This is a genomic window from Amycolatopsis vastitatis (genome assembly GCF_002234595.1).
Lineage (GTDB): Bacteria > Actinomycetota > Actinomycetes > Mycobacteriales > Pseudonocardiaceae > Amycolatopsis > Amycolatopsis vastitatis.
The window spans coordinates 1-56,388 of record NZ_NMUL01000014.1; the positions used below are offsets into that span (position 1 = coordinate 1).

A 56,388-nucleotide genomic window follows, 5' to 3' on the forward strand; every position below is an offset into this window, starting at 1 on the left:
ATCTAGTCGTCGTTCCAGGAGGCGTCGGCGGCATCGGCCTGCCGCGTGCGTTCCCGGGCGATGTCGAGCGCGCGGCGCGCGGTGGCTTCGTCCGGGTACGGGCCGAGCAGGTCGACGCTGCGGCTGCGTTCGAGGTGCTCGACCTGGTGGGTACGGGTGTTGTAGTACCACCCCTGGTCCGGGTTCGGGTCTTTGGCCATGGAACCAGGTTCGCACCCGGCGGCCCGGCTGTCAGCGCTTGTACCGGTACGGGATCTCGGTCGGCTGGCCGGTCGGGCCGAAGTCCTGCGGTTCTTCGGGATCTTTCTGCTCGGTGAACTCGTCGAACCAGCCACGCGGAGTACCACGCGGCGGAGTGGCGGGCTCTTGCCGTGAAGGCTGCGGAAGAGGCGTGTCCCGCCCGGGGAACACCGGGCGCGCGTTGGGGGCCGGGGGTACGGGAGGCATGGTCCCGGGCCCGGGGAAGACCGGACGCGCCGGGGCGGCGTGACGGGCGGGGAACGGCTGGGGGGTGGATTCCGGGCCGGGGAACACCGGCTTGGCCTGCGGAGGCGGGGCCGGGTTCGGGCTGGCGGCAGGGGCCGGGTTGAAGCCCGGCGGGGGCGGCGGGTTGGGGACCTGAGCGGGACCGGAATCGAAGCCCGGAGCCGGGCTGGTCGGCCTGGGGTCTTGCGCGGGGCCGGGTGCCGGGTTGCTGTCTCGTGCGGCGAGCCCGCCGGGTACCGGGTGGGATCCGGGAACCGGCTCCTGAGCGGGAGCGGCACCGGAACCTGCGTTGGCGGCTGGGAGACCGACGGGTCCCCAAGGCGGCTTCGGGAGCTGGGAACCGGTCACACCGGGCGCCTGCGGAGATGCGGTCTGGGGCGTAACCGGCGACTGGGGCTGCGGGGTTCCGTCAGGAGCCGGTGCAGCGGCCGCCGGCTGGGAAGCAGCAGGCGGTACCGGCGGCTGAGCAGCAGCGGGCGGCTGCGAGGTGCCACCAGGATCCTGCGAAACAACAGCCGACTGCGAAACAGCAGAGGGCACCGACGGCTGCGAAGCAGCAGACGGCTGCGAGGGGCCCTCAGCAGCGGCCGGCGGCTGCGAGGCAGCAGGCGGCACCGGCGACTGAGCGGCAGCAGGCGGCTGCGCGATGCCACCAGGATCCTGTGAAGCAGCAGGCGGCTGCGGGGTGCCATCGGCAGCCGACGCAGCGGCCGCCAGCTCCGAAGCCGCAGGCAGCACCGGCGACGGGGAAGCACCAGGCGACTGCGCCGCGCCGCCAGGATCTGGCGCACCGACAGCCGGCTGCGAACCAACAGACGATTCCGGCGACTCCGCAACAGGCGGCACCGGCTGAGAAGCAGCCGCAGGCTGCGACGAACCCGCGGGCGGTGCCGTCTCCGCAGGCGGCGCGGTGGCCCCCTCCGATGCCTGCGCCGCAGCCGCCTCCGGCAGCGCCGCTTGGGGCACCGTGGGCGGTCCGGTCTGGAACTCCGGCTCGACCGGGTGGACCGGCTTCTGTTCCGCCGGTGTGAGCGCCTCGGCCTGGTCTTCGTCGGCCGATGACGGTACGGCCGCCTCAGGCCGGGCCGCCGTCCACGGCCCGAGCGCCTCGACAGGCTCCGTCTCGGCCGGTGCGATCACCTCAGGCTGCTCTGCTTCCGGCCGGTCCGCAGGCTCCGACGGAGTCTCCGCCGCGACCGGCTCCCCGGCTTCCGGGTGAGCTTCCGTCGGCACCGCCCCGGCCGCGGGCGCCTGCTCCGGCGCTGCTTGCTCTGTACTCACCTCACCTGAGGCGACGGGTTCCTCCGGCTCTTGCGAGACATCCCCCGAAGGCCCGGGGTCGGGCTGTTCCGCGGCCACTTCGGGGACGGGTTCGGTCACCGGAGACTGTGTGGCCGCAGGCGGCTCGGGAGCGGCATGCCGTGGGAAGGACTGCGGAGCCTTGACCGGTCCCGGCGGGTCCGACTCGACCGGCACCGACCATTCCGGCTCCGCGGCCGGAGCAGCGTGGCCCGCGGAATCCGCTGGTGTCCAGGCCGCGCTCGGCGGCGAGGCGGCGACATCGTCCGAACCCCGCCCCGGCGCCCAAGCGGCTTCCTCCGGACGTCCCCACCCCGGGCGTGGCTCGGAGGGCGGTGCGACGTGCTGCTCCGGCGTCCCCGGCACCGACTGCGCCGGTGGTGGGTGGGGCACCGTCCGCCACACCGGGGCCGGGCCGATGTTCATCGGGGCCGGTGCCTGGCCGGGCGCCGGCGGGGCTCCCGGTGGTGGCGGTGCCGGACGCGCCGCCGGCTTCGGGATCGGGTCCAGGCAGGACACCAGGACCGTCGTGTTCAGCGGGTCGTCGACCTTGCGGCCGCTTCGCTCGCGGTAGACCATCTCGCCGTCGGCGTCCATCTCGACCAGGTAGCCCGCCTCCGCGAGCTGCTCCTCGTCGAGGTCCGCCAGCTTCTCGTACCGCGAGGGCACGACCCGGTAGACCGGCCACGCCAGCGAGGCGTTCTCCGCGTGGAACTGGGCCAGCAGCGCCGCCATCTGGTGCTGCCACGGCAGCGACATCCCTTCGGCCAGCGAACGCGGCAGCACGACGTACCCCGCGTCCACGCCGGGGTACCCCTGGCCCAGCTGGTCGGCGAGCGGGGTGCTGGACGCGGGACGAGCCGACTGCCGGGGCGGCTGGGGCGCGCCGAAGAGCGCCGCCGGGTCCCGGGGCTCGCCCGCGCCGGCCTTGCCTCGCCTGCCGAATTTCCGTCCCACGTGCTCATCCTCTGCCAGTACGCGGCCACCTGCTCGTGGAAGCGCCGCGACGTCGGGTGAATCGGTTCCGCTGTCGGCCGAATCCGCCGGCCCCTGTTCGTGTCAAGAGGCTCTCACCCATGCTAAACGCCGGGACGGACCGCCTGCGGTACCAGTTCGCGCTCGTCGAACGAGAAGGGCCGGATGTGCACCGGGACGCCGGTCTGCTGCGCTTCGACGACCTTGTTGTCGCCCAGGTACATCATCACGTGGTGAATGGAGTCGGGATCCGCCGGGTTGGTGGCGAGGAACAGCAGGTCACCGGGCTGCGCCTCGCGCACCGGCAGCAACGCGCCGGCGTGGTACTGGTTGTAGGAGACGCGCGGCAGGATGATCCCGGCCGACTCGTAGGCCCGCAGCATCAGCCCGGAGCAGTCGTACGCGTCCGGCCCTGTGGCGCCCCACACATACGGCTTCCCCTGCTCGCCCAGCGCGAACTTGATCGCCTGCCCGGCCGCCTGGCTCGGCGGCAGCAGGGCGCCCATGCCCGTGCCGCAGCCGACGACGTCGACGACCTGGCCGACGTTCTGCACCAGGGTCGCCGCCATCGGCTCCCACTTGTGGTAGCGGCTCGGGAAGCCCGACCGCTCGACGGCCTGCGCGGCGTCGCCCGGCAGCTTGTTCTGCCAGTCCGGCACGCCCAGCAGGACGTCGTAGAACTTGTTGACCTCGTACGTCGGGTCGGTGACCTGCGCCACCGTGCCCCAGCCCATCGACGGGCGCATCTGGAAGATGCCCAGGGAGTCGCGGTCGCCGTAGGTGAGGTTGTGCAGCCCGGACTCGGTCATCCCGGCCTGGATCGCGACCTGCCACGCGCGCGGCGCCAGCGACCGCTGCTTGCCGATCGAGACGATCAGCGCGACGATCCCGCGCTGCTCGTCGTCCAGCTTCGACGCGTCGACCGTGCCGCGCTCGCCCTGGCCGGGCTGCGTCGGCCCGACCGAGGCGTCGCAGCTCATCAGCGACACGCCCCGGGTCTGGGCCTGCTGGTTGTCGATGACGACCTTCGCGGCGACTGCGGTCACGACCAGGGCGCCGATCGCGACGAACACGACCAGCCCCAGCCAGAGCCCCAGGCGCCGCACGGTCAGCTCGCCTGGTCGTAGTTGGCAACACGCCAGCCGGCGTTGGTGCTGACCACCGTGATGGCCAGTTTCGGCCCGTCGGTCGGGATGGTCAGCTGCACCGAGCTGGAGTACGACGTGCCGACCACCGGCTCACCGGTGACCTTCGTCGCCGGGATGTTCGCCGGGTCGACCGTCTGCATCACCGGCAGGTATTCGTCAGTGGTGAAGGGTTTCAGCTGGGCGAGCCACTGCGCGGAAGTGATACCGGCCGGGTGGTTGACCCAGGCCGCGGCCCACTGCTTGGCGACGCGGAGGGCGTCCTCGTTCGGCGGCACCGGGGTGGGGGTGACCAGCGGCGTGGACAGCCGCGTCGGCAGGTTCGACGTCGGCACCGGCGCGGCGATGCCCGGCGGGGTCGTCGTGACGGACGTGGTCGTCCCGGTGGTGGGCGACGCCTTGGCCTGCGGTTTGCCGACCGCCTTCGGCAGCACGATGCCGAGCGCGGTGACCAGGATGGCCAGGAACACCAGGGTGCCCATCAGGTGGCGGGGCGAGCGCAGCGGCCAGCCCCACAGGCGCCGGTAGACCGCGGCGCGGCCGCGGTTGGTGCGGATCGGCATCGGTCACCGCCCCATCACTTGGTCGGTGTCACGGGGTTCTTCGCGAACCTCGATGCCCCGAGACGGCCGGTAGAGCACGAAGACCGGCTTGCCGGCGACGACTTCGGGGTCGACGCGGCGCGGCTGGGCGCGCGCACCCGGCACCCGCGGCGCATCCGGCGACGGGTAGTCGCTGAAGCCCGACTCCGGGGTACGCAGGTCGGAGGGCACGACAACGGGCTCGGGCTCGTCGCTCCAGCGCCGGTCGGCCACCGGCGAGGTGTCGACCCGCCGGCTCTCCTGCCGCGTCGTCGGACGGCCGCCCGCGCCGACGACGACGTAGTCCCCGGGGTCGCCGCCCGCCGGGTTGTACTGACCGAACACCGGAGCGCCGGGGCGCCGGGCCGCGGGCAGCGCGCCCGCGGAGCCACCGCCCCCGACGGCCCCCGGCCACGCGCCGGACCACGCGGCGGCCGGGCGGGACGCACCGGAGCCGTGGTCGAGGCGCTGGGCGTTGGCGAAGATCGTGGCTTCCGGCCGGAACCGGCCACCACCGACGGTGGCACCCATCGGCCCGCGCTGCTCGCCGTCGACGACGTCGTCGGTGTCACGCACGTTCTGCCAGAACTCGTCCTGCGGGGTGGGGCCGCTCCGGTTGCGCCGGAACCGCGAGAAGATCCCGCCACCGGGCGACGGCACAGCGGCGCCGACCATGCTGACCGACATCTCGACCATCTGCCACAGCCGCCGCACGGGCCGCCCGACCATGAACAGCAGCACGGTGATGAGCCCGGCGAGGACCATCTGCGTGAGCATGTTCAGTGAGTTCCCGGCGGCGAAGATCGCCTGCAGGAGAAGGGCGTGCACACCGGCGAGCACCGAGAGCACGACCAGGTTGAACGCGACCCCGCCGGCGACCTTGAGCACGCGGCGCAGGATCTCCGGGTGCAGCAGGGCGACGAGCCCGATCAGCGGCGCGGTGAGCGCGAACAGGCGGATGAGGACCTGGGCCAGCAGCACGGACGCTTTCGCCAGGAGCTGGAAGAGCGAGTAGACGAGGGCTTGGCCGAGGGACAGGAAGCCCGCACCGATGCGGCCGCCGGCTTCGCCGGTGAAGTAGCCGGTAGCGGGGCCGAGCTTGGTGGAGATGTCCTTGTAGGCGTTCTTCTTGCCGTCGATGACGGCCTGGTTCCCGTCGTCGCCGTTCACCAGCTGGTTGCGGGTGAACGCCTGGGCGTCGAGCAGCGGCTTCCCGTACTGCCCGGCCTGGGGCGCCGACGGCGTGCCGAACTCCCCGCGCAGCCAGTTGTTGTACACGATCTGGGTGTGGAGCTGGGTCGGCAGGATGTCGCGGACGATCCGGTCGCCGCTCTCGTCGACGAACCCCGCTTGGATGTTCGTGGTGGTCTGGACGATCGCTTTGTCGATCGGGTCGAAGTACCGCAGCATCGCCAGTGACGACGCCGCCAGCCACACACCGGCCAGCGCGTAGAGCGCTCGTTTGCTGACCGCGGCCAGGTCACCCCGCCAGATGTTGCGGAACATCATGATCGAGAGGATCAGCGCCACCAGCCCGAACAGCTGGGCGTAGATGTTGTTGTAGACCTTCTCGGCGCCCGACTTCACCGCGTTGTAGATGGGGTTCAGCAGGCCGCCCTCGAGCACCGTGTAGTGCAGCGAGTTCGTGGCACCGACGATGTTCTTGCCCAGGTTGAACAGCTGGTTGCCACCCCAGGTGTCCAAAGTGGACCCCGCCGGGGTCAGGTTCATCGCCGTGCAGTTGGTCTCGAAGGTGTTCCAGACCATGCCGGCGTAGCCGTAGTCGATGTAGGCGCTGTTCGGCTCGCCGTGGCCTTCCGGCGGGTCGATCGCGCCGACCATCCCGGCACCCGGACGTTCCGGGTTCGGCGCCTCGCCGCACGCCGCCGCGCTGGCCGCGGGGGCCGTGGCGATGGCCTGCAGGCCGAGGACCAGCATGACGGCGAACATGGTCGCCTTGCGGCCCGGTACGCGCCGGGCCCGCGGACCTTCCTTGACCCGGCGCTTCAACGCGTGCCATCCGGCGGCCAGCGTCAGCAGCACCGCCAACGTCAGAAGGGTGTTCATGCCGCCCCCTCCGACGTGACCCGCGTGGCCGCGACGGGAGCGGTCTCAACGACGGGGCGGTTGCCCGCGGCCCGGTGGCCGGGGCTCGCGCCCCGATCCGCGCGCGTGCCTCGTTCCCGGGCGGCGTTCATGCGGCGTCCCGGCCGGTGCCGCCCTTTCCTCCGGTACGGGCGTGCTGTTGCCCGGTCGGCGGCTGGACGCCGCCCTCCACCTCGCCTGTCTCCGATGCCAATGGGTCCGGGGCGCCCAGGAGGTTCTCGTCGGCGAGGCCGACCTCCAGTTCCGCCGCCAGCTCGAAGTCCTGCTCCAGCTCGATGTCGTCCTCCGGGGGCACAGGGACGTACGGTTTCTTCTCCTCCGTCTTCGGCAGGGCCAGCTCGTGACCCGGGCGGGGCTTGGCCGCGTCCTTCGAGCCCGGCGTCGTGTCCATGACCGCGCGCAGGTGCTCCAGGTGTGGGCCCGAGAAGTCGACGCGGATGCGCTCCACGCCGCCCGCGCCGTCGCCGAAGATGAACTGGCGGGGCTCGACGTCCCGCTGAAGATCCCGCTGGGCGCCCGGGCGGCGCCCCAGGGCCGCGACGACCTGCTCGTACCCGACGCCCACCGGGACCTTCAGCAGCCGCAACGCATCGGCTTGCGCGTCGTCGTCGTCGAGACGACCCACGAACACGGAGTCCAGCAACGCCACGAAACCCTGGATCTTCAGGAAGTCCGCCGGGATCTGGGACGACAGCAGCACGCGGACGTTCCACTTGCGCGAGTCACGCGCGAAGCGGTTCATCAGCACGCGCCCGGTCGGGACCTCGGACAGGAAGAACGCCTCGTCGATCCAGACGCCCTTGCGCAGTTCCTTCGGCTTCTCGTACACCGACCGCTGGGTCAGCCACGCCGCCAGGTTCAGCATCTCGACGCCGAGGGACTCCGCGTCCGTCCAGTACTCGCGGGGGACGCCGTCCTTCGGCAACGTCAGCCCGGCCATCGTCAGCACCGTGAGCCGGTCGTCGCGGGTCTCGGAGTACGGGTCCGCGTCGGTCTCCGGGATGAGCAGCGCCATCCGCTCGCGCATCTCGTCCAGGAAGTCCGCGACGACGCCCGCGTGCTCGTGGTGTTCCGAAGAATCCCGGCGCAGCGCATCGATTACTTGGCCGGGGTCGGCGTCGAAGCGGCCACCGACCGCTCGGACCGCGCGCAGCAGCACGATCCGGGTCTGCGCCATCCGCGAGACCTCGTACGGCAGCACACCACTCAGGACATCGAGCACCAGACGCCGTCGCGTCGCGCCGGCAAGGGCTTTCTCGCGGCGCCAGGAACGCTCGGGGTCGTCCTCGTCCATGAAGTGCTCGATCAGCGGCTCGGCGACCACCCGGTACGGGTTCAGGATCCCGGGCTGGGCGTTGAGCAGGTTGATCGGACGCGCGTACGGCCGCAGCTCCGGCAGGTCGCAGAGGCGGGACAGGGGACCCGAAGGGTCGAGGATCGTCCAGTTCGCCCCCGCGCGCAGCGTCTTGTAGACGATGCCGCCGCCGAGGAACGACTTACCACCACCCAGGCCCGCCACCATGGCCGTCAGGCCGGAGCCGTCACGGATCTCCTGGGCCATCCACGGGTCCCACGCCACCGGGCGCCGGGTTGCCGTGCACGTCTCGCCGAGCAGGATGCCGCGGCGGTCGCCGACCTCCGCGGTCGCCGTCGGGACCGCCGAGGACGCCCAGACCACCGAGCCGCGGCGCATGTACGCCGCCGAGGCCAGCGGCTCGCCGGGGATGAACTCCCTGGCCATCGCGTACTGGGCTTCGGGGTGCTCGATGGCGATCTTCGGCTTGTACAGGTCGAGCAGCTGCTGGGCCAGGCGCAGCGCGTCACGCTCGGTCGGACCGGACACCGCCAGCCGCCACCAGGAGCGGACGCGGGTGGCGAGCGCGGTGAAGCCCGACGTCATCTCGTCGTCGATCTCCAGCACACGCCCGGCCTGCCGCGACAGCGACTGCGGCGGCTCCAGCTCGTGCTCGTCGGTGTAGTGCTTGACCTGCGAGCGCACCTTGTTCATCTGCCGCTGCAGTTCGCTGGCGACCTCTTCGGGACGCCGGACGTAGATCCGGGCGGACACCTCGACCGCCGCCGGCAGCCGGTCGGCGTGCTGGATCCACGGGTCGTCGACCTCGGGGATCTGCAGACCGTGCATCTGCCCGACGGTGAGCACGGCCAGGTGCCGCGAGACGCCGGCGTTGGAGCCGGTCCGGCCGCGGACGGTCACCGTCGGCGCGTACGGGTCGGCGTAGTAGTCGGCGGCGTCGGTGAAGCTGGCCAGGTCCTCCGGCTCCCAGGCCGCGCCCGGCACCGCGGGCATGTTCCGCGGCGCGGGCAGGCCCAGCGAACAGGACCGGTGCATCAGCCAGGACATCTCCTCGGCGTGCACCGGACGGCCTTCCAGCCCGGCGCTGCCGATGACCTGGTCGAGGTGCTCGACCTCGGAGTCCAGCGCGGCCAGCTCGGCGTCGACGGCCTCGGGCAGGATCTTGCGCAGCACCGGCGCGGCCCGCTCGACCGCGCGGTCGACCATCCGCCGCGTCTGCACCTGGACGCCGATGTAGACCTCTTTTTCGGCCATCGAGCGGCCCATCAGCTGCTGCTGCTCGCCGATCAGGTAGTCGTCGAACGACAGCGCGCCCGGGACGTCGTTGGGCCGCCCGTGGGCGTTGTAGACGTGCGCCTCGGCCCACATCCGGATCGGGTACGGCCGGTTCGTCACGCGCAGGTGCAGCCAGCGGCCCTGCAGCTCGGCGTACTGGCCCGCGATGGCCGCGATCAGGTCCCGCCGCTGTGAGTCCGAGCGGAACGACCAGCGCTGCGGCGCCAGCCGGTACCAGGCGTAGACCTCGTACCCCGTGCGCACCAGGTGCCCGTCGATGCTTCGCACCGCGATCGACGGGGTATACGCGGGTATGGCCTGCTCACCGGGCAGGCGAGCCTTGTTCCCCGAGCCGTTTCGCGACGCGCGGACCTGCTCGGGCGGTTGCCATGCGCCCGAGTGTGCGTCCCGACCCGGTTTTCCTCGGCTAGCGCCGCGACCGAACAACGACTACCTCCCGGCCCGAGCCGCGTTGCCGCGGTTCCGGCGCGCTCGTGGTGTTCCCTGGGTGATGGCGGCACCCGGCGGGCCGCCGTGGTGCTGGTACTGCCGTCTCCGCTTGTGCTTCGGCAGCGGGCGCTCGGCCCGTACCCGGACGCGGCTGGCGCTGACGGCGCCGCCCGTGCCCGTGGTCACCGCTCGGGGGGTGTTGAGCTCGCGCCCGGCCATCGCGACCACGGTGCCCAGCGGGCGCTCGTGGCTGATCTTGGCCGTCAGCAGCCGGGTGATCGCGATGGTGGCGACGAACGCCCACGCCGTCGAGAAGAACCCGAAGCTCCACCCCGCCCAGCGTTCGATGCCGAGGACGACGAAGAACGCCGGGATGCCGATGAGCCAGGCGACGTACCGGGCTCTCCAGGGAAAAGTCGCTTTCGGCGGGCCGAGCCACACGGCGTCGACCCGGTAAACCTCGTCATCGGTCCTGATGCGCACGCCGCCGCCTCAGCCGGTGAACAGGCCGGCGATCCACTGGCCCACGTTCACGCCCGCGCCGCTGACCGCGAGACCGATGATGGCGAGCGCGATCACCACGCCGGCGAGCCGCCGCATGACGCCGGCGTTGTCGCCCTTGCCGCCACCCAGCCAGAGGAGCAGGAGGGCAACGGCCAGCAGCACCAGGGGGATGACGTTGTCGAGCAGCCACTGGCGCACGTTTCCCGTGCCCAGTTCGCCGCCGGCGGCCAGCGTGTCGAGGGTGGTCAAGGTCATCATCGCGATACTCCCGGTGCGCGGTGGGGCCCGCGCGGTTCTGGCTCAGGCGGTGCTTCGAACAACATCATGGAGGCTACGAGGGGTAGTGGTCAAAGCGCGCAGAGTAGACACCGGCTGGCTCTTCAACCGGTGCAGTGCGCACGGCACACGAAAACTCCACGCTCACCATCATCGCGGCAAGGGCCCTCGGGTTGAACCCCGGCCACCCATACTTCTCAGTGTGCTGACGAACTCACCCCTATGCCCGGGATTTGCTCACTGTGGGTACTGACGTTCGAGCCGTTGTACGGCCCGGAACAGTGTGACATGACACGAACGGCCCTGTCGCACGAGTCCACTCTGTCACGACCCTTCGGCCGGTCGAGCCCCATCTCGATCTTGTGAGCCCGCGCTGTCCGTCACAGGGCGCTCAGAACCTCACAAGTTTTTCACTACATAGCGTGATCTTGGTCGATCAGGGCCGGCCCTGGGCGAAAACGTCCGCCGGGAAGGCGCCGGCGTCGAGGACGCGGGCGCTGAGGTCGCGGCAGAGCTCTTCGAGCCGGGCGGTCTTCTCGGGTCCCAGGTGGTCCCACGGCCCCCGCGCGGCCGTCTCGGTGGCGATCTCGACGCGGTCGCGCAGTGCGACGCCCGACTCGGTGAGCGCGCCCTCGGCGTCGAGGAGCCCGCGGTCCTTCAACGCGCTCTCGGCGGCGTTCCACTGCTCGTCGCTCCAGCCGCGGGTGAGCTTCGCGGCGGCGGTGACGAAGCCGCGTCCCGTCGCGCTGTGGGTGACGAGGGCTTCGAGGCCGCCGATGCCTTCGAGCACGAGAGCGGCGATGTGGCCGTCGCCGCGGTGCTCGCGAAGCAGCGTGACGGCGTGCCAGAGAACGAGGTGCGGCTCCCCCGGCCAGGCCAGCCCGGCGTGGGCGGCGTAGAGCGGGCGCCCTTCTCCGCGGCACCCCGCCGTGGCTTCGCGGGCGAGTTCGGCGGCCTCGGCGACCTCGTCGCTCTTGACGTGGTCGCCGAGCAGCCGCGTGAACGCCTTGTCGACGCCGGCCAGCCGCGCCTCGAGGACCTGCTCGGGCGTGGCCAGGGTCCAGGCCCGCGGGATGGTGCGGGCGATGACCTCGGGGTTGAAGTTGTAGAAGGTGGCGGCGATGACCTCGGGCCCGACGGCCCCCATGGCGGCGCCCCGGCCGGCGAAGTACGGCATCCGCCCCGGCCGCAGCCCCACGTCGGCGAAAGCGGCGTCGACCTCGGGCGCGAAGTACACCAGGGCGTGCAAGGAATCGAAAGCCACCTTGAACCGCTGCTCGTCACCCGCCATAGCCGCACCCTACTACCGAGTAACCCGCCAACGGTACCGACTTCCGTACCCAGGGAGTCGGCTCGCGTACCTGGACGGTCGGCCGGCGAGCCGACCCTCTGGGTACGCGAGCCGACCGGCTGGGTACGCGAGCCGACCGGCTGGGTACGCGAGCTGGGCGCGGACGAGCTGGCATGTAAGCCGGATCCTGTTCCCCGGTCGCCTTGCGGCTCGCGGGGCGGCGGTCATCCATCTCGGCCTGCCGTCGCCGGCAGGCTCCAGCGGCCTACCCGCAGGCTCGGACGGGCCGTCCTCGAACGCCTGCGCAGGAGCGAACTCCCTCTTGGCCTTGCTCCGGGTGGGGTTTACCTAGCCATCCCGGTCGCCCGGGATGCTGGTGGTCTCTTACACCACCGTTTCACCCTTACCCCCGCCTGACGACGGGGGCGGTCTGTTTTCTGTGGCACTGTCCCGCGGGTCGCCCCGGGTTGCCGTTAGCAACCACCCTGCCCTGCGGAGTCCGGACTTTCCTCGAGCCGGGTCACCCCGGCTCGCGACCGCCCTGCCAGCTCGTCCGCAGGCTGGATGGTAGCTCAGTACCCGGCCACGGCCTCGCTGTGGTGGCGGGGCCGGACTTCGGGCGGGGGTTCGGCGGGCGCGGGGTGCTGGCGGGCGAGTTCGGCCGTCCAGTGCAGGACGGCGGCGGGGCTGTCGAGCCCGATCAGGCCGACGAGCTTGCCGTTCCGCACGAAGCCGGTGATGGGGCGGGTGCCGGGGACCGGGGATTCGAGCAGGACGGTGTCGGTGGCCAGCGCGGGACGGCCGGCGACCTGGATGCGGACGCCGTGTTGTTCGGACCAGTAGCGAGGCACGGGAGTGTAGGCCGGGGAGCCCTGAGGACCGGTGAGGAGGTTCTGGGCGGCCGCACGGCTCATTTCGACGGCGTTGAGCCAGTGCTCGTCGCGCTGGGGGGTCGCGTCGAAGCGCAGGTTGGGCCAGCGGGCGACGTCGCCGGCGGCGACGATCGTCGAGGAGCCGACGACGTGGCAGGTGGGCCCGCAGACGACACCGTCGTCGAGGGGCAGCTTGGCGCCGCGGAGCCAGGAGACGGCCGGGACACTGCCCACCGCGACGACGACGCAGGCGACGTCGAGGGCGCGGCCGTCGGCGAACTCGAGGCCGACGTGGGTGGGTGCCGGGCGCCAGCGGCGGATGGTGGTGCCGAGCTCGAGGTGGACGCCGCGGGCGGTGTGGAGCGCGGTGAGCCAGTCGCCGATGTCGGGCCCGAGGACGTCGGCGAGGAGCGCTCTCGAACGTCCGAAGAGGACGACGTCCCGGTTCATCTCGCGCAGGCTGGAGGCGACTTCGCAGCCGATGAAGCCGTCGCCGATGACGGCGACCGGGCCGGGGTTGGAGGCGAGGGCGCGCTGGAGGGCGATCGTGTCGGCCAGGGTGCGGACGACGACCACGCGCGGGTGGCCGTGGGGCGCGCCCGGCATGCGGCGGGGCTCGACGCCGGTGGCGATGATCAGGCCGTCGTAGGGGAGCTCCTCGTCGCGGAGGTGGACGACCTGCTTCTGAGGCGACACCGCCGTGACCGGGGTGTCGAACCGCCATTCCGCGTCGATTTCGAGGGGGTCGGCGAGGAGGGTGTCGGCACGGCTGACCGCGCCGGTGAGGAGCTGCTTGGACAGGGCCGGGCGGTGGTAGGCGATGTCGGGTTCGGCGCCGAGGACGACGACTTCGCCGTCGAAGCCGAGTTCGCGCAGCCGTTCGGCCGCGCGCAGGCCGGCGAGGCCGGCTCCGGCGATGACGATGCGTTCGCTCATCGGGTGGCTCCCAACAGGTGGATGGCTCTCATGGGGCAGGCGCGCGCGGCGGCCTGGACGTTCGGGGCGAGCTGGGCGAGCGGGCGTTTCTCGTACGCGAGCTGCCCGTCCAGGCCGAGCTGGAAGACCTGGGGCGCCTCGGACTGGCAGACGCCGTAGGCGTGGCAGCGGTGGCTGTCGACGTCGACGCGCAGGGTGGCGGGTTCGGCGTCGGGCTCGGCGGGTGGCGCCGTGACCAGCCCGGCGCGGGCGAGGACCTTGGCGGGCAGCACGCGCAGGGCCGACAGCAGCACCGGCGGGACGAGCAGCGTGATGCCGGCGAGCCAGACGACGGTGAGGTGCCCGCTCGAGACGGCGCCGAGCCAGGCGTGCACGGCGAGCAGGCCGATGGCGAGGTAGCCGGCCTGGTGGAAACGCAGCCAGCGGCCTTCGCGGGTGCCGCGCCGCAGGCCCGCGGTCACGGACACGGCGATGACGAGCTCGAGGCCGGCGATGCCCAGCGCGTGCCGCGGGGTGCCGTCGTAGAAGGGCAGGAGCAGGTCGGCGACGCCGAACGGGTCGTCCTCCAGGAAGAGGAAGGTCAGCCCGTGCACGGTGCCGAGGGCGAGGGTGAACGCGGCGAGCAGGACGTGCCCCGTGCGGATCGCGTCCTGGCCGCTGAACCGGCGGACCCAGCCGGTGGCGGCGAGGACGCCCCAGCACAGCGTCAGGCACATGCAGAGGTAGGTGAGGCGGCCCGAAAGGGCGGCCGCCTCGGCGATCCCGATGTCGTGCGGCGACACCGGGATCAGCGCGGCTGAGGGGGACATGGGGCGGCTTACCTCCGGGTGCGCGGCGCGGTCCTGCCGGGGGTTCCGAGCAGGCGGAGCAGGCCGAACGTGACGACGGCGGCGAACGCCACGAAAACGGCCGCGAGGGCGAAGTCGCCGCCGCCGAGGGTGTCGTCCTCGGTGGCGGAGACGAGCAGGGACGTGGTCTCGGCGAGCCCGGTGCTCTCCAGGAGCGTCAGGTGGCCGAGCGTGGTGTCGACGGCGGTTTGGGCGAACGCGCGGACGTCGTCGTCGCGGGTGCCGGCGCGGACGTCGGAGGCGAGGGCGAAGAGGGTGCCGTACTCCGCGCGGAGCCGGTTGACGTAGGCGCGGTCGAACGCGTCGCCGGAGTCCGCGGCGATCTCGCCCGCCCAGGCGCGTTCGGCGTCCGTGGGCTCCCCCGGCAGGGTGACCGCGAGCCGGTCGGCGACCGCGCGCAGGGCGACGTCGAGCCGGGCCTGGTCGTCGGCGATGCGGACGGCGACGGCGCGCACGCGCCGGTTGGTGGCCCGGTCGGCGGCGAGCCTGCTCGACGGCACGGCCCACAGCGTGTGCTGCTTCAGCCGGGTGAGCAGGGTGCGGTCGGTCTGCTGCAGTTCCCCGGCCGACGCCGGGAAAGCACAGCCGAGCACGAGCGCGGTCGTGGCGGCCAGCAGCGCCACGAATCGGAGCGGCATCCCCGTTGTCCCTTCGCGAAGGAGTCCTCATGGACAGCTACGGTGCGGACCTGTGATCCGGTTCTCGCCGTCACCTTTTAGTGACTGTGACGTGTATCACAAGACACATTGTGAACCAACTGATGACGACTGTCGTCGGTTCGGCGGCTAATTGAGCGTGAAAACTGATGCATATGGTCTATTAAGTGATTTTGCGCTACGCTCCGATGACCCCTCGGTCCGCCAGTCAGGTGAGGTTGCGAGCTTTATGGAAGCACTGGACAGAGAAAGTCGCGGCCAGGTCGGCTACGCCTCGTCCGCCACTGCGCTCGACGTCGCCACCGTCGAGGCCGACGATCTGGTCCCGCTGCTCTACAAGGACTTCCGCGCCACCCTGTTTTCGCAGGTGATGGCCCTGACCAACCACGACCGGCAGTGGACCGAAGACGTGGTGCAAGAGACGATGATCCGCGCGTGGCAGCACTCCGGCACGCTCGAACGCGAGCCCGGAATGCTGCGCGGGTGGCTGCTCACGGTGGCTCGGCGGATCGTCATCGACGGCTGGAGAAACCGCCGGGTCCGCCCGCAGGAGGTCGCCCTGGAGATCCCGGAAAACGCCGAGTCCGCCGACCGCACCGACAGCTCGTTAGCCGCGCTAACGATTTCTCGGGCATTGGTCGAACTCGACGAGAAATACCGCTCTGTCATCTACGAGACATACCTCGCCGGAAACACCGTTCGACAGGCGGCACAAATTCTGGGAATTCCCGAGGGAACCGTGAAATCGCGGTTGTACACCGCGATGCGGCAATTGCGGAAGGCACTCGGGGAAGTGACAGTGCGATGAGGGGGCGGCACGCCGATTCCGCGGCCTACGGGCTGGGCGTCCTGGACGATCCGGAAGAGTTCGAGGAGCACCTTCTCGGCTGCGCCCGCTGCCGGGCCCTGGTCACCGGGTTCGGCCCGGTGGCCGGTGCGCTGGCCGAAGCGGCCCGGCTCGGCTGGGTCCCCCGTGGCGGCTCATCCGGCCGCTACCGGCCGCCCGGCGATGGCGCGACCGGAAAGCCGTACGCGCACCGGCGGGGCTCGGTGGCCGGCCCGCTGCTCCTGCTCGTGCTGGGGATGGCCGTGACGGCCGTCGGTGTGGCCCGCCCGGTCGCCGGGAAGATCCGGGTCGCATCGGCTGCGTACATCGTCTCCCCTGCTCTGGTGGTGGACCTGCGTCGTCAGGGTGTCTCTTGACGACGGTGGGGCGTTCTGTCGGCCGTAGCGGTTCCCGGGCCGTTTCCCCAGGTCACCGCGCTCCACTCCCGTGGTGGGCCGGTTTCCAGTAGTCTGCCCGAACCCAACATGAAAGTCCTTACGGTGGATACCGAAGTAAATCCCGAGAACCCCGTCAGCGGGGCTTCGGTACCGAAGCGTCCCGCCCTGCGGCTCCCCGGCCGCGAGCCCGAGCTCAACCGCCTGACCAGCCTCTTCCCCGCCGTGCTCGGCGGCTCGGCGGCCAGCGCGGTCCTGGTCGGCGAGTTCGGCATGGGCAAGAGCGCCACGCTCCACACCGCCGCGGCGCTGGCCGCCGACGCGGGCTTCACCGTCGCGATCGCCACCGGGTCGCGGCTGGAGAGCCACCTGTCCGGCGGGCTGGCCCGCCAGCTGGCCGACGCGCTGACCGCCCCGGGCGCCCCGCGCCCGCCCGCCACCGAGCTGTGCGGCCCGGCCGGCGAGAGCGAAGCGCTCGAACTCTTCTGCCGGATCGTCCGCGACGCGGCCGAGAAGAGCCCCCTGTTCCTCGGCATCGACAACGTGCACCTGGCCGACGCCTGGTCCATGCGGTGCCTGGCCTACATCCGCAACCGCGTGGCCGACCTGCCGGTGCTGATCATCCTGACGGCCCTGACCGGGCATCCCCCGCACCGCGAGGTCGCGCTGCTGGAGATGGCGGGCTGCCCGCAGGCCTCGATCACGCTCAACGGCCTCGGCGACGCGGCCGCGGCGGAGATCCTCGGTCTCGCCGCCGGCGAGCTCGCCTCGGCCTGCCGCGAGGCGACCGGCGGCAACCCGTACCTGCTGCACGCGCTGCGGCCGCGGCTGCTGCCCGGCGCGGACCCGCACGAGCTCGGCTCGTCGCTGATCGGGCAGGTGCTCATCACGCGGATGCAGGAGTTCCCGCACGCGCCGGCGATCATGCACGCGGCGGCGATCCTCGGCGAGGACGCGGGCTTCGACCTGCTGGCCCGGCTCGCCGGCGTCGACGAGCTCGACGCGCTGCAGGCGATCGACACCATGGTCCGGCTGCGCGTGCTCAACAACAGCAGCCAGCCGACGCTGACCTATTCGTTCGTCCGCAACTCCGTGCTGAAGGACATGCCGCAGACCACGCGGGCGGTCAACCACTCCCGGGCGGCGAAGCTGCTGACGGAGGCGGGCGCGCCGGTCGAGCGCGTAGCCGCCCACCTGCTGGAAGCGACGTCGATCCGGATCCCGTGGGCGGTGGACGTGCTGCGGCTGAGCGCGCGCGACGCCGTGTTCTCCGGGCGGCCCGAGCTGGCCGCCCGGCACCTGCGGCGGGCGCTGGAGGAACGGCTCACGTCCGGGACCCGGATGGCCGTGCTGCTGCAGCTGGCGCACGCGGAGTTCCAGTTCGACCCGCCGGGCGCGGCGAAGCGGGTGCGGGAGGCCGTCGACACCGTCGGCAACCGCGAGACCGCCGCGTACATCGCCTCCGCGATGCTGCTGTCGCTCTGCGGCGGCCAGGACGCCCGGCTCGGGATCAGCGCGGCGGGCCAGATCGCGGCCCGGCTCGACGCCGGCGGCCCGGACGCCGTCTGGCCGCTGCTGTGCATGACCTACCTCGCCGAGGCCGGGAGCAGGCTGGGCCCGCCGCCGGAGTTCCGCGACTTCGAGGAGCAGTGGGCGCCGCTGACCGACCCGGCGGCGCAGCGGAGCCGCTCGGCGCTGCTGGCACTCGACGCGGTCCGCAGCGGCGAGTCGGCGCAGGAGGCGGTCGGGCATTTCGCGGACGTCCTGAGCCAAGCCGGCGCGCCACCCCAGGCGGAAGACAGCCGCAGCCGCCGGGCGCAGAGCGACGACGGCGACCTGTTCGAGCAGCACTACTTCTTCACGCTGGCCACGGCGGTGCTGGCGGACGAGCCGGCCCACGTCGACCGGCTGTGCCGGGTCCTCGACGTCGAGCGCGAACCGTGGGACGTGCACGTGCCGCACGGCGCGCTGCCCACCCTGGCCCGCGGGATCGCGCTGCAGGCCAGCGGCGACCTGCAGCGGGCGAGCGTCCACTTCGAGTCGCTGCTGCGCCGGTTCGACGAGCGCGGCGGGACGACGACCTGCCCGGTCGGCGTGCTGTGCGCGGCGAAACTCGTCGAATGCTGGGTGGACCTGGGCCGGTTCGAGGCGGCGACGTCGCTGCTGGACCGGATGGACTTCGTCGCCAGCCAGGGCCTGTTCACCCACACGTACCTCCTGTACGCGCGGGGCCGCCTGCGCGTCGCGACGGGGTACACGCGCTTCGGCTTCGAAGACCTGCTCAGCTGCGGGCGGCGGCTCGCGCACCACGGCATGCGGTTCCCGGGGTTCGTGCCGTGGCGCGCGCACGCGGCGCGGGCGGCGCTGGCCCTCGGCCAGGCCGACGACGCGGCGCGACTGGCCGAAGAGGACATCAACGCCTCGGCCCGCTGGGGCGCGGCCCGGCCGCTCGGCACGGCGCTGACGACGCTCGGGCTGGTCCGCGAGGACGACGAAGCCGAGCGGGCGCTCAGCAAGGCGATCACGACGCTGCGTTCGTCGCCGGCCCGGCTGCAGCTCGCGACGGCCCTGACCGAGCTGGGCACGCTGCAGGCGCGGCACGGCCAGTCCGAAAAGGCCATCGAAACGCTGCGGCAGGCGGTCGAGCTGAGCGAGCACTGCGGAGCGCGACCGTTGGCCCGCCGGGCGGCGGAGGAGCTGCGCTCGGCCCGGCGCGCGCTGACCCCGGCGAAGGACAACGAGCACGGGCTGACCCGCCAGGAGAACCGCATCGCGGTGATGGCGGCGCAGGGCCTGACCAACCGCGAGATCGCGACGGCGCTGCACCTGACGCGGCGGACGGTGGAGCTGCACCTGTCCGGCGCGTACCGCAAGCTGGGCATTCCGGGCCGCGCGGAGCTCGGCGGCGCGTTGGCGAAGTCGCAGCGCGGCAGTTGAGTCCACTTCGGACACTGCGCTGAGCTGCCCCCGGTTTCCACGGTAGCCGGGGGGACCGACAAAACCGGGCTGCTTCGGCGGAGCGGGCAGCGACGGCTCCGGACGGGCGTGCCCTCGTCGGCGTGCGGGCGCCGCGGCGATGTCATGAACGACTCTTTCCTGTCGTCGGACGACAGGAAAGAGTCGTTCATGACCTTCGGCGAGCCGCGCGGGGGCGGCAGCGCGGCGGAATTGTCGGTGCCTGCCGGTAGTGTGGAAGACGGGGGCGCCCCCGCGGGGTCCGTACGTCCGAGGTTAGCGTGCACATGTGAACTTCTGGGCAGGCGCGGGAAGCCTGGTGCTCTTGGCCGGCGTGCTGCTCTTCGCGATCGTCCGGCCGCGGGGCTGGCCGGAGGCCGTGGCCGCCGTGCCGGCGGCCGGGCTCGCGCTGCTGCTGGGGCTCGTGCGGCCCGCCGCGGCCGCGCACCGGGCCGTGGAAATCCTGCCGACGCTGGGTTTTCTGGCCGCCATCCTCCTTTTGTCCTTTTTGGCCAGTGTGGACGGCGTCTTCACCTGGCTCGGCAGCCGGCTCGCCGAGGCGTGCCACGGGCGGCCACGGCGGCTGCTCGTGCTGACCTTCGCCGCCGCGGCCGGCGTCACCGCGATCCTCAGCCTGGACGCCACCGTCGTGCTGCTCACCCCCGTCGTCCTCGCGACCGCGACGAGCCTGAAGCTGCCCGCCCGTCCGCACGTCTACGCGTGCGCGCACCTGGCCAACTCCGCGTCGACGCTGCTGCCGGTGTCCAACCTGACCAACCTCCTGGCCTTCGCCGCGTCGGGGCTGACGTTCGCCGGGTTCACCGCGCTCATGGCCCTGCCGTGGCTGGTCACCATCGCCATCGAACTCGTCGTGTTCCTGCGGTTCTTCGCCGTCGACCTCCGCCCGCGGGAAACCGCCGAGCCACGGCAGCACCAAGATCCGCCGACGTTCGCGCTGGTCGTCCTGGCGCTCACGCTCGTCGGCTTCGCGGTGGGCCAGCTCGGGCACGTCGAGCCGGTGTGGATCGCCACGCTCGCCGCGCTCATCCTCGGCGCGCGCGCCCTCGCGAACGGCAAGATCCGGCCGTGGCAGCTGTTCACCGAAGCGGCGCCGCAACTGTGCCTGTTCGTGCTGGGGCTCGCCGTCGTGGTCGAAGCCGTGTCGGAACACGTTCTCGGCGGCCTGCTGCGCGACGTCCTGCCGACGTCCACCGGCCTGGTCGACCTGCTGCTCGCGGCCGGGGTGGCGGCGCTGCTGGCCAACCTGGTCAACAACCTGCCGGCGACGCTGATCCTGCTGTCCGTGCTGGGCCCGCACCCGGCGCCGGGCGTGCTGCTGGCGGTGCTGCTCGGCGTCAACATCGGCCCGAACGCGACCTACCTCGGCTCCCTGGCGACGCTGCTCTGGCGCCGCACCCTTCCGGAACACCCGTCGGCCAGGACGTTCCACGCCCTGGGTGCCATCACGACCCCGCTGTGCCTCGCCGCGGCCACCGTCGCCCTCTGGCTCGGCCTCAGCCTGGCCACCTGACGGGCTTCACCCGTGATCAGAGAGGCATCACTCGTGATTGAAGGGGCATCACGCGTGATCAGCCGGGCATCGCGATCGTCTGGCCCGGCTTCATCGTCGGGCCGCAGTCGTCCAGCGGGCCGCCGAAGCGGTTCGCGGCCACCTCGGGGATCGTCTTCGCCGCGTAGTCCTGGGCCGCCTTCAGCTTGGCCGGGTCCGTCACCGCGTCGCGGCGGACCCAGTCGCCGTTGCGGAGGCCTTCGATCGGGGAGCTGTAGATCAGCAGGTAGTCGCGGTCGAGCCGGGGGTCCAGCGCGATGCCGTTGCCGGCCGCCCACGGTCCCCACGAGTGGATGAACGTCGGCTTCACCGTGTCGAACACGTAGTTGCGGAGCCCCTGCAGGTCGTTGTCGTGCACCAGGTCGGCGATCGGCTTGTTGACCAGGCCCGCCATGTCGACCAGCTCGAGCCTGCTGGTCATCGACGAGCCGCCGAGGTCCGGCAGCAGCAGCGACGCCTTCGGCAGGCCCAGGATGTCGGCGTAGGTGTTGAAGCCGCGGCCGAAGCGGTCGGCCACCAGGCACGCCGTGATGTTCGGGTTCTTCGCGAACTTGTCCGCCGAAGCCGCGAACCCGATGCCCGACGGGACGAACGCGCCCAGCAGCACCACGACCACGCCGACGCGCAGCAGCGCCTGCCGGTGGCGCAGCAGCTCACCCGCCGACAGCGTGCCCGCGATGACGGCCAGCGGCCAGATCGGGCTGGCGAACCGGTGCTGGTACATCCAGTCGGCGACCATCACGCCGTACGCGACGACCCCGAGCCCCAGCGGCACCAGCAACGCGATCAGCGAACGCCGCCACGGAGCCTTGACCAGCGCGAACACGATCACCAGCACGAGCACGACGACGCCGGCCCAGCCCGCGTAGCCGACCAGCTCGAGCGGCCGCTTCACCGCGTCGAATCCGGGCAGGCCCTGCTGCTTCGCCACCGAAGGATTGGCCAGCAGCCGGCCGAACTCCCCGTGCCGCCAGGCGACGTACGCGCCGAACGGCACGGCGAACGCCGCCACCGAAAGCAGCGCGAGCCGGAAGCTCTTCCAGAACAGCCCGGACCGCAGCAGGAACAGCGCCGCGAGCGGGTACGCGCCCGCGTAGATCAGGCCTTCCGGCCTGGTCAGCGCGGCGAAGGCCACGATGACGCCCGCCCACAGCGCGACCTTCGGCGTCAGCAGCTTGTCCCGCTTCACCGAGACGAACAGCGTCACGCCGAGGGTGACGACCGCGAACGCGAACAGCGAGTTCTCCAGGCCGGACACGACCCAGATGACGTACGACGGGATCGTCGCCAGCGTCAGGCCGACGACCAGCGTCGCGAGCCAGGCGAAGCGGGTGAAGATCTGCTTCGCGGCGATGTAGCACGCCGTCAGGACGCCGCCGGTGAACAGCAGGCCCAGCGCCTTCGGGAACAGCACGTAGTCCGGGATGCCGAACAGCAGGCCGTGGTCGAAGAGGCCGACGAGCTTGCCGACGCCGAGCAGGACCATCCACGTCGGGTCGGAGAAGCCCTCGACCGGCGGGGCGCCCGGCTGCAGCACCGGGCCGAGGCCGTCGGCGAAGCTGCGGGCGTAGGAGAAGGTGATGGCGGCGTCGTCGACGATCCAGTGGCCGTAGCGGGTCGCGTGGACGGCGACGGCCGCGACACCGGCGAGCACGGCCAGCACCGGCGCGAGGCGCGCGCCCCAGCCGCGGGTGGCCGTGGTGGTGGCCGGGTCCTCGGGGACGTCGCTCGGGGAGGTCTCGGTGAGTGCGCTAGCCGTCATGTCCTCGTCACTGTTCCGCCCGCAGGCTTCTGCCGGTGGGATACGCGCGAGCTGGCGCCCCCTGACTGGGCCCGGAGGCCGGACCCGCCACCGCGGCGACGCGGTCGAGACACTGTAGCCAATACCCCATCCGGGGTCGGCCACGCGTCGGCATTGAGCGTGATCCACCCCACACTTCCCTGAATATCCCAGCGCCGGTCAGGCGAGGTGGGAGGTGTCGTTGACGAGCCGCACCGAAGCGTTCCCGTCCGGGTAGAACTCGACGATCGACAGCGACGCCAGATCGAGGTGCAGCCGGAACAGCAGCTGCGGTCCGGCGTCGAGGCCCATCCGGAGCAGCGTCTTGATCGGCGTCACGTGGCTGACCAGCACCAACGTCCGGCCGCCGTGCTCGGCGATCAGCTCGTCGCGGGCCTTGCGGACCCGGCGGTGCACGACGTCGAAGCTCTCCCCGCCGGGCGGCGGGACCGAGCTGTCGCCGAGCCACGAACGGTGCAGCTCGGGGTCGCGGTCGGCCGCTTCGGCGAACGTCAGGCCCTCCCACTCGCCGAAGTCGGTCTCGATGAGACCGGGGTGAGTCTCGACGCGGCCGCCGAGCGCGTCGGCGACGGCCTGCGCGGTCTGCTTCGTCCGGGTCAGCGGCGAGGAGATGATCGGGACGGCCTCGCCGTCGACGACCAGGTCCGAGATCGCGGCCAGCCGCTTCGCCGCCGCCGCGGCCTGCGCCTGCCCGAGCTCGGTGAGCGGGACGTCGCCGCGGCCGGAGTAACGGCGCAGCGCCGACATCTCGGTCTGGCCGTGGCGCAGCAGGAACAGCCGGGTCGGAGTGCCCTGCGCACCGGTCCAGGCGGTCGTCGCGCGGTCGGGTTTCCGGGTCGGCAGCTTCGGCTTGCCGGTCTTCGCGGCGGCGCTGGGCCGGCCGGCGGCGGGCTTGCCGGTCGCCGCGTCCATGGCCTCGTTGGCCAGCCGGTCGGCGCGGGAGTTCTGCGCGCGCGGGATCCACTCGTACTTGACGCGGGAGAACCCGGCGGCCAGCTCCTTGGCCCGCTCGGCCAGCGGCTGCATGTCCGCGTGCTTGATCTTCCAGCGCCCGGACATCTGCTCGACCACGAGCTTCGAGTCCATCCGGACGTCCACAGTGGACGCTCCGAGCTCGGCTGCGGCGGTCAGCCCGGCGATCAGGCCGTTGTACTCGGCGACGTTGTTGGTGACCACGCCGAGGCTTTCCTTGCGCTCGGCGAGGACCTGGCCGTCGCTGTCGAGAACCACCGCGCCGTAGCCGGCGGGGCCCGGGTTGCCTCGGGAACCGCCGTCCGCCTCGACGATGACGTGCGAGGTCACAGACCCGACTCCATGGTCCGGACCAGGATCGCGCCGCAGTTCTCGCACTGGATGACGTCGTCCTCGGGCGCGCCCTTGATCTCGTTGACGGTGTTGCGGTCCAGCTCCAGCTGGCAGGCGCCGCAGCGGCGGGCGCGCAGCAGCGCGGCCCCGATGCCCTTGTGCTCGCGGACGCGCTCGTACAGCTTGAGCAGCGGCTCCGGGAAGCGCGGCAGCAGCTTCGCGCGGTCTTCGTCGCGGCGCGCGCGGGTCGTGTCGAGGTCCTTGAACGCCTCGTCGCGGCGGGCGATCGCGGCGGCGACCTCGGCCTCGGCCTTGTCGACCTCGGCGCCGGTGCGCTGCGCGTCCAGGCCGAGGGCCTCGCGCTGCTCCATCAGCTCCAGCAGGTCGTCTTCGAGCGCGCGCTGGCGGCGTTCGAGTGACTGCAGCTCGTGCTCGATGTCGGTCATCTGCTTGGAGTTCACCGAGCCGGACGCCAGGAGCTTGCGGTCGCGGTCTTCGCGGGCGCGGACCGACTCGATCTCCTTCTCCTGGCGGGCGATCTCGCGGTCGAGGTCGGAGCTGGCGGTCTCCACCGACACGAGCGCGTCGCGGCGCTCGCGGGCGGTCTTCTCCCCCGTGTCGATCTCGGCCAGCTCGGGCAGGGTGCGGCGGCGGTGCGCGGTGCGCGAAAGCTCGGCGTCCACCTTGGCGAGCTCGAGCAACTGGCGCTGCACGGCGGGTTCGGCCTTCACGGTGCTCCTCTTAATTCGATGTGCGCTCGGCGCGGACGTTCCACGGGTCGGTGCACCGCGTGGAGACGCGGATGTCGACGTTACCCGCAAACGCGTCGGCCACGACCGCCGAGGCTTGCCCGCACCAGGGCCATTCGCTGGCCCAGTGGGTCAGCCCGACCAGCGCGGGCACCGGGCCCCGGCCGGCCAGGTGCTCACCGGCGGGGTGATGCCGCAGGTCGGCGGTGACGAAGGCGTCGGCGCCGGCCTCGGTGGCCTGCTTCAGGTAGGAGTCCCCGGCCCCGCCGGACACGGCGACGGTGCGGATCGGGCGGTCCTCGTCGCCGGCCCCGAGCACGCCCGGGACGGTCTCGGGCAGGGCGTCGGCGACGCGCTGGACGAACACCGCGAACGGCTCCGGCTCGGGCAGCTCGCCGAGGCGGCCGATGCCGGTGACGCCGTCGGCGTTCGGGGCGAGGGGCCCGGTCACGCGCAGCCCGATCGCCGTGGCCAGCGCGTCGGAGACGCCGGGGTCGGCGGAGTCGGCGTTCGTGTGCGCGCAGTAGAGGGCGATGCCTTCGCGGATCATCCGGTGCACCAGTGCGCCCTTGGCGGTGTCGGCGGGCACGCCGTGCACGCCGCGCAGCAGCAGCGGGTGGTGGGCGACGATCAGCTGCGCGCCGACGTCCACGGCCTCGTCGACGGTTTCGGCGACGGGGTCGACGCAGAACAGCACGCGCGACACGGGTTCGGCGGGATCGCCGCAGACGAGGCCGACGGCGTCCCACGACTCGGCGAGCGCGGGCGGGTAGGCCCGCTCGAGCACGGAGATGACTTCGGAAATTGCGGAAGGCGCGGACACGCGGGGATTTTCGCATGTACCGTCCGGGACCATGCGCCTTCGGTCCTGGCTCGTCACGGTGACAGCGGTCCTCGCCGGCTCACTCCTCTTCGCAGTGCCGGCCTCGGCTTCGAGCCCGTCGTTGTGGCGGCTCACCGACCTGGCCGCCCAGCGCGTCCAGATCGCCGACCAGGTGGCCGCGGCCAAGTACGGCACGCCGTCGCCGATCGACGACCCGGCGCGCGAGCAGCAGATCTACGACTCGGTCGCCGGGCGAGCCCCGCAGCTGGGCCTCGACCCGGCGGACGCGGTCCGGTTCTTCCGCGCCCAGATCGAGGCGAACAAGCTGGTGCAGCGCGGCCTGTACGCGCGCTGGGACGCCCACCCCGCGGAGGCGCCCACGACCCGCCCCGACCTCGGGCAGATCCGCCCGGTGATCGACGGGTTGAACACGAACCTGCTCACGGAGCTGGCGGCGACCATCCCGGTGCGGGCGGCGCGTTCGTGCCCGGTCCGGCAGCTGGTGACGGCCGGCGCGGCGGACGTCGTCCACCGGTTCGACCCGCTGCACGCACGCGCCCTCGGCGAAGCGACTTCGGCGACCTGTACGGCGGACCAGGGCAAAGCCGCGTAGCAGCGCGACTGGGGCCCTGGGCAACCCGCGGCCGCCACGCGCGTCCGTACGGCGTGACGAGGACGAAGTGGATGATCGCCGCGGCCGTGGCGGCCGCCGCGCTGGCCACGGCCGGCGTGTTCGTGCTGGGCGACAGCGCGGGTGCGGCGGACGGGATCGTGACGGCGATCCACCCGGACGGCCGGGTGGAGTGGACGGACGCCCGGTTCGTCAAGGCCGAGGAGAACGGCAGCAACGCCGAACCGGTCCCGGGCACCGCGCACAAGGCGGTCCTGGCAGGCGATGTGAAGATCTTCACGGGCGTCGGCAGCTGGTGCGCGTCGGCGGCCGCGGGCCTCGCGGTCGGCCTGGACGGCACGGGTTCCCGCCCGTGCACCCGCGCCGAGTTCCTGGCGACCACCCCGGACAGCCTGTACGCGGTCAAGATCACGGTGAAGGGCGACGTGGTCACCCGGATCGCGGAGTACTACCACCCCTGATCCGGGGGTGGGGGCGCCGCGGCGGCGCCGGGCCGCCGCGGGCGCCGGGGGCGGTCAGTTGCAGTTGCCGCAGCAGCCGCAGCCCTGGCCGGTGCACTTCGAGCAGCACCCGTGCATGATCGCTCTCCTTCCGGTTCGCGTCCTCGCCCGATCGACGCTAGGTGCGCGTCGCGGGCCGCGGATACCGCCGAGCGGGCGGGTGACCGGGTGAACCCGGTGGTTACGCTCGCGGCGTGACGCACATCGTCTTCGTCTGTTCGAAAACCTGGCATAACATCTTTACATGGGACGAACGACGGTCGAGGTAGCAGCCCCGCGCACGGCAGCGATCTACCTGCGCATCTCCGAGGACCGGGAGGGGCGCGAACTGGGCGTCACGCGTCAGCAGCAGCACTGCCGCCAGCTGGCGAAGCGTCTCGGCGTGAAGGTCGTCGCGATCTTCACGGACAACGACATCAGCGCTGCCGCCGCGAGCCAGAAAGAGCGGCCGGAGTACCTGCGGATGATCCGCGACGCGAAGACCGGGCTCTTCGGGACGATCATCGCCTACACCTCGGGCCGCCTCACCCGAGCGCCGCGCGAGTTCGAGGGCCAGATCGACCTGGCCCGCAACCACGGCGTGCTGTTCCAGTTCGTAGCCTCCCCCTCGTTCGACCTCACCACGTCGGCAGGGCGGATGATGGCTCGCATGATGGCGGCGAAGGACACCGGCGAGGTCGAGGACATCTCGGAGCGGCAGTCCGACCGCAAGCAGCAGCTGATCGCCAACGGCGAGTGGACCGGCGGCCGGCGCCCGTTCGGCTATGACGACGACGGGCTCACGTTGCGCCCGGCCGAGCAGGAGCGCGGCCTGGACGCGGCGAAGCGGCTGCTGGCCGGGGACAGCGCGCGCTCGATCTTCACCGAGTGGAACGTGGCCGGGATGACCACGACGGCGGGAGGCCCGTGGGATGGCAGCAACTTCCGTCAGATGATCTTGCGCCCCCGGAACGCCGGACGCGTCGGCAAGATCCCGCCAGGCACGAAGGACTTCCGGAAGGCCCTCGACAAGCTGCCGAAAAGCCGCTGGCCGCCGCTGTTCGCCCCCGACGACCGTCAGGCCGCCGAGGACACTTGGGTGGCCTTGATGATCAAGATGACCGACCCGACACGCCAGAAGAACGGCGGCGCCACGTCGCTCGTCCTGGTCGGCTCCCACCTGTACACGTGCTGGTGCGGCTCGATCGCGCGCTCCGGCGGCACCACGGCGTCCAAGCAGTCCCGATACATGTGCAAGGGCGGCGGGCACACGCGGCTGGCCGGTCCGGTCGACGAACTGGTCCGAGCCGTCGTCTGCGCCCGACTGGATAGCCAGGGCGTCAGGCTGCTCCCGAAGACTGGGGACCGCGAACCGCTCCTGAAGCGGCTCGCGCTCCTGAAGGCTCGGGCCGAGGAGGCCGCCGCGCTCTTCGGCGACCCTGAGTCGGGTTTCACCGCCGAACAGCTCAAGGTCACGAACGCGCGGCTCAAGCCGAAGATCGAAGAGGTCGAGCGCGAGCTGGCTCAGCTCGCCGATGGCAGTGCACTGGAGGGCATCGCAGACGCGCCTTCCCCGTCGGCCGCGTTCCTCGCGAAGGGCATCGAGCGGCAGCGCGTGATCATCGGCGCCTTGGTCGAGGTGACGATCCTGAAGGCCCCGCGCGGGCGCCGCGACTTCGATCCGGAGACCGTCCGGATCGTGCCTCGGCCTCGCCCGGCGTGAGGAGCGCGGCCAACTGCTCGCGCTGCTCAGCATCGAGCGGCGGCCAGTCGGCCACCAATGCCTCGGCGTAGGCGCGCAGCTCCTCTTCGGACACATCAGGATTCTGACCCCGACAAATCAGAATTCCAACCCGCCTTCGAGCGCTATCACCTCCGTTACCAGTTATATGGAAACGGATACTCGCGAGATTTGTGGAATCGCACAAATTGACTGGTCACAGCATCGCAACATAGGCGTTTACCCGCTATAACACGAGCCACGCTACCCACATGGGTAGATGTGCAACCTCTCTCGAACCTGTATTGTCGTTGGCACAAGAGAAAACGGAGTTGGGCACCGCACCGGAGGAGCCCCCTCACACGACAACGCGTGGAGGAGAACAAGGTGCGGGTGATCACCATCCCGGAGTCCGTCGCTCAGGACGGCAAGTTGAGCGGCAGCGCGATGCGCGCGCTGCTCACGATCTTCACGGTTCCCGACGGCGAGCCGATCACGGCTACACGGCTGGCCGAGCTGATCCCCTGCCAGAGCAGCCTCTCGACGTGGCGTGGCCTGCGGCAGCTCGAAGAGCGTGGGTGGCTCGTGAAGTCCGCCGAGTTGCTGGAGGGACACGCGGCCGTGGTCTACAAGCTGGCCGGCGGTGCGGCGTGAGCGACGGCCGAGGACGCCGGGGCATCGCCTCCCGGCCGATCGCCTGCGAGTCGCAGCTGAGCAAGCACGGCAAGGCTGCGTACATCGGACTCACCACCTTCGCCGACGGCGACCGTGAGACGTACGTCGGTCTTGCTCGACTCGCGGCCACGATGGGGGTCAGCGAAGACTCGATCCAGCGCGGCATGGCCGAGTTGCGCGCGGCGGGCTACCTCGAAGTCGAGCTGCGATCGGGGAGGACGTCGCTCTACACGCTCGTCGACGACGTGAGCGCGAAGCAGGCCGCCGAGGATCCGGAGACGGTCCAGGGGATCTACGGGTTCGTCTACGCGGGACCGTTGGAGACGGCGCGCTCGGCGGCGGCGAAGGCGACGTACTCGTGCTTGGCGATTCACGCGAACCGGCTCCGGGTGGCCAGTCCGAGCGTTGCCCAGATCGCCCGGGAGTCCGGCTACTCGAAGGCGACCGTGAAGCGGGGCCTTCGCGAGCTGCGCGACCTCGGCATCGTCGAGACCACCGAGCGCCACCGTGGCGACCCGGACTTCCCCGAGGACGGATTTCACTACGCGTCCAACCTGAGCCAGCTCCGCGAAGAGGTGGGGTCACACAGCGGTCGCCTGGGGTCAGGGAGCGGTGGGTGGGGGGTCACGCAGCGGCCACCCGGGGTCAGGGAGCGGTCGGTGGGGGTCAGGGAGCGGCCACCTGGGGTCACCCAGCGATCCGAACAGGACCAAGACCAGGACCAAGACCAGGACCACGGCCAGGACCAGGAGAACCAGGACCACGAAGCACGACCAGCGCCGCTGCGCGTCGCGGACGAAGTCTCCGAGCCCGAGCGTGATCCCATGGCCAGCGAGCGCGTGGTGAGCGTCAACTTCGGTCGGGGTGGTGCTGCCGCACGTGAAGCGCAAGAGCGGCTGGACGAGCAAGAGCGGCAAGAGGACCTGGACGAGATCGCAGCCCCGATCCTGGCCAGGATCGCCGAGCTGCAAGACCGGGGGATCGACCTGCGGGCCGGGCTTGGCTCGGAGATCTACTCGGAAGCGTGGCAGCTCGGCCTGATCCCGCCGAAGCGCTCGGCCTGACCTGGCGGACGGCACCCGTCGCCTGTCCAACCCGGACGCAGAACTTCGAAGGTTTGGGGATAACCCCGCGAACAGCAGGAGGAGTCATGATCAACTGGGAGACGCACTACATGGTGGCCGTCGAGCCTGTCGAGTGGTCCGGGATGCCGACGCCGTGCTGGATCTGGTCCGGCACGCTCGACGGCGGCGGGTACCCGGTCCTGCCGCGTCTCGTCAACGGCGAGCAGAGGGCGCACCGCGCGCACTACAAGCTCCACGTCGGCCCGATCCCGCCCGGGTTCGACGTGGATCACCTCTGTCGCCTCCGGGCGTGCGTGAGGCCGGATCACCTCGAAGCCGTCGAGCCGACGGTGAACAAACAGCGCGGGAATGGCCGGGCCGGTGTTGGCCGGGGTGAGCCGATCGACTTCCGTGCGGCCTCGCTGGCCGCGCAGCGGGGTCACTGGGCGGAGTACCGGGCGCTGGCGAAGATCGACGAAGACCCGCTGCCGGTGCGGGAGAAGCGCTTCGTGCTCACGTCGGGGTTCGCGAAGAGGTGGGCCGCCGCGCTGCGCTCGTGCCCGGACCTGGTCGACGAAACCGGGCTCGTCGACGAGGGGTCGGCCTGGCCGCGCACGGCAACCGATGTCCTGGCCGACGAGCTGCCCCGTGTGACGGCGGAACGGATCCGGGCGGGCTTCGCCCCGGTCATCGACGTCCAGGCCGTCACGGGGCCGCTCAGGGCCAAGGTCGAGCGCGTGGCCGGCGGTGAGCCGACCGTGGCCGTCGAGAGCCTGGAAGGCGTGCTGCACCCGGTCGAGCTGGCCTCGGTGATCGAAGAGGTCTTCGCTGAGGAGGCGTCGTGCTGATCGTGCTCGGCGTGTCCGTCGCCTTCGTCGCCGTCCAGCTCGTCCGCTTCCGTAAGGCGTTGGCCGAGCGCGACCGTGAGGCGAAGGCCGTCCGTTCCGAGTAGCCGGACACCTGAACGCCCTCGGGATGCGTTGCGCGTTCCGGGGGCGTTCGTGTGTTACCTACGCTGACGGCTCGTCGTCCGGTGGCAACAACTCGACCAGGTTCTCTTCGGGGTACCACCGCTCCGGCTCCGCACGCCCCCGGCGCGTCCACCCGCGACCATCCGCGTCGAAGAACCGGATCATCGCGGTCGGCTGCACCTCGGGCGTAGCCTGCTGGACTCCCAAACCTGTCTTGAAAAACACGTTTAGCGCGCTGCTCCGCCTGCGTGCTTCGAGTTCACCGGCGATCACGCGGGGGAAGTGATCCAGGACCTCGCCGTCAGCGGGGCCGACAAACCACTCACCGACCCCGTACCGCGAATCGGTGGAGAGGCTCATCACCTCCGGATCCAGAATGTGTCCACCGGACCGATTGACCACCACGACTTCACCGACGAGACCGAAGTTGGGCTGGTACTCGCCGAAGATCAGCCGCGCCTGGATCTTCTCGTCAGCCTTGCGCTGCTTCTCGGCCTCACGCCGCCCAAGGTCGGCGAGGTACAGCGCGATGCCGACCGCAAGGATCGAGCCAACGGCGCCAAGCCACTGACCAGCGGCACCCCACCAGCCGGAGTCCTTGCCGCCGATCCAGCCCCACGCGACGAATGCTGCGAGCACGACGGCGGAGCCGACCCCGCCCCAGACCACGAGTTTGCGCATGCCCAGGATCGTGACAGCCGAGAAGAGCGAAGTCACCGGCGGCGCGCGACGCGAACCACTCAACCCCTCGCCATCGACTCGGACCAGGTCTCCGCCGCTCAGTTCGCCTCTACGTTCGCGTACCTGGACGGTGCGGCCTCGGTGCTGGGCAAGGACTGTACGGGCGTCTACGGCGAGTTCGACGTCATCGAAAAGGCACTCCCGGCCCATGCCTCCTACGGGTGGCAGACGGCCGCATGGTCTCGGGGCCTGAAGTCCGCGAAGGCCGCGCTCTACCAACGCATCGGACAGGTCTTCGTGGCCGGAATCCAGTGCGACGTGAATGACATCCTCGCCCCGGACTGGGGTCAGCACTCGGGAGGCGACATGCCGATCACCGACGACGACGCGAAGCTCATCGCGAAGCACATCTGGTACGACTGGATCTGGTCGGGCAAGAACGCCGACGGCTCCGCCTGGGGCCTGAACCCCTCGCAGGTCTTGGCCAAGCTCGACGCGGCCAACAACACCGAGTCGGCGAAGGTGGACGCCTTGGCCGCTGCCATCGCGAAGGTGACCACTGACCCGAGCATCACGGCCAACGCCGTGAAGGAGTGGGTCACCGAAGCAGTCAAGCAGAACGTGAGGATCACGGGGACCGTCGAGATCACCGGGAAGGACACCGATCCGATGGCGGATTGAGTGCGGGAGGCTTTCTCGCGTTCGATAGAGGTCCAGTCCCTACGAAGGAGGAAGCCGCCCGTGGTCCAGCAATCCGTTGAGGCATATCGCGATAGCAGTCCCGACCGCATCTCAAACAAGGTCAACGAGATTTTGAAGAAGTTCCCTGGTCTGCGGGTGTCCTCGATCGCTATGAGCGAGGCCTGGTCGCAGAACGGTGGTTGGGTCAGCGCTCTGGTCGTGTACGAACGCGACTGACAGCACAGAGCCCCACGGTGGCCTACTGGGACGTGGGTTCCGTGGGGCTCTGGCCTTCACCCCGGTGGTGAAGTGGACACCCGGCCGACGCACGAGGGAGGGCGCGCCGACCGGGCTGCTTAGCGGCTCTGCCGCGTGTGCTGTTGCGGGATGTTGTGCTCGCGCCGGTAGACCGAGTCGCACCGAGGGCACATCGTCGGTACGCCGCGCTGGGTACTTGGCTCGAACGAGGCGGCGGCCGACGCCCCGCACAGCATGGTGATGCCCTGGCCCGGTGCCGGGATGCCACGCAGTCGAGCGCGGTGCCACACGCCGTTGATGACGGGGTGGATAGCCGCCGGGTCGATGTAGATCACGGCCGTCATCGCGCACCCTGCTCAGCGTCGAAGCGTTCGCGTAGCTTCCGCGCCTCGGCCCAGTCCTCCGGGGTCATCTCATCGATGGTCCTCGGGCGCGATTCCTCACCTGCGTCGTTCGTGTCCACGAAATTGAGCATCGTCCTGACGGACAGGTGTGGTGAAGGGATTGGGGCTGTGCGCACAGGTCTGCGCACAGGTCCCTCAGCTAGCGGCTTTCGCCTGGTCAAGTCCGTCGCGGTACTCGTTCGTCCACTCGGCACCCTGCTGGTCCTCGGGAAGGTTGCCCAGGCCGGTCTCCAGGTGGTCGACGGCGACCTGGTGATCGCCGAGGGCGAGATGCGCCAGGCCGGAGTTCAGCCTCTGGAACGTCGGGGTGAGCCAGTACGCGGTTGCCGGGGGTTCCTCGCGCGCCGACTCGTCGATCATCCCGTCTGCGGTGTCGAGCAGCCGGAGTGCTTCGTCCCGCTCGCCGATCTTCGCGTAGCCCTGCGCGGCCTGGACCGCGTCGCCGATCCGCTGGGCGATGTGCGCGCCCGGGGTGTGGTACGCCGTGAGGAAGCCCCTGATCATCGCGCGCGGCCGGCCTTGCTGCCGGGCGAGGTAGCCCCGGAAGTTCAGAGCCTGCGCGGCCAAGGTCCCGTCTTCCGCTTCGTCGGCCAGGTCCTCGGCCTCTTCGAGCAGGCGCACGGCCTGAGCATCCCGCCTGGCCTCGGCGTGGAGCCACCCGGCGAACTGGACGTGCTCGCTGGCTACGCCCGCCAGCTGCTGCCGGTGCGGGCCGTTCACCTCTTTGAGGAGGTCCGTCACCATCTCCGTCTGAGCCAGTGAGGCAGGAATGAGCGGGACCGGGCCGATGATGTCGTCAAGCCGCCGCTGCGCGGCGAGGCTGTCTGCGAGGGCCGTGATCGCGGCTTCGTCGATCCGGCCGGGGAACCTCACTGAGTACTCGATCCGCTCACGGTCGTCGGTCGTCAGCGGGTCGATGTCCAGGGGCGACCATCGCGCCAGCAGTTCACCGTGAGCCCCGAGCAATTCGTCCAACCGGGCGGCCATGCGTTCTTCGGGATGCTGGAGGCCGCTTTCGTACCGGGACACATTCGAGGTGTGGACGGGCACGCGCCGGGCAAGAGCTGCTTGCGACAAACCGGCCGCCTTGCGCAGGCGGCGGAGTGCTGAACCGAAGTCCTCGGCCATCGTGACCTCATTCGCGGAGTCAGCCTCCCCGCGTGCCCCCGGGAGCTACCCGGGGGCGTTCCTCCGCGAAGAGGTACATCACCAGGTTACTGGCGAATGGTCACCGGCGATCGCTGGCAATTTCGATGACGGCTACACCAGCTCGGTGTGCTCGTAGAGGTAGATGGGGCATCCCTCATCGTCGAACGTGTCCGAGAACCGGAACACGGCTGTGCCCTGCCGAGAGCGTGTTACCGGACCCGTTTGATCAGTCTGGAACGTGACTGTTCCCGCGTTCGCGGGAAGACGCAAAACGGCTGGTGGCTCCGCGTCGGCAAGCTCGGCTGTCGTGCGCCTGCCGTCTTTCCAAACGAGCACTGCGGTCGCCATGCCAGCTCCAGTCGTGATCGGTGGGAGATCAGTATGTCAATGGTCACCTACCGTCCCAACCGGCGGAGACCTCCTTGGGCGTGATCCCCGCGCGCAAGGCCTTGTTCACGCGGCCGGCCAGCCGCTCGGCGGACTCCCGGACGTCGGCGTCAGGACCAAGCTCGGCGCCCTTCCGCAGGTCGAGGAGGTACCGCAGGACGCGGTTGGTGTCGTTCGCTTCGCTGACCAGCATGGTTAGGCTCCCTGGGTGAACGCCGAAAAAGTGTTGAAGCTGGTCTTCGTCTGTTCCGGCAACATCTGCCGCTCCCCGATGGCCGAGCTGGTCTTCCGGGCCCGGCTCGACGACGCCGGTCTCGGTGACGTCGTGCGCGTGACGAGCGCGGGCACCGGGCCGTGGCACGTCGGGGAGCCCGCCGACAAGCGCGCCCGCGCGACGCTCAAGGCGCACGGCTACCCGACCGCGCACGTCGCCTCCGAGGTGTCCGACGAGGACCTGGCCGCCGATCTCCTGCTGGCCGCCGATGAGGGGCACGCGGAGTTCCTGCGGGCGCGCGTCGGCGACCCGGGGAAGGTGCGGCTGCTGCGGTCGTTCGACCCGGCGGCCCCCGAAGGCGCCGAGGTCCCGGACCCGTACTACGGCGGCGACGACGGCTTCGAAGACGTCCTCGGCATGATCGAGCGCTCGGTGCCCGGCCTGCTGGACTGGGTCCGCACCCACGCGTGACCGGCGTCACAGCCGGTCCGCGTACGGTTTTCCGGTGTCCCGCGATACCCCCTCCGGCATCGTCATCGATGAGGGGAATCGCGTGCTCAAACAAATTTCGGGCGTTCTCGCGCTCGTGGCGGCGGCGGGGGCTGTGGCCGCCGCTCCGGCCGCGGCGATCACCGGGGGAAGTCAAGCCGCCGACGGGACGTATTCCTTCGTCGCCAAGGTGAACACCGCCGGCCGGGCCTGCACGGGCGCGCTCGTCGCGCCGCAGTGGGTGCTCACCGCGTCGACGTGCTTCGGCGACTCGGCGCAGGCGGGACCGCCGCCGTCGCCGTCCACCGCGGCCGTGGGCGGGCGGACCGTCCCGATCACCGCGCTCGTGCCGCGGACCGACCGGAACCTCGTCCTGGCCCGGCTCGACGCGCCCGTCTTCACCGTCACGCCGGTGGCACTGGCCACGGGCCCGGTGCGGACCGGCGAGGTGCTGCGGCTCGCCGGCTACGGCCGGACCGCCACCGAATGGGTGCCGGACAAGCTGTCCACCGCGAACTTCACGGTGCAGTCGAGCACCGCGACGACGCTGGCCGTCACGGCCGTGACGGGCGAGGCGACGACCTGCAAGGGCGACGCGGGCGGCCCGGCGCTGCGCGAAACCGGCGGCGGCACCGAGCTGGTCGCCATCAACGCCACGTCGTGGCAGCACGGGTGCCTCGGCGAGACCGAGACGCGCCAAGGCACCGTCGAAACCCGGCTCGACGAGCTCACCGACTGGGTCCGCGCGCAGATCCCGCCGTACGCGATCCGCAACTTCAACGGCCTGTGCACCGGCGCGGGCGCGCGGGTGACCACCGTGGTCTGCGCACCCGACGCGGCCGGGCAGCGGTGGACCCTCCCCGGTGACGGCACCGTGCGCACCGCGGACGGGCTCTGCCTCGCCGTCTCCGGGACGGCGGTCGGCACCACCGCGTGCGCGGCCGCCCCGGAGCAGCAGTGGCGGTTCCCCGGCGACGGCACCCTGCGCACGGCGGCCGGGGCCTGCGCCGACATCGGCAGCAACGCGGCGGGCACCTCGCTGCTCGTCACGTCGTGCGTCGCCGGCAACCAGAGCCAGCAGTGGTTCCTCAAGGGCGACGGCACGCTGCGCAACCACAACGGCCTCTGCGCCGACCTGAGCTCGAACGCCGAGCAGACGCCGATCACGATGGTGGCCTGCGGCGAGGGGCTCGTCAGCCAGCGCTGGGGGCTGTCCGGCGGCACGCTGACCAACACCAACCGCCTCTGCGCCGACCTCGGGTCCGACGCCCCCGGGACGCGGGTGGTCATGGTCGCCTGTCAACCGGGCAACGTCAGCCAGCAGTGGACCACGCCGGGTGACGGCACCCTCCGCAACCACAACGGCCTGTGCGCCGACCTCGGGTCCAACGAGCCCGGCACGCGGGTGATCACGGCCGGCTGCGTCGCGGGGAACCCGAGCCAGCAGTGGCGGCTCGATCGCTGAGCCCGTTCGCCCCGCCCGGGCGGTTCGTCCCGGCCTCCGTCACAGGTGACGGAGGCCGGCGAGCGGCCGGGGCGGGGCACGGCCTACCGTGGTGGGGTGCGGTTGCGGTTCCTGCTCCGGCCCGGGTGGCTGGCTCTGACGGCGGTGGTGTTCACCTTCGCCATCTGCTGCTTCACGCTCCTCGCGCCGTGGCAGTTCAGCCGCAACGCCGAACGCGAGCAGCAGAACGCCGCGCTCACGACGTCGTTCACCGCCGCGCCGGTGCCGCTGGCGCAGCTGCTGCCGCCGGGGACCGAGCCCGGCCAGCACACCGAATGGCACCTCGTCTCGATCAGCGGCCAGTACCTCCCGGACAAGGAGATCGTCGCGCGGCTGCGGACGGTCCAGGGTGAAGGTGCCTACGAGGTGCTGACGCCGCTGCGGACCACCGACGGCACGGTCGTGCTGATCGACCGCGGTTACGTCGGGCTCGACAGCAAGTCGGGAGCGCTGCCGTACGCGCCGCCGCCGGCGGGGACCGTGCAGGTGACCGCGCGGGCGCGGGCGGACGAGACGGACCCGAAGAACCGCGAGGCGTTCGCCGACGCCTCGACCGGCGGGAAGCTCCAGAGCTACGTCGTCGACTCGCGGGTCGTCGCGCGGGCGGGGAAGCTCGACATCCGGCCCGGGTACTTCCAGCTCGACGTCGGCCAGCCCGGGGTGCTCGCCGCGCTGCCGCTGCCGCAGACCGACTCGGGGCCGTTCCTGTCGTACGCGCTGCAGTGGATCGCGTTCGGGACGATGGCGCTGCTCGGCTGGCTGTACTTCACGGTCCGCGAGCTGAAGCCGGGCGGGGCGCTGAGCGCTTCCTCCGCTCCTACGCGCCGGAGGTCCGTCGCGGAGATCCTGGCCGAGGACGAGTACGCGGAAAGTGGCCCTCAGAGATAGGCCGGAAATGGCCCTGTGACGAGGCCACTTGGCTCGCCAATACTCAAAGCCATGCTGATCCACCCGTGGGACGCCGCCTCCGATGACGAGTGGCGCGAGTGGCTGTCCGGGCACGACTTCGGCCAGCTCATCGCCGGTGGGGTGGGCCGCGACCTGCCCGTGGTGACACCGGCGCACTTCGCCTTCGACGGCGACCGCACGATCGTCACGCACCTGGCCCGCCCGAACCCGATCTGGCCGCTGCTGGAGGAACACCCGCGCGCGCTGCTGACGGTGGTCGGCGACTACACCTACATCCGCGCGGACTGGAACACGGCCGCGGACCCCGCCCACGGCGTGCCGACGTCGTACTACGCGACGGTGCAGCTCGAAGGCGACGTGCGGCTGGTCGACGATCCGGCGGCGAAGGCATCGCTGCTCGACAAGCAGCTGCGGCACTTCGAGCCCGACGGCTCGCGGGCGCCGGTGAGCGCGACCGAGGCCCCGGACCGGCGGTTGCTGCCGGGGATCCGCGGGATCGAGTTCGCGATCACCGGGGTGCGGGCGAAGTTCAAGTTCGGCGGGAACAAGTCGGCCGGGGACCGGGAACGGATCGGGACCCGGCTGACGGAGCGCGGTGGGCCGCTGGACGACGCGGCTTTGGCGCAGCTGCGGCGCCGCGGCTGAGGGAGCGCCCCGCCGCCTCGTCCCCGGCAGGGTTCCGGCAAAGTCGTAGCGCCCCTTTTCAGGTGCCTCACCGGTTGACGGCACGTTGATGGCATGACCGGCACCCCACCCAGACCTCCCCCTGGCACCCCGATACGAAGCCAGAACACGGACGGCAGTGCCGGGTCAAGGCACGCTTTCCCGCCTTGACGCGGTACTGCCGTCCGTAGTCACAATCGGGCTTCGGGGTGGTGGGTCAACGAGTGCTTTGCGGAGCTACCGGCAACGACACGACTTCGCCGGAACCCCCGCCCCGGAAACCTCCCCCACCCTCCCTGGGGGGCGTCCCCAAGTCCAGTTTACCGGCGGTAGGCGACAAAACCGCCGGAAAGCAGGCCGGGCAGCGCAACTGTCCACATCCGACCGATCCTGTGGACAACTGCCCTGCGTCAGCTCGAGCGGCGCCGGAAGCTCGCGGCCACCGCGAGCACCACGGACGTCACCCCGGCCAGCCAGCCGACGACCCGGGACAGCTCGACCGCCCGCGTGACGTGCCCCGCGTCCGGATTCCGTCCGACGCCCAGCACCGGCAGCTCCGCCACCCCGTGCGGGTACACCGTCCGGCCGCCGACGCGGATCTCCAGTGCTCCGGCGAACGCGGCCTCCACGCGGCCCGCGTTGGGGCTCGGGTGGGCGATCGTGTCGCGGCGCCAGGCCCGCCACGCGCCGCCCGCCGAGCCGCCGACCACCGGGGCCGCCAGGACCGTCAACGCCGCCGCCACGCGGGTCGGGACCAGGTGGACCAGCTCGTCGGCGCGGTCGATCGCCCAGTGCCCACGGCGGCCGTGGCGGCCGCGGCGCAGCAGGCTCACCGCTCGCGCGCCCAGCAGGCCCGGCACGCCCGCCAGCGCGCCCCACACCAACGGTGCGACCACGGCGTCGGAGGTGTTCTCCGCCAACGTCTCCACCGAGGCCCGCGACAGCGCGATCGCGCCCAGGCCGTCGGCGACCCGGGGGTCCAGTTCGGACAGTGTCGAGCGCGCCGGCTCGAAGCGGCACTCCTCGAGGTCGCGGGCCAGCTCCGTGCCCTGCAGGGCCAGGCCCGCCGCGCCGAGGACCGCCCACGTCGTCACCGCCGTCGCCGACGCCTGCACCAGCGGGCGGCCGCGGCCGGCCCGTTCCAGCAGCGCCCCGCCCAGCACCGCCGCCCCGGCGACCAGGACGCCAGAGCGGGGCGGGAGACGGCGGAAGGCCGTCACCGGGAGCCGCCGGCGGGGGTCGCCGACGGCGCCGTCGGCCGCCACACCCAGCACCAACCCGATCGCGCGTGCCGCGCTCACCCGTGCCCCCCGGGGTACGAAAGTCCAGTTCCCCGAGGAGGCTACCCGGCCGCGGGACCCGCCTCCGATACCAGGGCGGCGATCTCGTCGCGCGCCTGGACGACGATGTCGCGCATCGCCCGCTCCGCCCGGTCCGCGTCCCCCGCGGCCACCGCCGCCGCCACCGCCAGGTGCAGTGCCACGGCCTCGGGCTGCGGCTCCGGCGGCATCAGCCCGTGCCCGGTCCGCCCGGTGAGCACCTCCGCGACGACCGCGGACAGCTGGCCGAACATCGGGTTCCGGGACGCCGAGAGCAGCAGGTCGTGGAAGGCGATGTCGAACTCGAGGAACGCCGAGAGGTCGCGTGCTCGGGCCGTCCGCGCCAGCCGTTCCCCGAGCGCGCCCAGGCGGCCGCGTTCCTCCGGCGTCGCGCGCAGGGCCGCGAACCGGGCCGCGCACGGCTCGATCGCCGACCGCAGCTCGTTCAGCGTGGCGAGCGCCGCCGGCCGGGCCGGGCCGTCGAGCTGCCAGCGGATGAGCCGCGGGTCGTAGTGGTTCCACTCCGCCGGCTCCCGGACGATCACCCCGACCCGCCGCTTGCTGCTGGTCAGCCGCATCGTCTCCAGCACGCGGACGACTTCGCGCGCCACGGTCCGCGAAGCGCCGAAGCGTTCCTGCAACTCTTCGGAGCGCAGCACGGTGCCCGGTGCCAGCGATCCGTTCGCGATCGCCGCGCCGAGCGCGTCCAGCACCTGTTCGTGCCTGTCGGTTCCCACCCTCCGAGGCTAACGTCTGATTCGATTAAGTAGTACTTCATCTTGAATAAGTAGTACTTTTGAGTTTCACTCACCTGGGCACAACGAAGTGGGAGGTGCGGATGACCGTCATCGTGGTGATGGGGGTGTCAGGCTCCGGGAAGACGACGATCGGCACGGCGCTCGCCGAAGCCCTGGGCGTCGAGTACGCGGAAGCGGACACGTTCCATCCGAAGGCCAACATCGACAAGATGACCGCCGGCACGCCGCTGACCGACGACGACCGCGCGCCCTGGCTCGAAGCCATCGCCGGCTGGATCCGCGACCACCAGGCCGGCGGCGTCGTGACGTCGTCCGCGCTCAAGCGCCGGTACCGCGACGTCCTGCGCACCGGCGGCGACGTCTGGTTCGCGCACCTGAACGGCCCGCGTGCGCTCTTGGCCCAGCGCATGAAGACCCGCACGGGCCACTTCATGCCGGTGTCGCTGCTGGACTCGCAGCTCGCCGACCTCGAACCCCTCCAGCCGGACGAGCCCGGCGCCGTCTTCGACATCGGCGGCACTCCGGCGGAGATCACCGAAGCCGCGCTGACCGCCTTCCGGGAGCACGCGTGAACGCCGTCCTCGCCGCCGGCTGGACCGGCCACGACACCCGCCTGATCGCCGCGACGGTCGTCGCGATCGCCGTCATCGTCGTGCTGATCACGAAGGTGAAGCTGCACCCGTTCCTGTCGCTGACGCTTGGCTCGCTCTTGCTCGGCCTGGCCGCCGGGATGCCGATCACCGACGTGATCAAGAAGTTTTCCGACGGGGTCGGCAGCACGGTCGCGTCCGTCGGCATCCTGATCGCCCTGGGCGCGATGCTCGGCAAGCTGCTGGCCGACTCCGGCGGCGCCGACCAGATCGTCGACACCGTGCTCGGCAAGGCCCGCGGCGCCGCGCTGCCGTGGGCGATGGCCTTGGTCGCGGCGCTGATCGGGCTGCCGATGTTCTTCGAGATCGGGCTCGTCATGCTGATCCCGGTGGTGCTGCTCGCGGTCAAGCGCACCGGGAAACCGCTGATGCTGCTGGGGATTCCCGCCGTCGCCGGGCTTTCCGTGCTGCACGGCCTCGTCCCGCCGCACCCGGGCCCGCTCGCCGCGGCGGGCGCGCTGAACGCGAACGTCGGGATCACGCTGGCGTTCGGCCTGCTCGTCGGCATCCCGACACTGATCGTCGCGGGCCCGCTGTTCGGCAAGGTCGCGGCACGGCTGGTGCCGGACGCCGTGGCTCCCGAGCGGCTCATCCCCGAGCGCGCCGACACGGACAAGCCGCGGCCGAGCTTCGCCGCGACGTTGACGACCGTGCTGCTGCCGGTCGTGCTCATGCTGGCGAAAGCGCTGTCGGACATCCTGCTGGCCAAGGACAACCAGGCCCGGAAGATCTTCGACTTCGTCGGCGACCCGCTGATCGCGCTGCTCGCGGCGGTGCTGGTGGGCATGGTGCTGCTCGGCCGCCCGGCCGGCCTGGACCGCGCGAAACTGTCCACTGTGGTCGGTGACTCGCTCGGCCCGATCGCCGGGATCATCCTCATCGTCGGCGCGGGCGGCGGGTTCAAGCAGACGCTCGTCGACGCCGGCGTCGGCGACGTCATCACCGGCCTGGCCAAGGACGCGCACCTGTCGCCGCTGCTGCTCGGCTGGCTGGTCGCCGTGGCGATCCGGCTGGCGACGGGCTCGGCCACGGTCGCGACCGTCTCCGCCGCGGGCATCGTGGCGCCCCTGGCCGCCGGCATGGACCCGTCGCACAGCGCACTGCTGGTGCTCGCGATCGGCGCCGGGTCGCTGTTCTTCTCCCACGTCAACGACGCCGGCTTCTGGCTGGTCAAGGAGTACTTCGGGCTCTCGGTCGGCCAGACGCTGAAGAGCTGGTCGGTGATGGAGACGCTGATCTCGGTGGTCGCCATCGCGCTGATCCTGCCGCTGTCGCTGATCGTTTAGCACCGCACGAACGAGGAGGCCGTCACCCCAGCCAGGTGACGGCCTTTTTCGCGTCCGTTGACATGTGACCTTTTGGTCACCTATTCTCGCTCACGTGCCCGACGACGACCTGGTGTTCAAGGCGCTGGCGGATCCGACCCGCCGGTTCCTGCTCGACCTGCTCTTCGAGCGTGACGGCCGCACGCTCACCGAGCTGGAGACCCAGGTGGAGATGACCCGCTTCGGCGTCATGAAGCACCTGAAGCTCCTGGAAGAAGCCGGGCTTGTCGTCGCACGCAAGGAAGGCCGCGAGAAGCGGCACTTCCTCAACCCCGTCCCGATCCGCCAGATCCACGACCGGTGGATCGACAAGTACACCGAGCGCCAGGTCACCGCGCTCCTCGATCTCAAGAACGAGCTGGAAGGCGAAGAACCATGACGAACACCGTGCAGGTCTACCGCGTCTACATCAAGGCTTCCCCGGAGCGCATCTGGGACGCCATCACGAAGCCCGAGTGGACGCAGAAGTACGGCTACACCGGCCTCGCCGACTACGACCTCAAGGTCGGCGGCAAGCACCGCACCCGGCCGACGCAGGCGTTCATCGACGCCGGGATGACCGGCGACCTCGTCGACGGCGAAGTCCTCGAGGTGGATCCGCCGCGGAAACTGGTCGTCACCTGGAAGCTGCTGATGGCTCCGGAGGACGTCGCCGCCGAGCCCTACACGACGCTCACCTACGAGATCGAGGAGTCCAAGACCGCCGGCACCCGGCTGACCGTGACCCACGACGTCACCGGCGCCCCCACGATCGCCGCGATGGTCAGCGGATCGCTCGAGCGGCTGGACGCGCCTCCGAACGAGAACGCGGGTGGCGGCTGGGCCTGGATCCTGTCGGACCTCAAGTCCCTGCTGGAGACCGGCGAAACCATCGTCCCGGCGCCATAGCGTCGTGAGTGAGAAACAGTGTTCTAACGCTGTTTCTCACTCACGACCCGGTCAGGCGCGCTGGGTCGCCGCCTTCAACGCCGCCTTCGCGGCCTCGGTGGCGCCCAGTGTGTCCAGTCCGAACAGCGCCGCGCCCACCACGGGGTTCACGTCGACGACGCGGACCACCGCGCGCGGCGCGACCTTCAGGCACCGCTTCTCGATCTCGGCGATCACCGGCGCGCCGACCCCGGTCAGCACACCGCCGCCGAGGACGATCTCCGGGGCGTCCGCGGTGAGGTCCAGCTTCCGGAGGATCACCGCCGCGAACACGCTGACCTCCTCGACGAACCGCGTCACGATGTCCTGCGCGACCTCGTCGCCCGCCGCGGCCACCTCGAACAGCAGCGGGCACAGGCCGTGGATCGACGCCGCGTCGATCTCTTCGAAGTGCAGGCCCTGCACGACGTCGAGCAGGGTCGGCTGCCCGAAGTAGCGCGCCACGGCAAGCCGCAGGGCGGTAGCAGGGCCGCGGCCGTCCTCGGCTCGCACGGCCCACCACAGCGCCTCTTCGCCGAGCCGGTAGCCGCCGCCCCAGTCGCCGGAGATCTTGCCCAGTGCGGGAAAGCGGTGCACCCGGCCGTCCGGGCCGACGCCGGCGCCGTTGATCCCGGCACCGCACACCACCGCGACGCCCACCCCCGCGCTGCCCGCCCGGAGCAGCGCGAGGGTGTCGTTGCCGACGGTCAGGGTGTCGCTCCAGCCGCGGGCGGACAGGGCCGCGTGCAGCGTCTCCTCCTCGCGCGGGAAGTCCAGCCCGGCGAGGTAGGCCGACGTGTGGACCGCGAAGGGCTTCTCCCCGAACGCGGGATACGCCGCCAGCACCAGTTGTTCCAGCGCCGCGACGCAGGCCGCGACGCCGATGTTCTGCGGCGACGCGCCGGGGCCACGCGACTTCCCCAGCACGACACCGTCTTCCGAGACCACCAGGACCTCGGTCTTGCTGTTGCCGCCGTCGATCGCGATAATCGCAGGCCTCATCCGCGCGCCCAGGGCAGGTACTCACGGTTGATCTGCACCAGCGAATCGGCCAGCGTGTCGGCCTTCGAGTACTGGCCGACCAGCGGGTGCGCCAGGAGGGCATCGGCCACGCGGTCGCGGCCGCCCTTCAGCGCCGCTTCCAATGCGAGGAACTCGTACGCCGTCGTCGCCGAAATCAGGCCCGAGAAGTTCGGCTCGACCGGCGGCTGCGGGATCGGCGTCGCACCCTTCGAGTCCACAGTGGACCGCGCTTCGACGACGGCGTCGTCCGGCAGGAACGGGAAGGTCCCGTCGTTGCGGACGTTCACGACGTGCTCCTCGGCCGGGCCGCCCGCGGTCAGCGCGTGCACCAGCTGCACCGCCGCCTCGGAGTAGTACGCGCCGCCGCGCTTCTCCAGGGACTCCGGCTTGGTGTTCCGCTCCGGGTCGAGGTAGATCTTCAGCAGCTCTTCCTCGACGTCGGACACGACGTCCGCGCGCGGACGTTCGGTGCGCTGCTTGGTGACCTGCTCGTCGTGCGCGTAGAAGTACTTCAGGTAGTACGACGGCACGACGTTCATCCGCCGCAGCCACTTCTCCGGCACGCTGACCTCCCTGGACAGGTAGTCCAGGTGCTCCTCCAGCAGGTCGGGCAGCCGGTCGACGCCGTCGACGAGCGCGCCGCGTTCCCAGCTCAGGTGGTTCAGTCCGGTGTGGACGAGCTTGACATCGTCCGCGCCCACGCCGAGCAGCTTCCCGAACTGCCGCTGCAGGTTGATCGCGACGTTGCACAGCCCGACCGCGCGGTGCCCCTCGTTGAGCAGCGCGCGTGTCACGATGCCGACCGGGTTGGTGAAGTTGACGATCCACGTGTCGTCGCCGGCGACCTTGCGGACGCGGTCGGCGATGTCGAGCACCACCGGAACCGTGCGCAACGCCTTCGCCAGCCCGCCCGCGCCGGTCGTCTCCTGGCCGACGCAGCCGCAGACGTGCGGGAACGTCTCGTCCGAGCGCCGCGCACGCTGACCGCCGACACGCAGCTGGATGAGCACGGCGGAAGCGCCGTCGACGCCCTCTTCGAGCGACTGCGTCGTCCGCACCTGCGCCGGGTGGCCGGCGTGCTCCAGCAGCCGTTGACTGAACCCGCCGACGGCCTCGACGCGGTAGGCGTCCGGGTCGACCAGCACGATCTCGTCGACGTCCAAAGTGGACCGGCGGCCGGCGATCCCGTCGATCAGCTCCGGCGTGTAGGTGGACCCGCCACCGACGACTGCCAGTTTCATCCCTTGACCCCCGTGAACGTGATGCCCTTGACGAACGACTTCTGCGCGAACACGAACAGCACGATCACCGGCGCCATGATCAGCGCGGTCGCGGCCATCGTCATGTTCCATTCGACGTGGTGCATCCCGCGGAAGGACGCGATCGCCAGCGAAAGCGGCCAGTGGTCCTGGTTCTCGCCCGTGTAGAGCAGCGGGCCGAAGTAGTCGTTCCAGGTGAACAGGAAGCAGAACATCGCGGTGGCCGCGATGCCCGGCTTGGCCATCGGGATGAGCACCCGGTACATCGCCTGGAACTCGTTGCAGCCGTCGATCTTCGCCGCTTCGATGTAGTCCTTCGGAATGGTGAGGAAGAACTGCCGCAGCAGGAAGATCGAGAACGCGTCGAAGAAGAAGTACGGCACGATCAGCGGGACCAGCGTGCCGGTGAGGCCCATCCGCACCCACAGGTCGTACAACGGGACGACGGTGACCTGCGGCGGCAGCAGCATCGCGGCCACGGTCAGCATGAAGAACAGGTTCTGCCCGCGCCAGCGCAGTTTCGCCAGCCCGTAGGCCGCCGGGATCGCCGAAAGCAGCGCGCCGACCGTCGCGCACGCCGAATACAGCAGGCTGTTGCCGAAGTACTCCAGCAGCGGTGCCTTCTTGAACACCGTCACGAAGTTTTCGAAGTGCCATTCGCTCGGCCACAGGCTCGCCGTCATCGCCTGGTCGCTCTTCATCACCGCGGTGAGGAAGACGAACAGGATCGGCAGCATGAAAATGACACCGAGAGCGATCCCGACGGCGTGCGTCGCGATGTAGGAGAGCCGCTTGTCCCAGTTGCGCTTGAAGCGCACGCGGGGCGGCACGGACACCGGCGGCTTGCGCGCGGTGTCGGACAGCGTGATCATGCCCCCTCCTCCTGGTGCTGCGTCTTCCGCAGCTGCCGCACGAGAATCCAGGTGAAAGCGGACGACACGATGAACAGCAGGACCGCCATCGCCGCCGCGTAGCCCATGTTGAAGTAGCGGAAACCCTGGACGTACAGCCAGATCGGGTAGGTCAGCGTCGAGTTCTGGGGTGCGCCGATGAGCTTCGAGTTGCCGGCGACGTCCGCGGTGCCCGCACTCGCGGAGGCCGCGACGATCGCCTGGGTGAAGAACTGCAGCGCGTAGATGATCGAGTTGACCACGCCGAACAGCAGGACCGGCGAGATCGACGGCAGCGTGACGTGCCAGAACCGGCGCACCGGGCCGGCGCCGTCCAGCTCGGCGGCCTCGTACTGCTCGGTCGGGACGTCGAGCAGCGCGGCCAGGATGATGATCATCAGCTCGCCGGAGCCCCACAGCGCGAGCAGCGTCAGTGCGGGCTTCGACATCGCCGGGCTGTTGAACCAGAGCCCGCCGTCGATGCCGACGAGCCGCAGGAACCGGTTGACCGGGCCGAACTCCGGGTTGAACACGAAGACGAACGCCAGCGTCGCCGCCGCGGGCGGGGCGAGCGTCGGCAGGTAGCAGAGCGTCCGGACCAGGCCGACGCCCGACTTCAGCCGCGAGATCACCGACGCGATCCCGAGCGAGAACACCACCCGGCAGACCGTCAGGACGACCACCAGCCACAGCGTGTTGTACGCGGCCGTGCCGACCAGCGGCTCGGTGGTGAACATCCGGACGTAGTTGTCGAAGCCGATGAACTGCGGCGGGTTGATCAGGTCGTAGCGGGTGAAGGAGTAGTAGACCGTGGCGATCAGCGGGTAGCCGAAGAAGATCAGGAACCCGAGGAACGCCGGGGCCATGAAGAACAGGACGGTCCGGCGGCGCTTGGCCCGGCGGGCCCCCGCCCGCACCTTCACAGGTGCGGACGGGGAAGCCTTTTCGGCGAGCGTCGTCATCCGCCCGCGCCCTTCTGCTTGAGTTCGTCGTTGATCTGCGCGTCGACCTTCGCCAGGCCCGCGGTCAGGTCAGGCACCGAGCCGGCCTGCCACTTCTCGGCGAAGTCGTTGACCGCCTTGAGGTGCGCGTCGCCGATCGGGGTGGTCTGGTTGGCCACCAGCTTGCCGCTGTCGTAGATGTCGAGGAACGTCTTGAACTGCGGCTGCAGGTCCAGCCGCGGCGAGGTGAGCGACGCCTTGGTGCTGGGCACGTTCTTCAGGCCGTTGGCCATGTCCACCAGGGTGTCGGTGTCCAGGGTGACCTGCTTGATGAGCTCCCACGCCGCGCCGGGGTTCTTGGCGCCCTTGGGGATCGCGATGATCGTGCCGGTGGTGAAGCCGCCGCCGTAGTGGTCGGCCATCGTGTCGAGCACCGGGAACGGCGCGGTCTGGTACTTGACCTCCGGCGCCTGGTCCTTGAGGAAGGCGGTGCGGAACTCGCCGTCGATGATCATGGCGAGCTTGCCCTTGTGGAAACCGTGGTCGGCGGAGTACTCGTCACCGAGGCCTGCCTTGAACTTCTCGACCTTGTCGTGGCCGCCGTAGAAGTCGATGAGCTTCTTCTGGAACTCGAACATCGCCTTCCAGCCGGGGTTGGTGGCGAGGTCGGACTTGCCGTCCGCGCCGAGGAACGGCGCGCCGAAGTACTGCGCCCAGTACTGGGCCTGGTTGGCGTAGAACGGCATCGAAGGCAGGAAGCCGGCGACCTTGATCGAGCCGTCCGGGTTGAACTCGGTGAGCTTCTTGGCGTCCTCGAACAGCTCCGACATCGTCTTCGGCGGCGAGGTGACGCCCTTCGCCGCGAACATGTCGGTGTTGTAGTACATCCCGTAGACGTCAGCGAGCATCGGCAGTGCGCACCGCTTGCCCTGGTACTCGGTGTAGTTGCGGACCGCGTCCGGGATCTGGTTCAGGTCGATCTTGTCGCGCTCGATGTAGGGCTTGAGGTCCTGGAAGCTGCCGGTGGAGCACCAGGCACCGAGGTTGTCGGTGTAGAAGGAGATCGCGACGTCGGGTGGGTTGCCCCCGCGGATCGACTGGGTGAGCTTGTCGTCGTCCTGGTTGCCTTCGTGCTTGATCTCGATGTTCGGGAACTTCGCCTTGAGCTTGTTGAGGCCCGCGGTGACCACGCCGTACTCGCGGTCGGTGAACTTGGAGTACACGGTGAGCGTGAGCTTGTCGTCCTTGCCGGGCGCGGCCGCGGCGTCCTTTGTGGACGACGGTGCGGCGGCGCCGGAACAGGCGCTGGTCAGCAGGACGGACGCCGCGGCGACGGCCACCAGCAGTGCGCCGCGGCGGGTCCGGGTGGTAGGGGGCATGGCCCTCCTCCTCATCGGTTGGGGCTACTCGGGCGGGGACGGGTGCTGCCGGCCTCGGGCCTGCGCGACCCGAGGAGCGTGGGGGTGACGACGCCGAAGACGTCCTCACGGGTGGTGGCCAGCGCGGACTGCAGCGCACCGGCGCGGACGGCGTTGCCCTGCACCGACGCGCAGCCGACGGGCGTGCGCGGCAGGACAAGCTCGTGCAGCTTTTCCTGCACGAGGGCGGCGAAGCCGTCGCCGCCGGCGCGGCTGGTGTCGCCGCAGAGGAGGACGAGCTGCGGGTCGGCGACCGCGACGAGGTTGGCGACGCCGCCCGCGACCCGCTTGGCGAGGTCGTCGAGGAACTGGTGGCCTTCCGGCGCTTCGGCGACGGCTTCCCAGGCGGTCTCGGCCAGGATGCCGTGCGCGGCGGCGAGGCGGCAGATGGCCGGGGAGTCGACGAGGTTGCCGAAGCGGGCACCGGCCACGGGCCAGACGTCACCGGTGTCCACCGTGGCCGGATCGGGCACGCGCATCCAGTCGATCTCGCCGCCCCCGCCGGTGGCGCCGCGCAGCAGCCGCCGTCCGATCACGACGGCGCCGCCGACGCCTTCGGACAACCAGACCATGACGAAGTCGTCGACGTCCTGGGCCATCCCGACGGTCATCTCCTCGACGGCGACGAGGTTGACGTCGTTCTCGATGAGGACGTCGACGCCGAGTTCGTCGCTGAGCTTCTGCGGGACGTCGAAGCCGAGCCAGCCGGGGATGTGCGGGGCGGAGGAGAGCAGGCCGGTCCGCGGATCGAACGCCCCCTGCGCGCCGATCACGACGTGGGCCAGCTGGTTCCGCGTGATCCCGGCTTCGGCGGTGACGTGGTTGAGGGCGTCCCCGAAGGTCCCGACGACATCGGCGCCTTCGTGCACGGGCAGCGGAGTCCGGTACTCGGCGAGCACGACCCCGGCGACATCGGCGACGACGAAGTCGGCGACGTGCGGAGTGAGATCGACGGCGGCGACGAAGGCGAGGCTGCCGTTGGCCGCCCAGAGCTGGGCCCGCGGCCCCCGGCCGCCACCCCGCACGCCGGCCTTGACGACGAGGTCGTCCAGCTCGAGCCGGGTGATGAGCTGCGCGGTGGCGGGCTTGGAGAGGCCGATGGCGAGCTCGAGTTCGGCACGCGTGAGAGGCCCTTCGCGGAGAAGGACCTCGATCGCGGCGCGATCGTTGATCTCGCGCAGCATCCGCGGGCTACCGGCTCGCACTCGTCCCTCCGGACTTAATTAGGATACTTTACAGACGGTTTCCGGGGACTGTAGTGAGCCCGAGCACAGCCGTCAACGGCCCTGGGAAACGGCCGGGTAACGCTTGGGGCCGCGCTGGGCCACCTGGCCGAAACACCGGTGAACGACTTCCGCCGGGCCACCTGGGCCTGGTCAGCGGATTTCGGTTGCCCGGCGCGGGATGCTGGAGGCATGGATTCAGCGGACTGGCCGATCCCGCCCGACGACGTGCTCGGCTGCCCCGTGCCGATCGCGCGGTTCGTCGCGCGGACGGACCTCGCGGTCGTCGCGCTGCGACACGTCGTCGCCTACCCGGCGGGCTGCGCCCTCCACCTGCACCTGGCCATCCGGCGCGGACCGCTGGACCAGGCGACCTGGGAACGCATCGACAGCAGTCACGCCGGCGGGTACCCCGGTCCGACGGACGCGGGCCTGCAGTTCCGGGTCAGCCGAGGGTCCTTGGTCGACGTCGGCGGCGGATCGAGCAGCGGCGACGACCGCTACCGGGGCGACCGGCAGCTCTGGTTGTCGCCGCTGCCGGCCGAGCCGTTCGAATTCAGCGTCGAGTGGCGGAAGGTGGGCCTCGCCCGCACCGCCATCACCCTCGACGGACGAGCCATCGCCGAAGCGGCGGCCCGAGCCGAGCCGTACTGGCCGTGAGGAGTGAGGCGACGGTGTCCGAGGAGAACAGGGCGGCTCACTGGGAGAACGGCACCCTCCCGCGCTACCTCGAGGCGCCGGCCGCGTGGCTGCACGACTGCGAGGGTTACTACACGAACCAGGGCGTCCCGCTCCCCGCCGAAGGCTGGGAAGTTTCCGGGACGCCCTCGAGGCGGCGACGGTCTACGAGTAGCAAACACGCTGAAGACCGCCACGCCGGCGCCCCTCAGCGGATCGGGCCTCCGGCCTCCCCCCAGGGGCTGACTCACTCAGTCGGCGGGCGCTTCGGCGGCGCGCCTTCGCTTCGCCTTTCCCCCTCGCGACTGTCAGGCACCGCCGGTCTCGCCACCCCGTCTGCCCACTGCTTGAACTGGGTCGCCAACCACTGTTTCGTTTCGTCCGAAATGTAGTTGCGCGCATCTCGCAGGAGTGGATCGACGGCGTGCTCCAGTACTTCCTTGTGGTTACCAGGTGCCGGGCAGATGAAGATCGCGATGATGCGGAGGTTTCTCAGCAGATCTTCACTGCTGAGGAGAGCGAACAGAGGCGTGTGGGTGATGGCGGCGGCTTTGAACGCCGACCACGCCTTGTCCACGACCATGTCCACGACTCGCTTGGTGAGTTCCGACCGCACCTTCTGCTTGCTGGACCCGCAGATGGCTTCGGCGATGATCTCCTTGGCCTTGTCCGGGACCTTTTCGACCACCTTGCCGTAGGCCTCCAAAGCCTGCACGAAACCGATGAACAGGTCGCACCAGCCGTGGTGGGCAAATTGGAGGCGGATCGCTTTGACCTCCTCCGGGCTCCCGTCGAGCTCGTCGAGCACGCCTTGCCAAATGTCTTTCGCCATCGCTCGAGCGAAGGCGGCGACCTGCTCGACCTCGTCCGGCCGATCCGGATCGGCCTCGTGAGGAACCGGCGCACTCTCGGCTTCGGGAGACGAACCATCAGGTTCGCCGACAGGTGCTCGCACACCGGATTGCCCGACCGTTGCCGGCTGCCCGGAGGGCGCTTCCCCAGCCTCGTTTTGCACGTTGCGGCGAGGCACCGGGGCGGAATCGGGAGCAGAGCCGGCCGCGCTCCGCTCGAGCCAGCCGGCGCAGTCGATCCGCACCAAGTCCATGGTCGCTTCCTTGGGGTGAACCTTTGTCTTCGGCTTCTCCCCGTGCTTCGCCGACCACCAGTCGGTCAGGGCATGGATGATCGTTCTCCGCCTCTCGGTGCGCACTGGCTCTGGCTCTCGGGCGACCTCGATCCAGTTGCTCCAGCCGTGTTGCGTGCCACCGCAGTTGCCGCATTTACAGCCGGGCCGCGTTGCCTTCTCGCAGTTCAGGGGATGCTTTCTCGTCGCTGCCATCGGCCGGCCCCTCGCTCGACAATTCGCCCTGCTCGATCTTCCGAGCGCGCCCGACCGGGCAATACCGCCACGTTGGTAATGGAGAGGTCACTATTCGTGACAGGGCCTGACCTCATAAATCCCGATCACCACAGCAGCCGCAGGAATTGCCGATTGCCGCGGCGATCGGGTGAACCGGCGGGAAGGCAGGTCGGCAATCCCTGCCCTCACGCCATGGAGGTGCCACTCATGACGAACGGCCCCGGCAGATAGCCGGGGCCGTTCTGTGGTCGTCCTGCTGCGGGCGGCTACTCCTCCGCGTCAGCCCAGGCTTTGAGCATCACGCGGGCGATCGACGAGTTACCCGGCAGGATGATCTCCGCCGCACCATCAGCGATCGGCGTCGGCTTCGAACCCTCACCCCGTACCGAGCTGTTCTCGAACGCCTCCCGCACCTCGGCGCGAGACACCCACAGCGCTTCTTCGATCTCGCCGTCCGCGGGCACCAGAGGCAGTGCACGATCAGCCCGGGCCGTGAAGCCCAGCATGATCGACCGCGGGAACGGCCACGGCTGGCTCCCGAGGTACCGGACGTCCGAAACGACCGCGCCCACCTCTTCGCGGATCTCGCGGACCACGCAGCTCTCCAGCGCCTCGCCCGCCTCCACGAACCCGGCCAGCACCGAGTAGCGCCCGGCCGGCCAGATCGGCTGGCGCGCCAGCAGGACGTGCGAGCCGTTGACGCCCTCCTGCGAGTGGACCAGGCAGATCACCGCCGGGTCCGTGCGGGGGTACTCCTCACGTCCGCAGTTCGTGCACTTGCTGGCCCAGCCGAACTGGGTCAGCTCCGTCGGGTGGCCGCAGCGGGTGCAGAACTTGGCCTGGCGGCGCCAGAACCGCAACGCCTGCGCCGTTGTGAAGAGCCCGGCCGACGTGTCGTCCAGCAGGTCTCCGTACCCGCGCAGCTCGACCCAGATCTCGCCGTCGGCGCGCGGGACCTCCTCGACGAAACCCCAGCTGCCCGCCATCTTCACCGTGTCGGCTTCGCCCGACGGGCCGCCCGGCAGCGACCAGTAGTCGACGTCCTGCCACTCGCCGAGGAACACCGCGTCCGCGGGCGGCGCCGTGCCGAAGTCGACCGCCTTCCGGAACGCCAGCGTCGACGTTCCTTCGACCACCGGTGTGCGCCCGGTGTCGTCCAGGAGGACGACCCGGGCGTCGGCCCATCGCGACGTCAGCCGCGAAGGATTGGTGCGCAAGCCTTCCTGGCGATCCACTGTGGACCTGGACAGGGTCGGCAGGGCACCGAGGGTGAACGGGACGGACATCAGGCCGGCTCGCCCACGACGACGTCGCCGAGGGCCAGCAGCTTGCGCTCCAGGACGGCCGCGTCCCCGACCACCACGCCCGTGAACCGCTTGGGCGCGAAGTACTTCAACGCCGCTTCCGCGACGTCGGAAGCCGTCACCGCGGCCACCCGCGCCGGGTGCTCGATCAGCCACTCCAGGCCCAGCCCGGTCGAGGCCAGCGCCAGCACCTGCCCGGCCAGCCCGGACTGCGACGACGTCGAGGTCAGCAGCGAGCCGATCGCGTACTGCCGCACCGACTCCAGCTCGTCGCCCGTCGGCGGGACCTGGCCCAGGCGGCCCAGCTCGTAGCGGGTCTCCAGCAGCGCCGGCGCCGTCGCGTCGGTCGCCGTGTCCGCGTCGACGTTGACCACCGCCGTGCCGTCGGTGAACTCGAACCCGGAGTGCGCGGAGTAGGTGTACCCCTTGTTCTCGCGGATGTTCTCCACCAGCCGCGACGAGAAGTACCCGCCGTAGGCCAGGTTCGCCAGCTGCAGCGCGGCATAACCCGGGTCGGTGCGCGGCACGGTCTGCGCCGACAGCCGGATCTGCGACTGCACCGCACCCGCGCGGGGCACCAGCAGCACGCTCGGCCCGGTCAGCTCCGGCAGCGGCGGCAGCCGGACGGCGGAGCGGTCCGACGCCCAGCCGCCGAGCACCTTCTCCAGGTCGTCGAGCACACCGCTCGGGTCGAGGTCGCCGACGAGCACCAGCACCGAGCCGCGCGGCAGCACCGACGCCTGGTGCAGGGCGCGGACCTGCTCGGGCGTCACGACGGCGACGTCTTCGGCCTTCGGGACCTCGCGGGTCGCCGGGTGGTCGCCGTAGCGGTGCTTCTGCAGGGCCTCGCGCGCGATCGTGCGCGGCTGGGTCCGCGAGACGGCAATCCGCTCGACCAGCCGTTCCTTTTCGCGGGCGATCTCCTCGTCGGCGTACGTCGCTCCGGTGAGGACGTCGCCGAGCACGTCGAGGAACGTCGGCAGCTTGTCGGCCAGCGCGGACCCGGTGAGCACCAGGCGTTCCGGGTCGACGCCGGCGCCGATGTCGCCGCCGATCAGCGCGAGCTCGGTGTCGATCTCGATGCGGTTGCGGCGCGCGGTGCCGGTCAGGATGGTCTCGGCGAGCACCTCGGCGGTCGCCGGGTGCAGCGCGTCGTCGCCCGCGAACGGGATCCACAGCCGGGCCTCGACCAGCGGCACGGTCGCCTTGCGCACGGCGACCACCCGCAGGCCGTTGGACAACGAAGTGTCCACATGAGACAGATCGGTGGCGGCCCGCTGTTCGCCGAGCGGCGGCAGCGGCCGCGGACCCCGCGCGGTGCGGCCGATTTCCCCGGCGCTGCGGTGCGTTGCAGAAGTCACTGCTCGTTGTTCCCTTCCGAAGCGGGCTTGACCACCAGCACGGCGCGCGCGTCCGGGCGCAGCGCCTTGGCCGCCGCCGAAACGGCTTCCGAGGTGACGGCGGACATGCGGTCCGCGAGCTTGTACACCAGCGACGCGTCGCCGTAGAGCAGTTCGAACGAGCCGAGGGCCAGGGTCCGCGACACCAGCCTGTCGTGCTCGGAGTGCAGGCTCGCCGTCCAGCGGGCGGTGACCTTGCGCAGCTCCTCCTCGCTCGGCGGGTTCTCGGCGAGCTTCTCCAGCTCGTCGTCCAGCGCGGCGAGCACGCGTTCGCGGGGCACCTCGTGCGGGTGGATCAGGGTGATGGTGAACGTGTCGGGGTCGCGGGCCTCGAACGGCCCGAACAGCCCGGCGCCGGCGCCGATGTCGACGACCAGGGGCTCGCGGTGCACGAGCCGCTGCTGCAGGCGCGAGCCGTCGCCGTCGGTGAGCACGCCGGCCAGCACGAGGTAGGCCAGGTAGGCGTCGACGTCGTTGATCGGGTCCGGCATCCGGTAGCCGATGCCGAGCGCGGGCAGCGGGGCGTGCGCGTCTTCGACCTCGCCGCGCAGCTCGGTGGTGGGCAGCGGCTCGGCGAACGACGGCCGTTGCGGCGCCGGCCGGTGCGGGACGTCGCCGAAGTGGTCCTCGATGAGCTTCTTGGCGTTGCCGACCTCGAAGTCGCCGGCCACCGTGAGGACGGCGTTCGCCGGGGAGTAGTAGGTGTCGAAGAACGCCGCGCAGTCGTCGACCGTGGCGCTTTCGAGGTCCTCGAAGCCGCCGTAGCCGTTGTGCGCGTTGGGGAACGTCGAGTACAGCACCGGCGGCAGGGTGATCCACGGGAACCCGCCGTACGGCCGGTTCAGCACGTTGAGCCGAATCTCCTCCTTGACGACGTCGATCTGGTTAGCCAGGTTCTCCGCCGTCAGCTTGGGCGCGCGCATCCGGTCGGCTTCGAGGAACAGCGCGCGCTCGAGCGCGGCGCTCGGAAGCACCTCGAAGTAGTCGGTGTAGTCCGGGTGGGTGGACCCGTTGAAGGTCCCGCCGCTGGACTGCACGTGCCGGAAGTGGGCGAGTTTCTCCAGGCTCTCCGAGCCCTGGAACATCAAGTGCTCGAAGAGGTGCGCGAAACCGGTGCGCCCCTCCGGCTCGGAGCGGAAACCCACGTCGTAGTGCACGCTGACGCCGACCACCGGCGCGGTCGCGTCGGGGGCGAGAACCACCCGCAGACCGTTGTCGAGGGTGTATCGGACGAGCTCGGGATCGGCCATGGCCCCACCCTACGACGGGTCGGCCGTTGCCCGCGTCCCGGCTCGTGAGTGAGAAACAGTGTTCTAACGCTGTTTCTCACTCACGAGCCCCACGAGGCGGCCGCGACGGGCGGCGGCGAAGGTGCCCGCCAGCGCCGTCGCGAAGGATCCGGCCTGGTCAGGGGTGACGTCGCCGTCGTGCCAGTACACCGGCGGCGGGTGGTCGAGTGAGCCGAACGCGGCCACCCACGGCGCTAGTTCGCCCAGAGCGAGCGCGTACGGGAGGCCCCGGGAGAACACCAGTTCACGTTGGGGCTTCGTCAGCTCCTTCGGCTTGACCGACGCCAGCTTCTCCGCGACGCCGCGCAGGCGCCGGGCCACGTCGTC

54 protein-coding genes, 1 other RNA gene and 1 pseudogene (1 of these 56 only partly in view) are annotated in these 56,388 nt (G+C 70.8%); 22 read left to right on the forward strand and 34 right to left on the reverse strand.

The window, feature by feature from the left end; all coding sequences use genetic code 11:
* Positions 1–2: 2 nt before the first annotated feature.
* The 13 genes from CF165_RS17275 to CF165_RS17335 all read right to left on the reverse strand — a co-directional run bounded on the left by CF165_RS17275 (position 3) and on the right by CF165_RS17335 (position 14,997).
* Positions 3–200, reverse strand: coding sequence for a hypothetical protein (locus CF165_RS17275; protein WP_093948564.1), 198 nt, complete (start codon positions 198–200; stop codon positions 3–5).
* A gap of 31 nt (positions 201–231) precedes the next feature.
* On the reverse strand, positions 232–2,742 hold the full coding sequence (locus CF165_RS52655) for a hypothetical protein (protein ID WP_240521644.1): 2,511 nt from the start codon (positions 2,740–2,742) through the stop codon (positions 232–234).
* Between the two features lie 122 nt (positions 2,743–2,864).
* Positions 2,865–3,866, reverse strand: coding sequence for a C40 family peptidase (locus tag CF165_RS17285; RefSeq protein ID WP_093948565.1), 1,002 nt, complete (start codon positions 3,864–3,866; stop codon positions 2,865–2,867).
* Positions 3,867–3,868: 2 nt separating this feature from the next.
* Positions 3,869–4,468: a hypothetical protein gene (locus tag CF165_RS17290; RefSeq protein WP_093948566.1), complete on the reverse strand. Its 600-nt coding sequence runs from the start codon at positions 4,466–4,468 to the stop codon at positions 3,869–3,871.
* A gap of 3 nt (positions 4,469–4,471) precedes the next feature.
* Positions 4,472–6,553: a hypothetical protein gene (locus CF165_RS17295; RefSeq protein ID WP_093948567.1), complete on the reverse strand. Its 2,082-nt coding sequence runs from the start codon at positions 6,551–6,553 to the stop codon at positions 4,472–4,474.
* A gap of 127 nt (positions 6,554–6,680) precedes the next feature.
* Positions 6,681–9,629 carry an ATP-binding protein gene (locus tag CF165_RS17300; RefSeq protein WP_093948568.1) on the reverse strand — a complete coding sequence of 983 codons (2,949 nt, stop codon included), beginning with the start codon at positions 9,627–9,629 and terminating at the stop codon, positions 6,681–6,683.
* Positions 9,630–9,632: 3 nt separating this feature from the next.
* Positions 9,633–10,115 carry a hypothetical protein gene (locus tag CF165_RS17305; protein ID WP_093948569.1) on the reverse strand — a complete coding sequence of 161 codons (483 nt, stop codon included), beginning with the start codon at positions 10,113–10,115 and terminating at the stop codon, positions 9,633–9,635.
* 9 nt (positions 10,116–10,124) lie between these two features.
* Positions 10,125–10,394, reverse strand: coding sequence for a hypothetical protein (locus tag CF165_RS17310; RefSeq protein WP_093948570.1), 270 nt, complete (start codon positions 10,392–10,394; stop codon positions 10,125–10,127).
* 454 nt (positions 10,395–10,848) lie between these two features.
* Positions 10,849–11,703: an SCO6745 family protein gene (locus CF165_RS17315; RefSeq protein ID WP_093948571.1), complete on the reverse strand. Its 855-nt coding sequence runs from the start codon at positions 11,701–11,703 to the stop codon at positions 10,849–10,851.
* A 160-nt stretch (positions 11,704–11,863) separates the two neighbouring features.
* Positions 11,864–12,255, reverse strand: an RNA gene (gene rnpB, locus CF165_RS17320) — RNase P RNA component class A.
* A 20-nt stretch (positions 12,256–12,275) separates the two neighbouring features.
* A complete protein-coding gene (locus tag CF165_RS17325) occupies positions 12,276–13,511 on the reverse strand; it encodes an NAD(P)/FAD-dependent oxidoreductase (protein WP_093948572.1) in 1,236 nt (411 codons plus the stop codon).
* Positions 13,508–14,320, reverse strand: coding sequence for a ferredoxin (locus tag CF165_RS17330; RefSeq protein WP_093948573.1), 813 nt, complete (start codon positions 14,318–14,320; stop codon positions 13,508–13,510). The genes CF165_RS17325 and CF165_RS17330 overlap by 4 nt, the downstream gene beginning before the upstream one ends.
* Before the next feature lie 8 nt (positions 14,321–14,328).
* Positions 14,329–14,997 carry a DUF4142 domain-containing protein gene (locus CF165_RS17335; RefSeq protein ID WP_093948574.1) on the reverse strand — a complete coding sequence of 223 codons (669 nt, stop codon included), beginning with the start codon at positions 14,995–14,997 and terminating at the stop codon, positions 14,329–14,331.
* Positions 14,998–15,244: 247 nt separating this feature from the next.
* Here CF165_RS17335 and CF165_RS17340 point away from each other — a divergent pair, with 247 nt between their 5' ends.
* From CF165_RS17340 to CF165_RS17355, 4 genes are all read left to right on the forward strand, one after another.
* Entirely contained in the window at positions 15,245–15,823 is a 579-nt protein-coding gene (locus CF165_RS17340; RefSeq protein WP_093948575.1) for a sigma-70 family RNA polymerase sigma factor, read from the forward strand.
* Entirely contained in the window at positions 15,820–16,218 is a 399-nt protein-coding gene (locus tag CF165_RS17345; protein ID WP_093948576.1) for a zf-HC2 domain-containing protein, read from the forward strand. The genes CF165_RS17340 and CF165_RS17345 overlap by 4 nt, the downstream gene beginning before the upstream one ends.
* Before the next feature lie 123 nt (positions 16,219–16,341).
* On the forward strand, positions 16,342–19,173 hold the full coding sequence (locus tag CF165_RS17350; RefSeq protein WP_093948577.1) for an AAA family ATPase: 2,832 nt from the start codon (positions 16,342–16,344) through the stop codon (positions 19,171–19,173).
* Positions 19,174–19,480: 307 nt separating this feature from the next.
* Positions 19,481–20,722: an SLC13 family permease gene (locus CF165_RS17355; protein WP_093948578.1), complete on the forward strand. Its 1,242-nt coding sequence runs from the start codon at positions 19,481–19,483 to the stop codon at positions 20,720–20,722.
* A gap of 58 nt (positions 20,723–20,780) precedes the next feature.
* Here CF165_RS17355 and CF165_RS17360 read toward each other — a convergent pair whose 3' ends face one another.
* The 4 genes from CF165_RS17360 to CF165_RS17375 all read right to left on the reverse strand — a co-directional run bounded on the left by CF165_RS17360 (position 20,781) and on the right by CF165_RS17375 (position 25,439).
* Positions 20,781–22,523 (reverse strand): hypothetical protein, encoded by a 1,743-nt coding sequence (locus CF165_RS17360; protein WP_093948579.1) that lies wholly within the window; start codon positions 22,521–22,523, stop codon positions 20,781–20,783.
* A 198-nt stretch (positions 22,524–22,721) separates the two neighbouring features.
* On the reverse strand, positions 22,722–23,864 hold the full coding sequence (locus CF165_RS17365; RefSeq protein ID WP_093948580.1) for a bifunctional RNase H/acid phosphatase: 1,143 nt from the start codon (positions 23,862–23,864) through the stop codon (positions 22,722–22,724).
* Positions 23,861–24,598, reverse strand: a complete 738-nt coding sequence (locus CF165_RS17370; protein ID WP_093948581.1) for a zinc ribbon domain-containing protein — start codon at positions 24,596–24,598, stop codon at positions 23,861–23,863. The genes CF165_RS17365 and CF165_RS17370 overlap by 4 nt, the downstream gene beginning before the upstream one ends.
* Before the next feature lie 10 nt (positions 24,599–24,608).
* Positions 24,609–25,439, reverse strand: coding sequence for a Nif3-like dinuclear metal center hexameric protein (locus tag CF165_RS17375; protein WP_240521645.1), 831 nt, complete (start codon positions 25,437–25,439; stop codon positions 24,609–24,611).
* 31 nt (positions 25,440–25,470) lie between these two features.
* Between CF165_RS17375 and CF165_RS17380 the strand changes: the two genes are divergently transcribed.
* The 6 genes from CF165_RS17380 (at position 25,471) to CF165_RS17405 (ending at position 30,856) form a co-directional block, all read left to right on the forward strand.
* Positions 25,471–26,052 carry a chorismate mutase gene (locus tag CF165_RS17380; RefSeq protein WP_093948583.1) on the forward strand — a complete coding sequence of 194 codons (582 nt, stop codon included), beginning with the start codon at positions 25,471–25,473 and terminating at the stop codon, positions 26,050–26,052.
* A 71-nt stretch (positions 26,053–26,123) separates the two neighbouring features.
* Positions 26,124–26,531, forward strand: a complete 408-nt coding sequence (locus CF165_RS17385; RefSeq protein WP_093948584.1) for a hypothetical protein — start codon at positions 26,124–26,126, stop codon at positions 26,529–26,531.
* Between the two features lie 283 nt (positions 26,532–26,814).
* Positions 26,815–28,272, forward strand: coding sequence for a recombinase family protein (locus tag CF165_RS17390; RefSeq protein ID WP_093948585.1), 1,458 nt, complete (start codon positions 26,815–26,817; stop codon positions 28,270–28,272).
* Between the two features lie 384 nt (positions 28,273–28,656).
* A complete protein-coding gene (locus tag CF165_RS51200) occupies positions 28,657–28,923 on the forward strand; it encodes a hypothetical protein (RefSeq protein WP_205660890.1) in 267 nt (88 codons plus the stop codon).
* The gene (locus CF165_RS17400; RefSeq protein WP_093948587.1) at positions 28,920–30,008 is read left to right on the forward strand and encodes a helix-turn-helix domain-containing protein; all 1,089 of its coding nucleotides are present in this window, start codon (positions 28,920–28,922) and stop codon (positions 30,006–30,008) included. The genes CF165_RS51200 and CF165_RS17400 overlap by 4 nt, the downstream gene beginning before the upstream one ends.
* Before the next feature lie 86 nt (positions 30,009–30,094).
* On the forward strand, positions 30,095–30,856 hold the full coding sequence (locus CF165_RS17405; protein WP_205660891.1) for an HNH endonuclease signature motif containing protein: 762 nt from the start codon (positions 30,095–30,097) through the stop codon (positions 30,854–30,856).
* Positions 30,857–31,018: 162 nt separating this feature from the next.
* Here CF165_RS17405 and CF165_RS17410 read toward each other — a convergent pair whose 3' ends face one another.
* Positions 31,019–31,660: a hypothetical protein gene (locus CF165_RS17410; RefSeq protein WP_143268606.1), complete on the reverse strand. Its 642-nt coding sequence runs from the start codon at positions 31,658–31,660 to the stop codon at positions 31,019–31,021.
* A gap of 141 nt (positions 31,661–31,801) precedes the next feature.
* Here CF165_RS17410 and CF165_RS17415 point away from each other — a divergent pair, with 141 nt between their 5' ends.
* Both CF165_RS17415 and CF165_RS51205 read left to right on the forward strand, forming a co-directional pair.
* Complete coding sequence (locus CF165_RS17415) at positions 31,802–32,341, forward strand: hypothetical protein (protein ID WP_093948589.1); 540 nt, start codon at positions 31,802–31,804, stop codon at positions 32,339–32,341.
* Positions 32,342–32,401: 60 nt separating this feature from the next.
* A complete protein-coding gene (locus CF165_RS51205) occupies positions 32,402–32,578 on the forward strand; it encodes a hypothetical protein (RefSeq protein ID WP_158226792.1) in 177 nt (58 codons plus the stop codon).
* A gap of 119 nt (positions 32,579–32,697) precedes the next feature.
* Here the strand turns inward: CF165_RS51205 and CF165_RS17420 are convergent, their stop codons facing one another.
* The 3 genes from CF165_RS17420 to CF165_RS17435 form a co-directional block, all read right to left on the reverse strand.
* Positions 32,698–32,943 carry a hypothetical protein gene (locus tag CF165_RS17420; RefSeq protein ID WP_167441485.1) on the reverse strand — a complete coding sequence of 82 codons (246 nt, stop codon included), beginning with the start codon at positions 32,941–32,943 and terminating at the stop codon, positions 32,698–32,700.
* 195 nt (positions 32,944–33,138) lie between these two features.
* Complete coding sequence (locus CF165_RS17425) at positions 33,139–34,131, reverse strand: helix-turn-helix domain-containing protein (protein WP_093948590.1); 993 nt, start codon at positions 34,129–34,131, stop codon at positions 33,139–33,141.
* Between the two features lie 412 nt (positions 34,132–34,543).
* Positions 34,544–34,732 (reverse strand): hypothetical protein, encoded by a 189-nt coding sequence (locus CF165_RS17435; RefSeq protein ID WP_093948592.1) that lies wholly within the window; start codon positions 34,730–34,732, stop codon positions 34,544–34,546.
* Positions 34,733–34,762: 30 nt separating this feature from the next.
* Here CF165_RS17435 and CF165_RS17440 point away from each other — a divergent pair, with 30 nt between their 5' ends.
* The 4 genes from CF165_RS17440 to CF165_RS17455 all read left to right on the forward strand — a co-directional run bounded on the left by CF165_RS17440 (position 34,763) and on the right by CF165_RS17455 (position 38,300).
* The gene (locus tag CF165_RS17440; protein ID WP_093948699.1) at positions 34,763–35,224 is read left to right on the forward strand and encodes a low molecular weight protein-tyrosine-phosphatase; all 462 of its coding nucleotides are present in this window, start codon (positions 34,763–34,765) and stop codon (positions 35,222–35,224) included.
* A gap of 82 nt (positions 35,225–35,306) precedes the next feature.
* Positions 35,307–36,707: a ricin-type beta-trefoil lectin domain protein gene (locus tag CF165_RS17445; protein ID WP_158226793.1), complete on the forward strand. Its 1,401-nt coding sequence runs from the start codon at positions 35,307–35,309 to the stop codon at positions 36,705–36,707.
* A gap of 96 nt (positions 36,708–36,803) precedes the next feature.
* On the forward strand, positions 36,804–37,634 hold the full coding sequence (locus CF165_RS17450) for an SURF1 family cytochrome oxidase biogenesis protein (protein WP_093948700.1): 831 nt from the start codon (positions 36,804–36,806) through the stop codon (positions 37,632–37,634).
* A gap of 51 nt (positions 37,635–37,685) precedes the next feature.
* A complete protein-coding gene (locus tag CF165_RS17455; protein ID WP_093948594.1) occupies positions 37,686–38,300 on the forward strand; it encodes an FMN-binding negative transcriptional regulator in 615 nt (204 codons plus the stop codon).
* 428 nt (positions 38,301–38,728) lie between these two features.
* Here the strand turns inward: CF165_RS17455 and CF165_RS17460 are convergent, their stop codons facing one another.
* Both CF165_RS17460 and CF165_RS17465 read right to left on the reverse strand, forming a co-directional pair.
* Complete coding sequence (locus CF165_RS17460) at positions 38,729–39,619, reverse strand: cobalamin biosynthesis protein CobD/CbiB (RefSeq protein WP_093948595.1); 891 nt, start codon at positions 39,617–39,619, stop codon at positions 38,729–38,731.
* Between the two features lie 41 nt (positions 39,620–39,660).
* Complete coding sequence (locus CF165_RS17465; protein WP_093948596.1) at positions 39,661–40,374, reverse strand: FadR/GntR family transcriptional regulator; 714 nt, start codon at positions 40,372–40,374, stop codon at positions 39,661–39,663.
* Positions 40,375–40,475: 101 nt separating this feature from the next.
* On the opposite strand from CF165_RS17465, the gene CF165_RS17470 reads away from it, so the two are divergent.
* From CF165_RS17470 to CF165_RS17485, 4 genes are all read left to right on the forward strand, one after another.
* Complete coding sequence (locus CF165_RS17470) at positions 40,476–40,967, forward strand: gluconokinase (RefSeq protein WP_167441486.1); 492 nt, start codon at positions 40,476–40,478, stop codon at positions 40,965–40,967.
* Entirely contained in the window at positions 40,964–42,331 is a 1,368-nt protein-coding gene (locus CF165_RS17475) for a GntT/GntP/DsdX family permease (RefSeq protein WP_093948598.1), read from the forward strand. The genes CF165_RS17470 and CF165_RS17475 overlap by 4 nt, the downstream gene beginning before the upstream one ends.
* A 94-nt stretch (positions 42,332–42,425) precedes the next feature.
* Positions 42,426–42,749, forward strand: a complete 324-nt coding sequence (locus CF165_RS17480) for an ArsR/SmtB family transcription factor (RefSeq protein ID WP_093948599.1) — start codon at positions 42,426–42,428, stop codon at positions 42,747–42,749.
* Positions 42,746–43,258, forward strand: coding sequence for an SRPBCC domain-containing protein (locus CF165_RS17485; RefSeq protein WP_093948600.1), 513 nt, complete (start codon positions 42,746–42,748; stop codon positions 43,256–43,258). The genes CF165_RS17480 and CF165_RS17485 overlap by 4 nt, the downstream gene beginning before the upstream one ends.
* A 51-nt stretch (positions 43,259–43,309) precedes the next feature.
* On the opposite strand, the gene CF165_RS17490 is transcribed toward CF165_RS17485, so the two are convergent.
* Genes CF165_RS17490 through CF165_RS17515 form a run of 6 tightly spaced genes read right to left on the reverse strand, consistent with a single transcriptional unit; the run spans position 43,310 to position 49,991 of the window.
* Positions 43,310–44,278 carry an N-acetylglucosamine kinase gene (locus CF165_RS17490; protein ID WP_093948601.1) on the reverse strand — a complete coding sequence of 323 codons (969 nt, stop codon included), beginning with the start codon at positions 44,276–44,278 and terminating at the stop codon, positions 43,310–43,312.
* Entirely contained in the window at positions 44,275–45,540 is a 1,266-nt protein-coding gene (locus tag CF165_RS17495) for a 6-phospho-beta-glucosidase (RefSeq protein WP_093948602.1), read from the reverse strand. Before CF165_RS17495 ends, CF165_RS17490 begins: the two co-directional genes overlap by 4 nt.
* On the reverse strand, positions 45,537–46,430 hold the full coding sequence (locus tag CF165_RS17500) for a carbohydrate ABC transporter permease (protein WP_093948603.1): 894 nt from the start codon (positions 46,428–46,430) through the stop codon (positions 45,537–45,539). Before CF165_RS17500 ends, CF165_RS17495 begins: the two co-directional genes overlap by 4 nt.
* Entirely contained in the window at positions 46,427–47,410 is a 984-nt protein-coding gene (locus CF165_RS17505) for a carbohydrate ABC transporter permease (protein WP_167441487.1), read from the reverse strand. The genes CF165_RS17500 and CF165_RS17505 overlap by 4 nt, the downstream gene beginning before the upstream one ends.
* Positions 47,407–48,768 carry an extracellular solute-binding protein gene (locus CF165_RS17510; RefSeq protein ID WP_093948604.1) on the reverse strand — a complete coding sequence of 454 codons (1,362 nt, stop codon included), beginning with the start codon at positions 48,766–48,768 and terminating at the stop codon, positions 47,407–47,409. Before CF165_RS17510 ends, CF165_RS17505 begins: the two co-directional genes overlap by 4 nt.
* Positions 48,769–48,779: 11 nt before the next feature.
* Positions 48,780–49,991, reverse strand: coding sequence for an ROK family transcriptional regulator (locus CF165_RS17515; RefSeq protein ID WP_093948605.1), 1,212 nt, complete (start codon positions 49,989–49,991; stop codon positions 48,780–48,782).
* Positions 49,992–50,222: 231 nt separating this feature from the next.
* Here CF165_RS17515 and CF165_RS17520 point away from each other — a divergent pair, with 231 nt between their 5' ends.
* Together CF165_RS17520 and CF165_RS54090 are read left to right on the forward strand one after the other, a co-directional pair.
* On the forward strand, positions 50,223–50,690 hold the full coding sequence (locus tag CF165_RS17520) for a hypothetical protein (RefSeq protein WP_240521646.1): 468 nt from the start codon (positions 50,223–50,225) through the stop codon (positions 50,688–50,690).
* Positions 50,691–50,704: 14 nt separating this feature from the next.
* A pseudogene (locus tag CF165_RS54090) lies at positions 50,705–50,821 on the forward strand (DUF7660 family protein); the annotation flags it as partial.
* Positions 50,822–50,955: 134 nt separating this feature from the next.
* On the opposite strand, the gene CF165_RS51210 reads toward CF165_RS54090, so the two are convergent.
* The 5 genes from CF165_RS51210 to CF165_RS17545 all read right to left on the reverse strand — a co-directional run.
* Entirely contained in the window at positions 50,956–52,047 is a 1,092-nt protein-coding gene (locus tag CF165_RS51210; protein WP_158226794.1) for a hypothetical protein, read from the reverse strand.
* Positions 52,048–52,334: 287 nt separating this feature from the next.
* Entirely contained in the window at positions 52,335–53,354 is a 1,020-nt protein-coding gene (gene nudC, locus CF165_RS17530; RefSeq protein ID WP_093948607.1) for an NAD(+) diphosphatase, read from the reverse strand.
* The gene (locus CF165_RS17535; RefSeq protein WP_093948608.1) at positions 53,354–54,733 is read right to left on the reverse strand and encodes a M16 family metallopeptidase; all 1,380 of its coding nucleotides are present in this window, start codon (positions 54,731–54,733) and stop codon (positions 53,354–53,356) included. Before CF165_RS17535 ends, nudC begins: the two co-directional genes overlap by 1 nt.
* Complete coding sequence (locus CF165_RS17540) at positions 54,730–56,022, reverse strand: M16 family metallopeptidase (protein ID WP_093948609.1); 1,293 nt, start codon at positions 56,020–56,022, stop codon at positions 54,730–54,732. The genes CF165_RS17535 and CF165_RS17540 overlap by 4 nt, the downstream gene beginning before the upstream one ends.
* Positions 56,023–56,085: 63 nt before the next feature.
* Positions 56,086–56,388, reverse strand: the end of a protein-coding gene (locus CF165_RS17545) for a DUF2207 family protein (protein WP_093948610.1). 1,266 nt of this gene lie beyond the right edge of the window; only the last 303 of its 1,569 coding nucleotides appear in the window; the start codon falls outside the window, past its right edge; the stop codon is at positions 56,086–56,088.

What these genes read in the sequence shown, in the direction of transcription:
- CF165_RS17295 (WP_093948567.1), bottom strand. Translation starts at nt 6,553, where the DNA reads ATGAACACCCTTCTGACGTTGGCGGTGCTGCTGACGCTGGCCGCCGGA.
- CF165_RS17380 (WP_093948583.1), top strand. Translation starts at nt 25,471, where the DNA reads ATGCGCCTTCGGTCCTGGCTCGTCACGGTGACAGCGGTCCTCGCCGGC.
- CF165_RS17520 (WP_240521646.1), top strand. Translation starts at nt 50,223, where the DNA reads ATGGATTCAGCGGACTGGCCGATCCCGCCCGACGACGTGCTCGGCTGC.
- CF165_RS17290 (WP_093948566.1), bottom strand. Translation starts at nt 4,468, where the DNA reads ATGCCGATCCGCACCAACCGCGGCCGCGCCGCGGTCTACCGGCGCCTG.
- CF165_RS17340 (WP_093948575.1), top strand. Translation starts at nt 15,245, where the DNA reads ATGGAAGCACTGGACAGAGAAAGTCGCGGCCAGGTCGGCTACGCCTCG.
- CF165_RS17425 (WP_093948590.1), bottom strand. Translation starts at nt 34,131, where the DNA reads ATGGCCGAGGACTTCGGTTCAGCACTCCGCCGCCTGCGCAAGGCGGCC.
- CF165_RS17275 (WP_093948564.1), bottom strand. Translation starts at nt 200, where the DNA reads ATGGCCAAAGACCCGAACCCGGACCAGGGGTGGTACTACAACACCCGT.
- CF165_RS17515 (WP_093948605.1), bottom strand. Translation starts at nt 49,991, where the DNA reads ATGCTGCGCGAGATCAACGATCGCGCCGCGATCGAGGTCCTTCTCCGC.
- CF165_RS17315 (WP_093948571.1), bottom strand. Translation starts at nt 11,703, where the DNA reads ATGGCGGGTGACGAGCAGCGGTTCAAGGTGGCTTTCGATTCCTTGCAC.
- CF165_RS17510 (WP_093948604.1), bottom strand. Translation starts at nt 48,768, where the DNA reads ATGCCCCCTACCACCCGGACCCGCCGCGGCGCACTGCTGGTGGCCGTC.
- CF165_RS17325 (WP_093948572.1), bottom strand. Translation starts at nt 13,511, where the DNA reads ATGAGCGAACGCATCGTCATCGCCGGAGCCGGCCTCGCCGGCCTGCGC.
- CF165_RS17410 (WP_143268606.1), bottom strand. Translation starts at nt 31,660, where the DNA reads ATGCGCAAACTCGTGGTCTGGGGCGGGGTCGGCTCCGCCGTCGTGCTC.
- CF165_RS17385 (WP_093948584.1), top strand. Translation starts at nt 26,124, where the DNA reads ATGATCGCCGCGGCCGTGGCGGCCGCCGCGCTGGCCACGGCCGGCGTG.
- CF165_RS17495 (WP_093948602.1), bottom strand. Translation starts at nt 45,540, where the DNA reads ATGAAACTGGCAGTCGTCGGTGGCGGGTCCACCTACACGCCGGAGCTG.
- CF165_RS51210 (WP_158226794.1), bottom strand. Translation starts at nt 52,047, where the DNA reads ATGGCAGCGACGAGAAAGCATCCCCTGAACTGCGAGAAGGCAACGCGG.
- CF165_RS17390 (WP_093948585.1), top strand. Translation starts at nt 26,815, where the DNA reads ATGGGACGAACGACGGTCGAGGTAGCAGCCCCGCGCACGGCAGCGATC.
- CF165_RS17345 (WP_093948576.1), top strand. Translation starts at nt 15,820, where the DNA reads ATGAGGGGGCGGCACGCCGATTCCGCGGCCTACGGGCTGGGCGTCCTG.
- CF165_RS17420 (WP_167441485.1), bottom strand. Translation starts at nt 32,943, where the DNA reads ATGACGGCCGTGATCTACATCGACCCGGCGGCTATCCACCCCGTCATC.
- CF165_RS17500 (WP_093948603.1), bottom strand. Translation starts at nt 46,430, where the DNA reads ATGATCACGCTGTCCGACACCGCGCGCAAGCCGCCGGTGTCCGTGCCG.
- CF165_RS17470 (WP_167441486.1), top strand. Translation starts at nt 40,476, where the DNA reads ATGACCGTCATCGTGGTGATGGGGGTGTCAGGCTCCGGGAAGACGACG.
- CF165_RS17490 (WP_093948601.1), bottom strand. Translation starts at nt 44,278, where the DNA reads ATGAGGCCTGCGATTATCGCGATCGACGGCGGCAACAGCAAGACCGAG.
- CF165_RS17455 (WP_093948594.1), top strand. Translation starts at nt 37,686, where the DNA reads ATGCTGATCCACCCGTGGGACGCCGCCTCCGATGACGAGTGGCGCGAG.
- CF165_RS17435 (WP_093948592.1), bottom strand. Translation starts at nt 34,732, where the DNA reads ATGCTGGTCAGCGAAGCGAACGACACCAACCGCGTCCTGCGGTACCTC.
- CF165_RS17310 (WP_093948570.1), bottom strand. Translation starts at nt 10,394, where the DNA reads ATGATGACCTTGACCACCCTCGACACGCTGGCCGCCGGCGGCGAACTG.
- CF165_RS17485 (WP_093948600.1), top strand. Translation starts at nt 42,746, where the DNA reads ATGACGAACACCGTGCAGGTCTACCGCGTCTACATCAAGGCTTCCCCG.
- CF165_RS17405 (WP_205660891.1), top strand. Translation starts at nt 30,095, where the DNA reads ATGATCAACTGGGAGACGCACTACATGGTGGCCGTCGAGCCTGTCGAG.
- CF165_RS17360 (WP_093948579.1), bottom strand. Translation starts at nt 22,523, where the DNA reads ATGACGGCTAGCGCACTCACCGAGACCTCCCCGAGCGACGTCCCCGAG.
- nudC (WP_093948607.1), bottom strand. Translation starts at nt 53,354, where the DNA reads ATGTCCGTCCCGTTCACCCTCGGTGCCCTGCCGACCCTGTCCAGGTCC.
- CF165_RS17540 (WP_093948609.1), bottom strand. Translation starts at nt 56,022, where the DNA reads ATGGCCGATCCCGAGCTCGTCCGATACACCCTCGACAACGGTCTGCGG.
- CF165_RS17505 (WP_167441487.1), bottom strand. Translation starts at nt 47,410, where the DNA reads ATGACGACGCTCGCCGAAAAGGCTTCCCCGTCCGCACCTGTGAAGGTG.
- CF165_RS17335 (WP_093948574.1), bottom strand. Translation starts at nt 14,997, where the DNA reads ATGCCGCTCCGATTCGTGGCGCTGCTGGCCGCCACGACCGCGCTCGTG.
- CF165_RS17330 (WP_093948573.1), bottom strand. Translation starts at nt 14,320, where the DNA reads ATGTCCCCCTCAGCCGCGCTGATCCCGGTGTCGCCGCACGACATCGGG.